51 protein-coding genes and 2 pseudogenes are annotated in these 49,983 nt (G+C 71.1%); 29 read left to right on the forward strand and 24 right to left on the reverse strand.

The annotated features are described in order from the left end of the window. Positions 1–129: pseudogene (locus ACFVYX_RS29655) on the forward strand (AIM24 family protein); the annotation flags it as partial. Between the two features lie 42 nt (positions 130–171). Here the strand turns inward: ACFVYX_RS29655 and ACFVYX_RS29660 are convergent. The 5 genes from ACFVYX_RS29660 to ACFVYX_RS29680 all read right to left on the reverse strand — a co-directional run bounded on the left by ACFVYX_RS29660 (position 172) and on the right by ACFVYX_RS29680 (position 3,947). Beyond that, the gene (locus ACFVYX_RS29660; RefSeq protein ID WP_389684563.1) at positions 172–633 is read right to left on the reverse strand and encodes a Fur family transcriptional regulator; all 462 of its coding nucleotides are present in this window, start codon (positions 631–633) and stop codon (positions 172–174) included. Positions 634–683: 50 nt separating this feature from the next. Next, complete coding sequence (locus tag ACFVYX_RS29665; RefSeq protein WP_389684564.1) at positions 684–1,256, reverse strand: FABP family protein; 573 nt, start codon at positions 1,254–1,256, stop codon at positions 684–686. A gap of 227 nt (positions 1,257–1,483) precedes the next feature. Then, entirely contained in the window at positions 1,484–2,365 is an 882-nt protein-coding gene (locus ACFVYX_RS29670) for a hypothetical protein (protein WP_389684565.1), read from the reverse strand. Continuing rightward, positions 2,362–3,177: a hypothetical protein gene (locus ACFVYX_RS29675; RefSeq protein WP_389684566.1), complete on the reverse strand. Its 816-nt coding sequence runs from the start codon at positions 3,175–3,177 to the stop codon at positions 2,362–2,364. Before ACFVYX_RS29675 ends, ACFVYX_RS29670 begins: the two co-directional genes overlap by 4 nt. Positions 3,178–3,194: 17 nt before the next feature. Then, positions 3,195–3,947, reverse strand: coding sequence for a hypothetical protein (locus ACFVYX_RS29680; protein ID WP_389684567.1), 753 nt, complete (start codon positions 3,945–3,947; stop codon positions 3,195–3,197). A 211-nt stretch (positions 3,948–4,158) separates the two neighbouring features. Between ACFVYX_RS29680 and ACFVYX_RS29685 the strand changes: the two genes are divergently transcribed. Beyond that, complete coding sequence (locus tag ACFVYX_RS29685) at positions 4,159–4,521, forward strand: DsrE family protein (protein WP_389684568.1); 363 nt, start codon at positions 4,159–4,161, stop codon at positions 4,519–4,521. A gap of 15 nt (positions 4,522–4,536) precedes the next feature. Here ACFVYX_RS29685 and ACFVYX_RS29690 read toward each other — a convergent pair. The 8 genes and pseudogenes from ACFVYX_RS29690 to ACFVYX_RS29725 form a co-directional block, all read right to left on the reverse strand. Then, positions 4,537–4,812: pseudogene (locus ACFVYX_RS29690) on the reverse strand (DUF3099 domain-containing protein); the annotation flags it as partial. Positions 4,813–4,948: 136 nt separating this feature from the next. Next, a complete protein-coding gene (locus tag ACFVYX_RS29695; protein ID WP_017242395.1) occupies positions 4,949–5,236 on the reverse strand; it encodes a DUF1416 domain-containing protein in 288 nt (95 codons plus the stop codon). A gap of 51 nt (positions 5,237–5,287) precedes the next feature. Then, positions 5,288–6,133, reverse strand: coding sequence for a sulfurtransferase (locus ACFVYX_RS29700; RefSeq protein ID WP_384111491.1), 846 nt, complete (start codon positions 6,131–6,133; stop codon positions 5,288–5,290). A gap of 156 nt (positions 6,134–6,289) precedes the next feature. After that, a complete protein-coding gene (locus tag ACFVYX_RS29705) occupies positions 6,290–6,370 on the reverse strand; it encodes a putative leader peptide (protein WP_350497993.1) in 81 nt (26 codons plus the stop codon). A gap of 247 nt (positions 6,371–6,617) precedes the next feature. Beyond that, positions 6,618–7,304 carry a DUF2993 domain-containing protein gene (locus tag ACFVYX_RS29710; protein ID WP_389684569.1) on the reverse strand — a complete coding sequence of 229 codons (687 nt, stop codon included), beginning with the start codon at positions 7,302–7,304 and terminating at the stop codon, positions 6,618–6,620. A 147-nt stretch (positions 7,305–7,451) separates the two neighbouring features. Then, positions 7,452–8,675, reverse strand: a complete 1,224-nt coding sequence (locus ACFVYX_RS29715; protein ID WP_389684570.1) for a hypothetical protein — start codon at positions 8,673–8,675, stop codon at positions 7,452–7,454. An 11-nt stretch (positions 8,676–8,686) separates the two neighbouring features. After that, a complete protein-coding gene (locus ACFVYX_RS29720) occupies positions 8,687–8,941 on the reverse strand; it encodes a MoaD/ThiS family protein (RefSeq protein WP_056553551.1) in 255 nt (84 codons plus the stop codon). Between the two features lie 45 nt (positions 8,942–8,986). Continuing rightward, positions 8,987–9,793 (reverse strand): alpha/beta hydrolase, encoded by an 807-nt coding sequence (locus ACFVYX_RS29725; protein WP_389684571.1) that lies wholly within the window; start codon positions 9,791–9,793, stop codon positions 8,987–8,989. A gap of 242 nt (positions 9,794–10,035) precedes the next feature. Between ACFVYX_RS29725 and ACFVYX_RS29730 the strand changes: the two genes are divergently transcribed. From ACFVYX_RS29730 to ACFVYX_RS29750, 5 genes are all read left to right on the forward strand, one after another. Beyond that, positions 10,036–10,860: a response regulator transcription factor gene (locus ACFVYX_RS29730; protein ID WP_389684572.1), complete on the forward strand. Its 825-nt coding sequence runs from the start codon at positions 10,036–10,038 to the stop codon at positions 10,858–10,860. 24 nt (positions 10,861–10,884) lie between these two features. Continuing rightward, positions 10,885–11,910 (forward strand): LacI family DNA-binding transcriptional regulator, encoded by a 1,026-nt coding sequence (locus ACFVYX_RS29735; RefSeq protein ID WP_389684573.1) that lies wholly within the window; start codon positions 10,885–10,887, stop codon positions 11,908–11,910. A gap of 123 nt (positions 11,911–12,033) precedes the next feature. Next, positions 12,034–13,131, forward strand: coding sequence for a S1C family serine protease (locus ACFVYX_RS29740; protein WP_389684574.1), 1,098 nt, complete (start codon positions 12,034–12,036; stop codon positions 13,129–13,131). A 32-nt stretch (positions 13,132–13,163) separates the two neighbouring features. Then, positions 13,164–13,892 carry a response regulator transcription factor gene (locus ACFVYX_RS29745; protein ID WP_389684575.1) on the forward strand — a complete coding sequence of 243 codons (729 nt, stop codon included), beginning with the start codon at positions 13,164–13,166 and terminating at the stop codon, positions 13,890–13,892. Then, entirely contained in the window at positions 13,889–15,313 is a 1,425-nt protein-coding gene (locus ACFVYX_RS29750) for a sensor histidine kinase (protein ID WP_389684576.1), read from the forward strand. The genes ACFVYX_RS29745 and ACFVYX_RS29750 overlap by 4 nt, the downstream gene beginning before the upstream one ends. Here ACFVYX_RS29750 and ACFVYX_RS29755 read toward each other — a convergent pair. The 4 genes from ACFVYX_RS29755 to ACFVYX_RS29770 all read right to left on the reverse strand — a co-directional run bounded on the left by ACFVYX_RS29755 (position 15,278) and on the right by ACFVYX_RS29770 (position 20,527). Beyond that, positions 15,278–16,132 carry a phosphatidylinositol-specific phospholipase C gene (locus ACFVYX_RS29755; RefSeq protein ID WP_389684577.1) on the reverse strand — a complete coding sequence of 285 codons (855 nt, stop codon included), beginning with the start codon at positions 16,130–16,132 and terminating at the stop codon, positions 15,278–15,280. The genes ACFVYX_RS29750 and ACFVYX_RS29755 overlap by 36 nt on opposite strands. 183 nt (positions 16,133–16,315) lie before the next feature. Continuing rightward, positions 16,316–16,795 (reverse strand): hypothetical protein, encoded by a 480-nt coding sequence (locus tag ACFVYX_RS29760; RefSeq protein WP_389684578.1) that lies wholly within the window; start codon positions 16,793–16,795, stop codon positions 16,316–16,318. A gap of 22 nt (positions 16,796–16,817) precedes the next feature. Then, entirely contained in the window at positions 16,818–18,386 is a 1,569-nt protein-coding gene (locus ACFVYX_RS29765) for a vanadium-dependent haloperoxidase (protein ID WP_389684579.1), read from the reverse strand. A 305-nt stretch (positions 18,387–18,691) separates the two neighbouring features. Beyond that, positions 18,692–20,527 (reverse strand): bifunctional metallophosphatase/5'-nucleotidase, encoded by a 1,836-nt coding sequence (locus ACFVYX_RS29770; protein WP_389684580.1) that lies wholly within the window; start codon positions 20,525–20,527, stop codon positions 18,692–18,694. 153 nt (positions 20,528–20,680) lie between these two features. Here ACFVYX_RS29770 and mshD point away from each other — a divergent pair, with 153 nt between their 5' ends. From mshD to pstB, 11 genes are all read left to right on the forward strand, one after another. Continuing rightward, complete coding sequence (gene mshD / locus ACFVYX_RS29775) at positions 20,681–21,607, forward strand: mycothiol synthase (protein ID WP_389684581.1); 927 nt, start codon at positions 20,681–20,683, stop codon at positions 21,605–21,607. Between the two features lie 117 nt (positions 21,608–21,724). Next, positions 21,725–22,111 (forward strand): GntR family transcriptional regulator, encoded by a 387-nt coding sequence (locus ACFVYX_RS29780; RefSeq protein WP_389684582.1) that lies wholly within the window; start codon positions 21,725–21,727, stop codon positions 22,109–22,111. Next, entirely contained in the window at positions 22,108–22,965 is an 858-nt protein-coding gene (locus tag ACFVYX_RS29785) for an ABC transporter ATP-binding protein (RefSeq protein ID WP_389684583.1), read from the forward strand. The genes ACFVYX_RS29780 and ACFVYX_RS29785 overlap by 4 nt, the downstream gene beginning before the upstream one ends. Further along, complete coding sequence (locus ACFVYX_RS29790; RefSeq protein ID WP_389684584.1) at positions 22,962–23,945, forward strand: ABC transporter permease subunit; 984 nt, start codon at positions 22,962–22,964, stop codon at positions 23,943–23,945. The genes ACFVYX_RS29785 and ACFVYX_RS29790 overlap by 4 nt, the downstream gene beginning before the upstream one ends. Before the next feature lie 198 nt (positions 23,946–24,143). Next, on the forward strand, positions 24,144–26,423 hold the full coding sequence (locus ACFVYX_RS29795; protein WP_389684585.1) for an RNA degradosome polyphosphate kinase: 2,280 nt from the start codon (positions 24,144–24,146) through the stop codon (positions 26,421–26,423). Further along, complete coding sequence (locus ACFVYX_RS29800; protein WP_389684586.1) at positions 26,410–27,411, forward strand: CHAD domain-containing protein; 1,002 nt, start codon at positions 26,410–26,412, stop codon at positions 27,409–27,411. Before ACFVYX_RS29795 ends, ACFVYX_RS29800 begins: the two co-directional genes overlap by 14 nt. Then, a complete protein-coding gene (locus tag ACFVYX_RS29805) occupies positions 27,408–27,836 on the forward strand; it encodes an NUDIX hydrolase (protein WP_389684587.1) in 429 nt (142 codons plus the stop codon). Before ACFVYX_RS29800 ends, ACFVYX_RS29805 begins: the two co-directional genes overlap by 4 nt. Before the next feature lie 218 nt (positions 27,837–28,054). Next, positions 28,055–29,197, forward strand: a complete 1,143-nt coding sequence (gene pstS / locus ACFVYX_RS29810) for a phosphate ABC transporter substrate-binding protein PstS (protein WP_389684588.1) — start codon at positions 28,055–28,057, stop codon at positions 29,195–29,197. Positions 29,198–29,301: 104 nt separating this feature from the next. Then, entirely contained in the window at positions 29,302–30,276 is a 975-nt protein-coding gene (pstC, locus tag ACFVYX_RS29815) for a phosphate ABC transporter permease subunit PstC (RefSeq protein ID WP_389684589.1), read from the forward strand. After that, positions 30,273–31,346: a phosphate ABC transporter permease PstA gene (pstA, locus tag ACFVYX_RS29820; RefSeq protein WP_389684590.1), complete on the forward strand. Its 1,074-nt coding sequence runs from the start codon at positions 30,273–30,275 to the stop codon at positions 31,344–31,346. Before pstC ends, pstA begins: the two co-directional genes overlap by 4 nt. Positions 31,347–31,371: 25 nt before the next feature. Beyond that, positions 31,372–32,148 (forward strand): phosphate ABC transporter ATP-binding protein PstB, encoded by a 777-nt coding sequence (gene pstB / locus ACFVYX_RS29825; protein ID WP_389684591.1) that lies wholly within the window; start codon positions 31,372–31,374, stop codon positions 32,146–32,148. Positions 32,149–32,338: 190 nt separating this feature from the next. Here the strand turns inward: pstB and ACFVYX_RS29830 are convergent, their stop codons facing one another. Together ACFVYX_RS29830 and ACFVYX_RS29835 are read right to left on the reverse strand one after the other, a co-directional pair. After that, complete coding sequence (locus tag ACFVYX_RS29830; protein WP_389684592.1) at positions 32,339–33,337, reverse strand: anion permease; 999 nt, start codon at positions 33,335–33,337, stop codon at positions 32,339–32,341. A gap of 5 nt (positions 33,338–33,342) precedes the next feature. Beyond that, a complete protein-coding gene (locus tag ACFVYX_RS29835; protein WP_327163361.1) occupies positions 33,343–33,963 on the reverse strand; it encodes a DUF47 family protein in 621 nt (206 codons plus the stop codon). Positions 33,964–34,155: 192 nt separating this feature from the next. Here ACFVYX_RS29835 and ACFVYX_RS29840 point away from each other — a divergent pair, with 192 nt between their 5' ends. Then, positions 34,156–34,509 (forward strand): metal-sensitive transcriptional regulator, encoded by a 354-nt coding sequence (locus ACFVYX_RS29840; RefSeq protein WP_389684593.1) that lies wholly within the window; start codon positions 34,156–34,158, stop codon positions 34,507–34,509. Positions 34,510–34,565: 56 nt separating this feature from the next. Here ACFVYX_RS29840 and ACFVYX_RS29845 read toward each other — a convergent pair whose 3' ends face one another. The 4 genes from ACFVYX_RS29845 to ACFVYX_RS29860 all read right to left on the reverse strand — a co-directional run bounded on the left by ACFVYX_RS29845 (position 34,566) and on the right by ACFVYX_RS29860 (position 38,055). Beyond that, positions 34,566–34,751 (reverse strand): hypothetical protein, encoded by a 186-nt coding sequence (locus ACFVYX_RS29845; protein WP_389684594.1) that lies wholly within the window; start codon positions 34,749–34,751, stop codon positions 34,566–34,568. A 118-nt stretch (positions 34,752–34,869) separates the two neighbouring features. Then, positions 34,870–35,712, reverse strand: coding sequence for a hypothetical protein (locus ACFVYX_RS29850; protein WP_389684595.1), 843 nt, complete (start codon positions 35,710–35,712; stop codon positions 34,870–34,872). Between the two features lie 404 nt (positions 35,713–36,116). Continuing rightward, complete coding sequence (locus ACFVYX_RS29855; RefSeq protein WP_389684596.1) at positions 36,117–36,839, reverse strand: phosphatase PAP2 family protein; 723 nt, start codon at positions 36,837–36,839, stop codon at positions 36,117–36,119. Positions 36,840–37,053: 214 nt separating this feature from the next. Continuing rightward, positions 37,054–38,055: an NlpC/P60 family protein gene (locus ACFVYX_RS29860; RefSeq protein ID WP_389684597.1), complete on the reverse strand. Its 1,002-nt coding sequence runs from the start codon at positions 38,053–38,055 to the stop codon at positions 37,054–37,056. Positions 38,056–38,457: 402 nt separating this feature from the next. Here ACFVYX_RS29860 and ACFVYX_RS29865 point away from each other — a divergent pair, with 402 nt between their 5' ends. The 6 genes from ACFVYX_RS29865 to ACFVYX_RS29890 all read left to right on the forward strand — a co-directional run bounded on the left by ACFVYX_RS29865 (position 38,458) and on the right by ACFVYX_RS29890 (position 45,569). Further along, complete coding sequence (locus ACFVYX_RS29865; protein WP_017242359.1) at positions 38,458–38,766, forward strand: hypothetical protein; 309 nt, start codon at positions 38,458–38,460, stop codon at positions 38,764–38,766. Between the two features lie 98 nt (positions 38,767–38,864). Then, positions 38,865–39,692 carry a hypothetical protein gene (locus ACFVYX_RS29870; protein ID WP_389684598.1) on the forward strand — a complete coding sequence of 276 codons (828 nt, stop codon included), beginning with the start codon at positions 38,865–38,867 and terminating at the stop codon, positions 39,690–39,692. Then, positions 39,682–41,013 (forward strand): hypothetical protein, encoded by a 1,332-nt coding sequence (locus ACFVYX_RS29875; RefSeq protein ID WP_389684599.1) that lies wholly within the window; start codon positions 39,682–39,684, stop codon positions 41,011–41,013. Before ACFVYX_RS29870 ends, ACFVYX_RS29875 begins: the two co-directional genes overlap by 11 nt. Then, on the forward strand, positions 41,010–42,563 hold the full coding sequence (locus ACFVYX_RS29880) for an SCO6880 family protein (protein WP_389684600.1): 1,554 nt from the start codon (positions 41,010–41,012) through the stop codon (positions 42,561–42,563). The genes ACFVYX_RS29875 and ACFVYX_RS29880 overlap by 4 nt, the downstream gene beginning before the upstream one ends. Positions 42,564–42,583: 20 nt before the next feature. After that, positions 42,584–43,978, forward strand: a complete 1,395-nt coding sequence (locus tag ACFVYX_RS29885; protein WP_389684601.1) for an ATP-binding protein — start codon at positions 42,584–42,586, stop codon at positions 43,976–43,978. A gap of 4 nt (positions 43,979–43,982) precedes the next feature. Then, complete coding sequence (locus ACFVYX_RS29890; RefSeq protein WP_389684602.1) at positions 43,983–45,569, forward strand: type VI secretion protein; 1,587 nt, start codon at positions 43,983–43,985, stop codon at positions 45,567–45,569. 14 nt (positions 45,570–45,583) lie between these two features. Here ACFVYX_RS29890 and ACFVYX_RS29895 read toward each other — a convergent pair whose 3' ends face one another. Next, positions 45,584–46,144 (reverse strand): GNAT family N-acetyltransferase, encoded by a 561-nt coding sequence (locus tag ACFVYX_RS29895; protein WP_389684603.1) that lies wholly within the window; start codon positions 46,142–46,144, stop codon positions 45,584–45,586. Between the two features lie 131 nt (positions 46,145–46,275). Here ACFVYX_RS29895 and ACFVYX_RS29900 point away from each other — a divergent pair, with 131 nt between their 5' ends. The 4 genes from ACFVYX_RS29900 to ACFVYX_RS29915 are packed head-to-tail and all read left to right on the forward strand — an operon-like array spanning position 46,276 to position 49,865. Next, a complete protein-coding gene (locus ACFVYX_RS29900; RefSeq protein WP_389684604.1) occupies positions 46,276–47,178 on the forward strand; it encodes an ABC transporter ATP-binding protein in 903 nt (300 codons plus the stop codon). Beyond that, the gene (locus ACFVYX_RS29905) at positions 47,175–47,945 is read left to right on the forward strand and encodes an ABC transporter permease (protein ID WP_389684605.1); all 771 of its coding nucleotides are present in this window, start codon (positions 47,175–47,177) and stop codon (positions 47,943–47,945) included. The genes ACFVYX_RS29900 and ACFVYX_RS29905 overlap by 4 nt, the downstream gene beginning before the upstream one ends. 13 nt (positions 47,946–47,958) lie before the next feature. Then, positions 47,959–49,197 (forward strand): sensor histidine kinase, encoded by a 1,239-nt coding sequence (locus ACFVYX_RS29910; RefSeq protein WP_389684606.1) that lies wholly within the window; start codon positions 47,959–47,961, stop codon positions 49,195–49,197. After that, positions 49,194–49,865, forward strand: a complete 672-nt coding sequence (locus ACFVYX_RS29915) for a response regulator (protein WP_389684607.1) — start codon at positions 49,194–49,196, stop codon at positions 49,863–49,865. The genes ACFVYX_RS29910 and ACFVYX_RS29915 overlap by 4 nt, the downstream gene beginning before the upstream one ends. Positions 49,866–49,983: the final 118 nt, after the last annotated feature.

A 49,983-nucleotide genomic window follows, 5' to 3' on the forward strand; every position in this document is an offset into this window, starting at 1 on the left:
GGAGACACCCTCTATGTGGAGGCAGACCGCCAGCTCGCCTTCGACGGGAGCCTTCGGCAGGGCACGATGTTCATGGGCTCGCAGGGCGGCGTCATGGGGATGGTGCGCGGCCAGGGCACCGGGCAGGGACAGCAGGGGGCTGGTCGTGGAAGGTCGCTGCATACGGCAAGCCTACGACTCGGCGCCGGCGGCCTTCGTGGCGCCGTCGCCGGCGGCCTTCCCGGCGCAGTCGCCGCACCGCCCGAAGATCGCGAAGTGCTTCATGTCCGTCTCGAACCCGAAGGTCTCACGGAGCTTCCCGGTGAACTCGGCGGCCACCTCGACATCGGCCTCGATCACCCCGGAGCAGTCCCGGCAGACCAGGTGCAGATGGTGGTGCCGGTCGGCGAGGTGGTACGTCGGAGCCCCGTGCCCCAGATGGGCGTGGCTCACCAGACCGAGCTCCTCCAGGAGCTCCAGGGTCCGGTAGACGGTGGAGATGTTCACCCCCGAGGCGGTCCTGCGGACCTCGACGAGGATGTCGTCGGGCGTCGCGTGCTCCAGCGCGTCGACGGCCTCCAGGACAAGCTGACGCTGCGGCGTCAGCCGATAGCCGCGCTGCCGCAGGTCGCTCTTCCAGTCGGTGCTCACCACGCCCCCCAGTGTAGGAGGGCGCGGCGCTCCGCCCCAGGCTTCCGGTGGCTCTAGCGGAAGAAGGCGATGCCGTCGTCCGGCAGGTCGCCGAGGTTGCGGGCCATCTCCGCGACCTCTTCCGGCGTCACGACCTTCTTGAGGTGCGCCGACATGTACGGCCGCAGCGGGACCTCGGGGGTCGCCTTCTCGCCCACCCACATCAGGTCGCTCTTCACGTAGCCGTACAGGCGCTTGCCGCCGGAGTACGGGCCCGAGGCCGCCGTCCGGGCGACGGCGTCCGTCGCCAGGTCGATCTGCGGCTTCTGGTCGGCGAGCTCGCCGTACCAGATCTCGACGATGCCCTGGTCGCGGACCATGACGACCTCGACCTTGCGGTCCTTGTCGATGCGCCAGTAGCCGCTCTCGCTCTCCAGCGGACGGACCTTGTTGCCCTCGTCGTCCAGGACCCAGGAGTGGGAGGTGTACTCGAGGAAGTCCCGGCCGTCGTGGCTGAACGTCACGGACTGACCGAAGTTGCACTTCTCGGCGCCGGGGAAGTCGGAGACACCCGCGCCCTCCCACGTACCGAGCAGGAACGCGAGGGGGACGAGGTCCGGGTTGAGGTCGGACGGGATCTCGATCATGAGCAGCTCTGGCGTTCTCTAGAAGTGGTTAGCGCTGACCCTGGTACAGCTTCTTCACAGCCAGTCCGGTGAAGGCGAGCACGCCGACGGCGACCAGGACCAGCAGGATTTCGAAGAAAATGATCACAGGGTGCTCCTCGACGAGCGGTGAAGGCGGAACGGGCCGGACCCCAGCTTAGTGGGCGGGGGCCCGGCCCACTCGGTGAGGTGGGTCTCGCGCGGCGGACCTAGCCGAGCAGCTGCGCCTGGAGGGTGACGGTCTGCTGGAACGGCACGGTCAGCGCCTCGCCCTTGCGGGTCTGGGTGACCACGGCGAACGTGTCGCCGGCCTGGATGTAGGCCCAGCGGGTCTGCTCCGGGCCGTGCGGCTTCCGCTCGTCGTAGGTGTACAGCGAGAGGTAGGAGAGCCGCACGTCCTTCACGGAGTCGTCCAGCGTCTCGCCCTCGACACCGTCGGGGAGCCTGCTGCCTCGGGTGCCCGTGTCCATGACGTCGTCCTTGAACGCCTCCGCGAACGCGACCGAGGAGAACCTCAGCAGGTACACGCGGGTGGCCGTACCGTCCGGCGTCGTCCAGCCGCGGGCGGCGATGTGCCGCAGGGCGGAGTCGGCCAGGGCCTCCTTCACCGCGACCCGGTCGTCGGCGTAGAAGTGGGTGAGGTACGTGTCGATGCCGATCCAGCCGCCGTTCAGGGCGGGGTCGACCTTCGCGCCCTCCGGAGCGGGCAGTACGAGCTTCCGCAGGTCGGCGTGGTGGATCTCGCCTTCGTTGCCGGTGGTGAAGGGGCGCTGGACCCCCTCGGGCAGCGCCGGAAGGGCGAGCTTCGGGTAGGTCCAGCGGCCGTCGGACTCGGTCGCGAGGCCGGGCACCCGGTCGCGGTCCACGGCGGTGATCCCCATGGCCGCACCGGTCCCCACACCGCCGCACACGAGAACGGCGGCGGTCCACCGGGCGATGCCCCGGAGCAGAGGCCGCCGGGACTTCTTGGGCGCGGGTGCGGGGACGGGCGCGGGCTCGGCCCCCGGAGCGGCCTGGACGTCGGGCTTCGGCTCGATCGGGGCCTCGGCCCGAAGTTCGCCCTGGTTCTGGGTCTGGGTCTGCTCGGTCATACGTACTCCCCCGGGGACTCGATGTGGTCGAGCTGCTGCTTCAGCAGGTCCGCCACGGCCGTCCGGTCGAACGGCTTGGCGCTCGCCGCCGTGACCGCGACCATGACCTCGGAGTCGTAGGCGACGCAGATCATGCCTTCCAGCTGCTCCTCCCGCTCCTTCTTGTTCAGCGTCTTGTCCTCGGGCACCAGGTAGCAGGCCGCGTTCCTGTGGTCCTTCACCTTGGGCCCCTTCGGGAACTTCAAAGCCTCCAGAAGGTCCCTGCGCAGGGTGAAGCTGTCCTTGATCCGCCTCTTGTCCTTCATCCGCGTGAGGGTGACGGAGGTGACGGCGGCGTCGCCGAGGTCGGCGAAGGTGCGCACCGCGACGCCCTGGATGCCGAGCCGGTCGACCGCCTTCTCGTACTCGCGCCGCTTCTTGCCGGAGAGCCCCTCGCCCTCCTGCTTCACCAGCGCGACGGCCTCCTTCGGGCCGAGCTCGCCGTCGTTCCCGTACAGCTTGTGGTCGGGACCGAGCTCATACCCGGCCGGCACGGGCAGCAGCAGCTTGCTCAGCGGCGTCCCGGCCTTGCCACGCGCGGCGATCTCGGCCGGGTCCTTGTCCTGCGCGGTCGAGTCCGCGGGGGCCCACACCTCCGTCGGCGCGGTCCGGTCGGCGGAGGAGACGGTGACGGCGGTGTACGCCACCCCGCCCCCGGCCACGCCGAGGACGAGCACAGCGGGCAGCACGACCCCGAGCAGGACGCGGCGCGCGCCGCCTCTCCGCTTCGGCGGCTGCCCGACGGGCACGGTCTCGTCGACAGGTACGGTCACGTCGTTCCGGTCCTCACTCACAGGCGCCCCAGCTGTCGCTCGGCCAGCGAACGGATGTCCTTCTCCGAGATCTTCTTCGTGTCGAAGACCAAGATCTCGACCGCGATGTCCCCGCGGTGGAAGTAGGCCCTGGCCTGGTGGATGTCCAGGTAGCCGGCCTCACGGTGCACGGGGAAGACGTAGTAGCGGCCGTCGGCGGAGCCCTTGAGGACCTCACCCTCGCCGTTCGCGTAGTCCTCGTCGGGCATGTAGCCGTTCTGGTCCTCGATGTAGTCCCGCGCACCGAGGACGTCGCCGGAGCGGTACTGGATCAGGCGGATCTCGGTCGTCCGGTCCTTGCCCGAATCCCAGGACGTGACCGCGACGCGACGGATGCCCAGTTCCAGCTGGTAGCTCAGCGCGTCCCCGGGCCGCTTGAAGTCGGAGGCGAAGTCGTCGACGGACATCCAGCCGTCGCGGTCCCCGAACTCGTCCTTCCTCGCCCCCGCGGGCTTCGGCAGCAGCAGCTTCCGCAGGTCGCCCTGCGCCTTCGCCTGAAGGTCCTCCGAGGCGGGCAGCGGATCCGGCTCCTGGCCCTTCGGGAGCGGCTTCGGGTAGGCCAGACCGGGCTGGTTCAGCGGCGGGAGCGGGACCGGCTCCCGTTCGGCCTGGATGCCGTAGCCGACCGCCGTGCCGCCGACGAGGCCGAGGACGGCGGCGACGGCTATCAGGCCGGCCGTGCGGAGGGCGCGGCGGCGCGGCCGTGCGGTGGGCGGTGTGTCCGAGGGCACATCCGGCGCCGCGTCCCGCGAGTCGACCGGAGGCGCTGCTTCCGCGCCGGCCTCCGGCCCCGGTGGCGGTGCCGTTTCCGGATTTTGGATACTTTCTTCGTTGCTCAAGAGTCCCCCCACGAGACCTGAAGCACGGATTCCGTTATCCGCGCACCCAGCTGACACGTGAGGTGCGCATGAGGTTGCAGCACCGCGCATTACAGTTCGGTATATGGCGAAGAAGCTCGTGATCAAGGTGACCGCAGGGGCCGACGCCCCCGAACGCTGCTCCCAGGCCTTCACGGTGGCCGCCGTCGCCGTCGCCAGCGGCGTCGAGGTCTCGCTCTGGCTGACCGGCGAGTCCTCGTGGTTCGCCCTCCCGGGCCGGGCCGCCGAGTTCGAACTCCCCCACGCGGCGCCGCTGCCGGACCTGATCGACTCGATCCTGGCGGCCGGGCGCATCACGCTCTGCACCCAGTGCGCGGCGCGGCGGGAGATCACGGAGAAGGACGTCCTGGACGGCGTCCGCATCGCCGGCGCCCAGGTGTTCGTCCAGGAGGCCCTGACGGACGGGACGCAGGCCCTCGTCTACTGACCCGGCCTCGCGGCGCTAGCGCTCCCGGCGCTTCTTGCCGTCCAGCTCGTCCCACCACTCGTCCGACGTCGGGTCGCCCGACGGGTCGTCCCACCAGCGGTCCTCCGGGCCCCGGCGGTTCGCGACCATCGCGGCGACCGGGGGGATGAGCATGGCGACCACGCACATGCCGATGGCCACCGGCATCGAGAAGAGCCGCACGACGGCCCAGGCGCCCACGAAGAGGACCAGGCAGGCGCCCATCATCCAGAAATAGACGTGGCGACGTCGTGCGTACACACCTTCAGCGTACGACCGGGCCGACCGGCGTTCACGGCGGCCGGAGGCCGCGAGAAGAAAGAAGACCGAAGGGCCGTGCCTCTAGTCCTGGAAATGGCGTCCAACCCCCCAGGAGGCACGGCCCTTCGGCCGGTTCAGCGTTGCGGGGTCACACCGCGATGGCGACCTCCGCGAGGCCACCCTTCTGGGCCACGACCTGGCGGTCGGCGGTGCCGCCGGGGACCAGGGCGCGGACGGTCCAGGTGCCCTCGGCCGCGTAGAAACGGAACTGGCCGGTGGCGGAGGTCGGGACCTCGGCCGTGAACTCGCCGGTCGAGTCCAGGAGGCGGACGTAACCGGTGACGGGCTCGCCGTCCTTGGTCACGAAGCCCTGGATGGTGGTCTCACCGGGCTTGATCGTCGAGGCGTCGGGGCCGCCGGGCTGCGCTCCACACATGTCGTTCTGTCCTTACGGTCGAGGGGTCCGGAGGAGGGGAGGGTCCGGGGATTACTTGTTGGCGCCGAGCTCGATCGGCACGCCGACGAGGGAGCCGTACTCGGTCCACGAGCCGTCGTAGTTCTTGACGTTGGTGACCTCGAGCAGCTCGTGCAGGACGAACCAGGTCAGCGCGGAGCGCTCACCGATGCGGCAGTAGGCGATGGTGTCCTTCGCCAGGTCGACCTGCTCGGCCTCGTAGAGGGCCTTGAGCTCGTCGTCCGACTTGAACGTGCCGTCGTCGTTGGCGTTCTTCGACCACGGGATGTTGCGGGCGCTCGGCACGTGGCCGGGGCGCTGCGACTGCTCCTGCGGGAGGTGCGCCGGGGCGAGCAGCTTGCCGGAGAACTCGTCGGGCGAGCGGACGTCGACCAGGTTCTGCGCGCCGATCGCGGCCACGACGTCGTCGCGGAAGGCACGGATCGAGGAGTCCTGGGCCTTGGCCTTGTACTCGGTGGCCGGGCGGGCCGGGACCTCGGAGCCGTCGACCAGGTCGCGGGAGTCGAGCTCCCACTTCTTGCGGCCGCCGTCGAGGAGCTTCACGTCCTGGTGGCCGTAGAGCTTGAAGTACCAGTAGGCGTACGAGGCGAACCAGTTGTTGTTGCCGCCGTAGAGGACGACCGTGGTGTCGTTCGCGATGCCCTTCGCCGAGAGGAGCTTCTCGAAGCCCTCCTGGTCGATGAAGTCACGGCGGACCGGGTCCTGAAGGTCCTGGGTCCAGTCGATCCGGATGGCGTTGCGGATGTGGTTCTTCTCGTAGGCCGAAGTGTCCTCGTCGACCTCGACGATGGCGACCTGCGGGTTGTCGAGGTTGGCCTCGACCCAGTCCGCGTCGACCAGGACGTCGCTGCGAGCCATGCTGTTCTCCTCCGGGGCAGTGTGCGGCGGTGTGGTGCGGGTGTGGTGCGGTACGCGTCGTCGCGTGCGTACGGACAGCGGACGTGCGTACGGCTACACAGGCAGGCCCTGACCTCGGTCGGAGGGCCTGAGGAATACGGGAGTGGTGAGTCCCGCTCAGACGGAGCGACAGAGCATGGCGGCGACGCGGCACAGGTCTACTGCCCGCCGCTTCGTGAGATCCGCCTGTCGCTTCATGCCCTCGATCGTAGGGACGGACAGGCGGCCGTGTCACCGGTGTGTCGTATTTTGAGACGCGATCGTCCGAGATGCGAGACGCGATCACCGTACGGAGGGGCTCCGGAGGCCCCCGCGGCCCGGCGTCCAGCACCGTTTCTGCGCTTCGGACAGCGTCGTCTCAACATGTGACCAAGGGGTACGTACGGGTCTCCGGAGGCTCCCGGGGTTGCTCCCGGCGCTCCGCGGACCGCGCCCGCGGGTGCCGTCAGCCCGCGAGGACTATGTCCGTGCCGGACACCGAGACGGCCAGACCCTCCGGCCTGGGCTCGACCTTCTCCACCTTCATGCCGGCGATCGCCCCGATCGGGCGCTCGAAGTCGGTCCGCTCACGGACCAGTTCCTCGATGCCGGGGATGCCCTCGCCCGGCACCTCGTCGGCGCGGACCCGGATCGTGTCGCCGTTCACCACGGTCACCGTCGACAGGACCGTGCGGGTCAGGGTGCGGCCCATGATCGTCACCCCGCCGGTCACCTTCACCTTGCCGTTCTCGCCGTAGGCGACGGTGGCCTCCCGGTCGGACGCGGCGGTGAGGTCCGCGTACGAGATGAGGGCGGTCCCGCTCGCGGAACCCGCCTTCGCCCCCGCCCAGTCGCCGGTCACGGTGACGTCCCGCAGCGCCATGGTCAGCTCGCCGACCCGGACGCGCCGGCTGCCCGCCGTCGCCGAGACACCGGTCGCCTTCACGTCGACCTCGTCGAACCGCTTGCCGGCGACCTGGGTGAGGAACGGGAAGCCCTTGATGTCGACCTCGATCGAGTCGCTTTCGACGGCCGAGAGCTTCACCCGGCTCGACGCCTCCGACTCGGCGTAGGCCAGGGCCAGCCGGTCTGTCCCGACGAGGACCCCGCCCAGCACGACGGCCACGATCAACAGAATCCGCAGTGCTCGCATGGGCTGAGTGTCCCCCCGATGGAAATGAATATGTCCGGCCCCCCGACACGAAGATCGACGTGCCGGGGGGCCGGTTGGTTCCCGCGCGGCCCCCGGACCAGGGTCCGGTCAGGGGCGCGTCGGGGCGGCGTCAGGGCCGCCTCGGGGTCAGGCCAGCGCCCGGCCGAGGAGGTACACGGCGGGCGCCGCGGCCGTCAGCGGCAGCGCGACCCCGGCCGTCATGTGGACGAAGCGGGACGGGTAGTCGTAACTGGCCACCCGCAGGCCGACGAGCGCGCAGATCCCGGCCCCGAGGCCGAGCAGCGCCCCGGACGTGCCCAGGCCGGTGAGACCGCCCGCCGCGATCCCCGCGCCCGCGGAGGCGAGCAGCGCGGCGACCAGAGAGACCGGGCCGGGCAGCGGGAGGGCACGGGCCAGGACGGTGGCGGCGACGGCGACCCCGCCGACGACCACCGCGTCGGACGCGGCCCCGAGGTGCCCGGTGGCGACGACGGTCAGCGCCGCCGAGGCCACGGTGGCCATCAGGCCGTACATCCGCTCGTCCGGGTCGGCGTGGCTGCGCAGCTGGAGGACGAGACAGAGCAGCACCCAGGCGCCCAGCGTGCCGAGCATCGCGGCGGCCGCGTGCTCGCGACCGGTGGCGAGCAGGGCGGCGTCGGCCGCGAGCCCGCCGGCGAAGGCGAGGGCGATTCCCTGCCGGGCGGGCCACATGCCGTTGAGCCGGAACCAGCCGGCGGCGGTGAGGCCCTGGAGCAGGACGAGCGGGACGAGCAGGCCGTATGTGCCGAGGGCGGCGCCCCCGGCGAGCAGCAGTCCGAGGACGGCGGTGAGCGCGGCGGGCTGCATCCCCGGCTCGATCACGGGCGAGCGTCCTTCGGCCCGGGCCCGCTGGGCGTCGGTGATCCGGGTGTTGCCCGAGGTACTGGGCGTGGACCAGGCGGGGCCCGTCTCCCCTACGGCCGAGCCGGCCGGCGAACCGGCCACCGAACCGGCCGCCGGAGCCGCCGGAGCCATCGCCGGGGCGGGAGCGGGCGCCGGAACCTGCTGCGGCCCGGCGTCATAGGACGGGACGGGCGTGCCGTACGACTGGTACGGCTCATACGACTGGTGCGGCTCGTACGGCTGACCGTACGCCTCCGCCGCCTCCGCCTCCTGCGCCCCGTAGGCCGCGGGGGCCTGGGCGGCCCCCGCCCGCGCGGCCTGGATCTGGTCGTACGAGACGGCCGGCTGGTACTGGGTGTCCCAGGTCTGGCCCTCCCACGTCTGGGTGACGTCGGGGCTCTCCGCCCCCTGCCCGCCCTGACCCTGCCCCTGGTTCCCGTTCGCGTACGGGTCGTACTGCTGCCCGCCGTAGTACTGGTCGTTGCTCATTGCTCTGGGGTTCACCCTCCTGCGAACGGGGGGAGCACCTCGACCGTGCCGCCCTCGGCAAGCCGTACCGTCTCATGGCTCCGGGTCCCGACGGGGTCACCGTCGACCAGGAACGAGCACCGCCGGAGGACCTGGACGAGCTCGCCCGGGTGCTTCGCGCGGACGGCGTCGAGCGCCTCCGCGAGGTGCTCGGCGGTGTACGGCTCCTCCGCGACACCGGCCGCGGCCTTGGCCGCGGCCCAGTAGCGGATGGTTCCCGCTGCCATAGCGGCGCTCCCTTCGTTCGTGTGCGCGCCGCTCCCCATGATGGGCTATGCGCGCGTGAGCCAGCCCCCGAGCCGGGTGAGCAGCTCCTCGCCGGCGGCGTTCTCGGCGTGGCCCATGCCCCGTTCCAGCCACAGCTCCGCGTCACCGGCCGCGGCCAGCATCCGGGGGTGGTCGAGCGGGAAGTACGCGTCCCGGTCGCCGTGCACGATCAGCAACGGAGTCGGCGCGATCAGCGGCACGGCCTCCACGGGAGAGAGGGGCACGGGGTCCCAGGCGCGCCTGTCGATCCGGGTGCGGAGCCCGTAACGGCCGACGAGGCGGCCCTCCGGCCGGGTGACCACCCAGTGGAGGCGGCGCATCGGGGCCGTACCCCGGTAGTACCAGCGGGCCGGCGCGGAGACGGCGGCCACCGCGTCGGCCCGTCCCTCCGTCCCCCGGTCGAGGGCCGCGTGGCGCAGGACCACGGACCCGCCCATGGAGAAGCCGACCGTCGCCACGCGCGCGTGGCCGAGGCGGCGGGCCCAGCGGACGGCGGCGGACAGGTCGAGGACCTCCCGGTCGCCGACGGTGGACAGGCCGCCGGAGCGGCCGTGCCCGCGGAAGGAGAAGGTCACGACGGCCGCGCCACGCTCCGCGAAGGCCCGGGCGGCGCGCCGGACGGCGGGCCGGTCGGCCGACCCGGTGAACCCGTGCGCCACGACGACGGCCGTATCGGTGACACTTGCGGTGGAGGGTTCGTAAACCGCCTCGATCCGGACACCGTCATCGGTACGCAACATGGCCCGTCGGGATCCGGAAGTGATCAGGGAGACATCCACCATGTGAAATCCGCCCTCTCCCTCTGAACTCATGTGGGCTATTCTGCTGGGCAGAGGATCCGGGCGACGCAGCCCCCGGGTCCTTTTGCGTTTTCCGACCGTTGTTACGGACGGATGAACAAAAGCTCTCAGGGCGCGAGAGCCCGCAGTGATCTGCGTGAAGCAGTGTTTGTACGAAGCAGTGCACGTCCTCGCAGGGACCGAGGAGGAACCGACGTTATGAGCGAGCGACCGAAGCACGACCGACCGACGGCAGTGACGGCAGGTGGGGCGCGATGAGCTCACTGCTGCTCCTCACCAACGCTCTCCAGCCGTCGACCGAGGTGCTTCCCGCACTCGGTCTGCTGCTCCACAACGTCCGGGTGGCACCGGCCGAGGGCCCCGCCCTCGTGGACACCCCCGGCGCGGACGTCATCCTCGTCGACGGCAGGCGGGACCTCCCGCAGGTCCGTTCGCTCTGCCAGCTGCTGCGGTCCACCGGGCCCGGCTGCCCCCTGATCCTCGTCGTCACCGAGGGCGGCCTCGCGGCTGTCACCGCCGACTGGGGCATCGACGACGTCCTCCTCGACACCGCGGGCCCGGCCGAGGTCGAGGCACGCCTCCGGCTCGCCATGGGCCGGCAGCAGATCGTCGCCGACGACTCCCCCATGGAGATCCGCAACGGTGACCTGTCGGTCGACGAGGCGACGTACAGCGCGAAGCTCAAGGGCCGGGTCCTGGACCTGACCTTCAAGGAGTTCGAGCTGCTCAAGTACCTGGCGCAGCACCCCGGCCGGGTCTTCACCCGCGCGCAGCTCCTCCAGGAGGTGTGGGGGTACGACTACTTCGGCGGCACCCGGACGGTCGACGTCCACGTGCGGCGGCTGCGGGCCAAGCTGGGCCCCGAGCACGAGTCGCTCATCGGCACCGTCCGTAACGTCGGCTACCGCTTCGTCACCCCGGAGAAGGTCGAGCGGGCGGCGGAGGAGGCCCGCGCCAAGGAGGAGGCGCGCGCCAAGGACGCCCGTGCGGGCGGCCGCGTCAAGGACGCCACGGCGGGTGTCACTCCCTCGGAGGACAGGAACGTGGCGGACGCCACAGTGCGACCTGCCGGTAGGTAGGTCACCCCGCGTAGACTGCCGCGCGTGGCCAAGGTGACGCGGGATGACGTAGCTCGACTGGCAGGTACTTCTACCGCGGTCGTGAGCTACGTCATCAACAACGGACCCCGGCCGGTCGCCCCGGCCACGCGCGAGCGTGTCCTCGCCGCCATCAAGGAGCTGGGGTACCGCCCCGACCGGGTGGCCCAGGCGATGGCCTCGCGGCGCACCGACCTCATAGGCATGATCGTCCCCGACGCGCGGCAGCCGTTCTTCGCGGAGATGGCACACGCGGTCGAGCAGGCCGCCGCCGAGCGCGGGAAGATGGTCCTCGTCGGCAACTCCGACTACCGCACCGAGCGTGAGGTCCACTACCTGCGCGCCTTCCTCGGGATGCGGGTCTCCGGACTGATCCTGGTCAGCCAGGGCATGAGCGAGCAGGCCGCGAGCGAGATCGAGGCCTGGGACGCGCGCGTGGTGCTGCTGCACGAGCGGCCCGAGGCGATCGACGACGTGGCCGTCGTCACCGATGACATCGGCGGCGCCCAGCTCGCCACCCGGCACCTTCTGGAGCACGGCCACCCGTATGTGGCGTGCCTCGGCGGCGTCCCGAACACCCCGGCCGTCGGCGACCCGGTCGCCGACCACGTCGAGGGCTGGCGGCGCGCCATGCTGGAGGCCGGCCGCTCGACCGAGGGCCGGCTCTTCGAGGCCCCGTACAACCGCTACGACGCCTACCAGGTCGCCCTCAAGCTCCTCGCGGGCCCCGACAGGCCGCCGGCCATCTTCTGCTCCACCGACGACCAGGCCTTCGGTGTGCTCCGGGCGGCGCGCGAGCTGCGCATCGAGGTGCCCACGGAGCTCGCGGTCGCGGGCTTCGACGACGTGAAGGAGGCGGCGCTCACCGACCCGCCGCTGACCACGATCTCCTCGGACCGGCCGGCGATGGCCCGGGCGGCGGTGGACCTGGTCCTCGACGACTCGCTCCGGGTGGCGGGCTCGCGCCGCGAGCGCGTGAGGCTGTTCCCTTCGGCCCTGGTCGTCCGCCGCTCCTGCGGCTGCGGCGAGTAAGCACCCAGAGGACAGCAACCAGAGGACAGCACCCCGCGCCTTTATATAGGGCATACGGGGTTCTGTCGGGCTTCTCAGCCGCTCCTCAGACGGCTCTCATGTACGGCTCCGAGAGTCGTAGCCATGACGGACTTCCCGGAGCAGCAGCCGCAGCAGCCCTTCCACCCGCCGCAGCCGCCGAGGCCGCCGTACGACCCGACGCGGTCGCACCCGTTCGACCCGGCGCAGCCGATCGTCACCGAACCGGGCACGACGGTCTGGCCGTCGGGCGGGCACGTACCTCCGCCGACGGGCCCGCCGGCCCCGCCCGTGGCTCCCGCCGGAGGCCGGGGCTCCCGTCGCCGCGCCAGGCGCGGGGCCGGTCTCATGGTGGCCGTGGCCATCGCGGCCGCCGCGGTCGGCGGCGGCGCGGCCACGCTCGTCAAGGAGTTCGCCTCCGACGCCCCCGCCGCCGCTTCCTCGGCCGTGAGCGGCACCAACGTCTCCGCGGGCAGCGCGGGCACGGTCGCCGGTGTCGCCGAGGCCGTCTCCCCCTCCATCGTCGAGATCTCCGCGGCCTCGAACGCGGGCAAGTCGACCGGATCGGGCGTGATCATCACCTCCGACGGGGAGATCGTCACCAACAACCACGTGATCTCCGGCGCCTCCGAGATCACCGTCCGGCTCAGCGACGGCAAGAGCTACCGGGCCGAGGTCGTCGGCACGGACCCCGACAAGGACCTGGCGCTCATCAAGCTGAAGGGCGCCTCCGGGCTCAGGACGGCCACGCTCGGCGACTCCTCCAAGGTCCGGGTCGGCGACCAGGTCGTGGCGATCGGCTCCCCGGAAGGCCTGACCGGCACGGTCACCAGCGGCATCGTCTCCGCGCTCGACCGGGACGTGACGGTCGCCAAGGACGACGACAGCCGACAGCAGGAACAGCAGCAGTACGACCCCCGGCAGGGCTGGCCGTTCGAGTTCGGCGGGCAGCAGTTCAACGGCGACACCGGCTCGTCGAAGACCACGTACAAGGCGATCCAGACCGACGCCTCGCTCAATCCGGGGAATTCCGGCGGTGCGCTGATCAATATGGACGGCGAGATCATCGGCATCAATTCGGCCATGTATTCGCCCAGTTCTTCGAACGGCTCCACGGCCGGAAGCGTCGGCCTCGGATTCGCCATCCCGGTCGACACCCTGAAGGCCGACCTGGACAGCCTCCGCGCGGGCGGTGACAACTGACCGGCGCAGGGGCGGCGTGCGACGCTGAAGCCATGACGGGACAGCGAAACGAAGCCGAGCGCATCCTCATCGTCGACGACGAGCCCGCCGTCCGGGAGGCCCTGCGCCGCAGCCTCGCCTTCGAGGGGTACGGGACACAGGACGCCGTCGACGGCCTCGACGCGCTCGCCCGGATGGAGTCGTACGCCCCCGATCTCGTCGTCCTCGACGTCCAGATGCCCCGCATGGACGGGCTGACCGCGGCCCGCCGGATCAGGGCCTCCGGCTCCACCGTCCCGATCCTGATGCTCACCGCCCGGGACACCGTCGGCGACCGGGTCACCGGGCTCGACGCGGGCGCGGACGACTACCTGGTGAAGCCCTTCGAGCTGGACGAGCTGTTCGCCCGGATCAGGGCCCTGCTCCGGCGCAGCTCGTACGCCTCGGCCACGGCCGCCGCCCCCGCCGACACCGACGTGCTGGCCTTCGAGGACCTGCGGATGGACCTGGCCACGCGCGAGGTGTCCCGGGGCGGGCGGACCGTCGAGCTGACGCGGACCGAGTTCACCCTCCTGGAGATGTTCCTGGCGCACCCGCGGCAGGTGCTCACCCGGGAGCAGATCCTGAAGGCCGTGTGGGGCTTCGACTTCGAGCCGAGTTCGAACTCGCTGGACGTGTACGTGATGTATCTGCGGCGCAAGACGGAGGCGGGCGGCGAGCCGCGCCTCGTGCACACAGTGCGGGGCGTGGGGTACGCGCTGCGGGGAGGGGGCGGCGAGTGAGGAGTCCCCTGGCGTGGTTCCGCTCCCGGCCGCTCCGCTCCCGACTCGCGCTGCTCACGGCGGTCGCCGTCGCGGTGGCGGTGGCGGCCGTGTCGCTCGCCTGCTGGTTCGTGACGCGGGCGCAGCTGGAGACCGAGATGGACTCCTCGCTGCGCAGCACGCGCCTGGACGCGAACGGGGTGCAGAGCCTGCTGACGATGTGCCGCCAGGGCACGACACCCCCGCCGGTGGCGGGTTCGTACACGGTCCAGGTGATCCTCGCCAACGGCAGTGTGTGCACCTCGGGGAAGGCCGCGATCCCGGCCGGCGAGGGGGATCTCGCGGTGGCGCGGGGCCGGCTGGAGTACGTCCTGCACACGGTGAAGGACGACACCGGGCGTGAGATGCGGGTCTACACCTACCCGCAGGAGGGCCCGATCGGCCTCGCCGTCTCGGTCGCCCGGCCGTTCACCGAGATCGACAACTCGATGTCGACGCTGCGCTGGGTGCTGCTCCTGGTCTCCGGGATCGGGGTCGTGGGCGCGGGCGCGGCCGGCCTGTGGGTGGCGAGGACCGGTCTCGAGCCGGTGGACCGGCTGACCGGGGCGGTCGAGCACGTGGCCGCGACCGAGGACCTGACCGTGCGCATCCCGGTGGAGGGCGAGGACGAGATCGCCCGTCTGTCGCGCTCCTTCAACGCGATGACGGCGGCGCTTGCGACGTCCCGCGACCGGCAGGCGCAGCTGATCGCGGACGCGGGCCACGAGCTCCGGACGCCCCTCACCTCCCTCCGTACGAACGTCGAACTGCTCGCGCGCAGCGAGGAGACGGGCCGGGCGATCCCGCCGGACGACCGGCGGGCCCTGATGGCCTCGGTGAAGGCGCAGATGACGGAGCTGGCGGCGCTGATCGGAGACCTCCAGGAGCTGGCCCGCCCGGACGCGGCGCAGCCCGGCCCGCTCGAAGTGGTCCCGCTCCACACCATCCTGCGGACGGCCCTGGACCGGGCCCGGCTCAGGGGCCCCGAGCTGACCCTGGTGACGGACCTGGCGCCCTGGTACGTACGGGCGGAGCCCGCGGCCCTCGAACGGGCGCTGATGAACGTCCTGGACAACGCGGTGAAGTTCTCGCCGCCGCGCGGCACGGTCGAGGTGACCCTGATGCGGGGCGAGCTGACCGTCCGCGACCAGGGCCCCGGCATCGCGCCGGACGAGCTCCCGCACGTCTTCGACCGCTTCTGGCGCTCCCCGTCGGCCCGCAGCCTCCCGGGCTCGGGCCTGGGCCTGTCGATCGTGGCCCGTACGGTCCACCACGCGGGCGGCACGATCACCCTCACCCCGGCGGAGGGCGGCGGCACCGTGGCGACGGTCCGGCTGCCGGGAGCGCCGACCCCGCCGCCGGCGGGGTCAGTTGTGCCGGAGCAGGGCTTCGACGAGGCCTGAGCGGGTGTTCGGGAAGTCCATGGGGACGATGCCGAGTCCGGTCCTCCCGGCCGCCCAGGACCCGTCGAGGAAGCTGTGGACGCGCGGGTTCAGGCGGTCGGAGTTCCAGCGTGGCGGCAGGTAGGCGGAGGTGCTGGTGAAGTTCACGTACAGCTTGCCGGGCTGTTCGGCGGCGGCGCGGAAGTGGGACTCGATCTTCGGGTACTTGGCGTCGGGGAGCGCGTTCCAGTCGTCCTGGACGGAGAAGAACGAGCCGTCGGCCCAGCGCAGTCCGGGCAGTCCGCCGTTGTCGGCGAGGAGGACGACCCGGCCGCGGGCCTCGCCGAGGAGCGGCGGCCCGTCGCCGATGCGGAAGAGGGAGCGCCAGCCGCGGCCGTCGAGGTAGTCGTCGAAGACCGCGCGGAAGGTGGCGTCGGACTCCTCGGAGTACTCCTGTTTGACCCGCATGAGGACGGTCTCGGAGGGGTGCGCGGTGAGGAAGGCACGGCAGGCGACGAGGACGTCACCGAACATCATGTTCTGGTAGGACGCGCCGTGGTGGATGGCGAAGGAACCGCCGGTCACCCGGCACCGGATGTCCAGGAAGCGGATGCCGCTGTCCAGCTGCTGGGCGATGGTGGTGTTCTGGCACTCGGACCAGGGGCCGCCGAACCGCGCTCCGGAGTCGTGGGTGCCGGGGATGGTGAGCTGCCGCAGCGGCGTCGCGTCGCCGTGCGCCGCCATCCAGGCCCGTACGTCCACGGCCGAGGCGGGGGGCGCCCCGAGCATCACTCCGGCCCCGGCGGCAAGGGCCCCCACGAGAAAGCGTCGTCGCTCCATGCCCGGATAATGACAGGGTCACGACAAACACACCAGGGGTCCGGCGCGCCGACGCCGACGTCCGCGGGACCCGGGGCCTGCCGAAGTCCGGTTCCGCGCGACCCGGGGACGGCCGAGGGCCGGTTCCGACGGGAACCGGCCCTCTTGACCCTTCAGACGCGATTCACGCGCGCATGCCGTGGGTCACCGCGTGACGGTGAACGCGCACCAGGGCGTCCAGGCCGAGTCCTGGCCGCTGCCCTTCGCGTGCAGGCGGAACCGGTACTCCCCCGGCTTCAGTTCGCCCGCGCCCAGAGCGAGGTTGAAGACCATGCCGTTCGGCCAGATCCGCTCGGTCCTGGTGAGGAGCGCGGCCTCGCCCGGCCTGGCGACCTCGAAGGTGGCCCGCAGGGAGTGGTAACGCCTGTTCTTGCCCGCGTCCTTGCCGAACTCGGCCGGCGAGGCGGCGAGCGCGCCGCCGCTCGCACCGGAGATCACCGGGGTCGGACCGCCCTCGCAGAACTGCGCCTGCTCGTACGGTCCGGCGAAGACCCGGAGAGTCCCCGGCACGCTGGGGTCGGCCTGCGATCCGTTCGCGTTCGCGCCGGCGACGACCGAGACGGAGACGAGCGCGGCGATCACACCGGCGGTGACGCCGATGCGTCGGAGATGCTTCCTGCTCACGGGAAGACCGTCCTTTCCGGTACTAGCGCGGTACGTAGTAGAGGTGCGTGCGGCCGTCGTAGCCGTTCGCACAGCCGTAGGAGTTCCAGATCAGCTGGCCGTAGGTGTTCTCCGCCCCGTAGTCGTCACACCAGTACCAGGACGTGTGGGCGCCGTCGTACAGGTTCCCGACGGTCGTGGCACCCATGGGTTTGATCAGCCACTCCTTGCCCACGGTGGCGAGACGGGGGCTGCTGTACACGGGTGTCTTGTCGTTGTAACTCGTCGGCCCGTACGAGTTGTTGATGATCTGGCCGGCGGCCTTCCGGCCCGTCGCGACGCCGAGGTCGCCGTCCCACTGGTAGTGCACACCGAGGTAGACCCGGCTTCGGGCGTTCTCGGTGGCCGCCGCGCTGAAGGTGGGGAAGGTGCGGGAGACCCCGACCGCGTGCGGATCATCGGTGGTACCGGTGAAGGAGATGTTGTCCGTGCCGAAGAACTGCTTCATCGACTCGGCCCACGCTCCGGCGAAGGTCGCGTGCCCGGAGACGTAGGCCGGGAAGGGTGGGCTGAAGTGGTTTCCGGCTTCGTCGGCCGAGAGCGGCTGCCAGGAACTGTTCTGCGCGGTGTCCGGGTTGCCGTCCGAGTCGGCCAGCCGGACGGCGCTCTCGGGCCGCCACAGATCGATGGAGGTCTGGTACTTCGCGTCCCAGGCGGAGATCCCCGCGTCCGCCATCGAGCCCGCGACCAGCGCGAAGAGGCGGACGTTGGCGAGCTGGTCGAGTCCGCGCTGCGCGGAGACGGTCCGGGTGTGGGTGAAGAGCTGACCCGGCGGCTTGTAGGTGCCGTTCAGGTCGTTGGCCCAGAACCAGGCTATCTGCGTCTGGTCGGCGGTCCGTGTCGTGCTGTCGGCCGCCCCGAGCTCCGCGACCTCCTTGAACTGGGCCGCGTAGGCGGGGCTCTTCAGCAGCTCGGGCATCGTCGCGATCCCGCCGGGCGCCTGCGGACGCAGGTCGGCCGCCGTGGTCTTGAACTGCGTCCACGGGTAGTCGCCGTAGTCGATGAACTTCTTGACCTTGCCCCAGTTCGGATCCGCCGCGGGACCGGAGCCCGTCGGCCGCCACTGGCCGGGGGCGGTGCTCGGGGTGTACGGCGTGGTGTCCCCGGATCCGTCGCCGGTACGACGGGCGATCATCGCCGCGGCGGCCTTCTCACCGACGCTCCTGCCCTCCGCGGTGGTGGCGTCGACCGGCTCGCCCGTGCGGGCCGCCGTGAGGTAGGGGGTGAAGTCGAGCGCGGGAAAGGCCGACGTGAGGACGTTGTGGGCGGCGTGGTCCAACGCCGCCGTGACATCGGGAGCGACGCCGGCCTTCACGCTGATGCCTGAGGTGTAGAGCGCCCCGAGGCAGTTCTCCGGCTTGAAGCCGCCGCTGCTGTGGCAGCGGCTGGCGTTGGCCGCGTCGTACATGGCCAGGTGCATCATGGCCCCGGCCCGAGCCAGGGGTCCCGGAGAGCCGCCCGCGGTGACGTAGGCGTCGATCAGCGCTTGGTTCCAGTAGAGGACTCGGTCGCCTGTGGTCGGACTGGCGTGCGCGGGGGCCGATATGCCCACACTTGCCAGGAAAAGCGCCAGGACGACGGTGATGGAGCGTCTGCCAGGATGTTTCACAGTCCTGCCCCCAGAGATCATGGAAATTGATCGTTCCGACAAGATCCCGAGAAGCATACGATCCGCCTCCCTCCGGCGGGCCGTTCCGGGACGGAATCCTGAACGACGGCTCCACGACCGCCGGTTGACATCCGGGGAGGTCTCGAAGTCCGTCCCCGGCTGTTGATCCGGACCCGGACGCACGGGACCCCGCCGACCGTGACGGCCGGCGGGGTCCCGGGGTTTCGGGGCCACGCCCCGGAGCCTGGTTACGGCTTCGGGGGGTGCACCACGCTGATACGGTCCGTCGCCGGCACCGGCAGCGGAGCCGCCGCCGAGGAGTGGGCTCCCAGGTAGGCGGTGAACACGTCCAGGTCGGACGCGCCGACCAGCTTGTTCTTGTGCTCCTTCAGGACGGGGAAGCCGTCGCCGCCACCGGCCAGGAACTCGTTCATCGCGACCCGGTAGGTCTTCGCCGGGTCGATCGCCTCACCGTTGAGCCGCACCGAGTCGACCACGATCCGGTCGGCACCCGTCTTCGTCATGTCCAGGGTGTACGTGAAGCCCTTCGACACCTGGAGGATCTTCGGGGCCCCCAGGTTGGCGCCGCTGACCTGCTGCTGGAGCGTGGTGATGAGCTGGGCGCCGGTCAGGTCGACCGCCGTCATCATGTTGGCGAACGGCTGGACGTTGTACGCCTCTTCGTAGGTCACGACCCCTTCGCCCTCGGCGCCCGACGGCTTGTGGACCAGCGGCATGCGGATGCCGCCCGGGTTCATCAGGGCGAGCTGCGCGCCGCCCTTGTCGGCCGGGGCCATGCCCTCCAGCTGCGCGTCCGCGATGAGGTTGCCCAGCGGCTTCTCGTACACCTTGTCGGAGTTGTCGATGTCGGCGGAGATGTGGCCGACGGGGCGGCCGGCGATCGGCGCCGACAGGGCCTTCCAGCGCTTGATCAGGGTGCTCATGTCGTCGGCCGGGTCCACGGTACGGGTGACGACGTGGTTCGCGGAGGCGACGGCGGTGCGGACGATGTCCTTCGTGCGACGGTCGTAGGTGAGCGTCGTGTCGGTGTAGAGCCTGCCGAAGGAGGCCGCCGAGGTGACCGTGCGGGGCTTGCCCGCCGGGTCCGCGATGGTGCACGCGTACGCCTGGTGGGTGTGACCGGTGACCAGGGCGTCGACCTGCGGGCTGACGTTCTTGGCGATGTCGACGATCGGGCCGGAGATGCCGTCGCCGGGACCCGGGCTGTCGCAGTCGTAGTTGTACGCGCCCGAGGCCGGGGCGCCGCCCTCGTGGAGGAGGGCGACGATCGACTTCACGCCCTTGCGCTCCAGCACCTTGGTGTACTTGTTGATCGTCTCGACCTCGTCGCCGAACTTCAGGCCCTTGACGCCCTCGGCGGACACGATGTTCGCCGTGCCTTCCAGGGTGACGCCGATGAAGCCGATCTTGACGCCGTCCTTCTCCCAGACGAAGTACGGGTCGAGCAGCGGCTTGCCGCTCTTCTCGTCCGTCACGTTGGCCGCGAGGTAGGGGAAGTCCGCCCCCTCGAAGGTCCTGCCCTCCTCGAAGCAGCCCTCGACCGGGTGACAGCCACCGTTCTGTATCCGGGCCAGCTCGCGCGCGCCCTCGTCGAACTCGTGGTTGCCGACCGAGCTCACGTCGAGCTTCAGCTTGTTCAGCGCCTCGATGGTCGGCTCGTCGTGGAACAGGCCGGAGACCAGCGGCGACGCGCCGATCATGTCGCCCGCGGCGGCGGTGACGGAGTACCGGTGGCCCTGACGGGCCTGCCGCAGGTGCGTGGCGAGGTACTCGACGCCGCCGACACCGTTGACGGTCTCGGTCGTCCCGTCCTCCTTGAGGTGGGTGAGCCGGCCCGCCGAGCCCGTCGGCGGCTCCAGGTTGCCGTGCAGGTCGTTGAAGGACAGCAGCTGGACGTCGACCATCCGGCCCCAGCCCTTGCCGTTCCCGTACCCGGCGGCGAACTCGTCCCCGGACGCCCCGGCCGACGGCATCGTGGCGACGAGCGCCCCGACCGTCGCAAGCCCCGCCCCGGTGGCGAGAATCCGCCGCACGGTCTTGTTCTTCCTCGGTGCCACTGCCATCTCTCCCACTCGTCCCCTTGCCCCGTTTCGTCGGGCATTGATCTGCTCCCCGTTGCGCGTGCAGCCTAGAGTCAACGCGCGTAGCGCAACAGGGGGTGGCTGGTTACAAGACAGTTGCCGCTGGCTGACGAAGTGTCGCCGTAGGCTCGTGCCATGACTTCCGACGCGGCACCGGCCCTCGAACCCGGACGGCAGATCCACACCTACGACGAGCTCACCCCCGAGCAGATCCAGGACGTACTGGACCTGCTCGAGGCCGCCGACCACGCGGACGCCCTGCACGCCGTCTCCGAGCAGGGGCGGCTCTATCTGCGGAACGGCAGGCGCGAGGGCGTGCGGCACTTCCTGCTCACCGTCGGCCCCCACCTCTACGGCTACGCCCAGCTGGAGGAGACGGACCCGATCGAGGCCCCGGCCGCCGAACTGGTCGTCCACCCGGCCCACCGGGGCCGCGGCCACGGCCGGGCGCTCGGCACCGCCCTGCTCGCCGCCTCCGGCAAGCGGCTGCGGGTCTGGGCACACGGCGGCAAGGCGGCGGCCCGGCACCTCGCGCAGGTCCTCGGTCTGACGCTCTTCCGCGAGCTGCGCCAGCTCCGCCGGTCCCTCGTGCCGCTGGACATCCCCGAGCCGGTCCTGCCCGCGGGCGTCACGGTCCGTACGTTCGCCCCGGGCCAGGACGACGCGGCCTGGCTCGCCGCCAACGCCGCCGCCTTCGCCCACCACCCGGAGCAGGGCTCGCTCACCCAGCGGGACCTGGACGACCGGATGGCCGAGCCCTGGTTCGACCCGAAGGGCTTCTTCCTCGCCGAGAAGGACGGCCGGCTGATCGGCTACCACTGGACGAAGACCCACGCCGAGGAGCAGCTCGGCGAGGTGTACGTGGTCGGCATCCTGCCCGACGCCCAGGGCGGCGGCCTCGGCAAGGCGCTCACGGCGATCGGCCTGCGCCACCTGGCGGCGCAGGGGCTGCCGACGGCGATGCTGTACGTGGACGCGGACAACACGTCGGCGGTGCGGGTCTACGAGGGCCTGGGCTTCACCACGCACGAGGTGGACCTGATGTACCGCACGGAGTCGTGAGCTCGGAGTCCTGAACAGGGAGTCGTAAGTCCCTCCGGGAAGGGGGCGGTTGACACCGCCCCCTTCTTTGCACCACCCTTTCACTACTTGATTAGTGAAAGGGTGGTGCAAGGGATCGTGCTCGAGTACCGCATCGACCGGCGCAGCGGCGTCGCCACCTACCTCCAGATCGTCCAGCAGACGAAACAGGCCCTCCGCATGGGCCTCCTGGAGCCCGGCGACCGCCTGCCCACCGCACGCGAGGTCGTCGAAGCGACGGCGATCAACCCCAACACGGTCCTCAAGGCCTATCGCGAGCTCGAACGCGAAGGTCTCGTCGAGGCCCGCCGCGGCCTCGGCACCTTCGTCCGCGCCACCCTCGGCACCGGCCCCGCCGACTCGCCGCTGCGCGGCGAACTCACCGACTGGGCCCGCCGGGCACGCGCCGCCGGCCTGGAGCGCGAGGACGTGGCCGCGCTCTTCACATCCGTACTGAAGGAACACTTCGAGGGGGACGACGCATGACCAAGGACGGCATCGCGCTGGAGGCCGACCTGCTCGGCAAACGGTACGGAGGACGAAGAGGCCGCGGCTGGGCACTCCGGGAGTGCGACCTCACCCTCCCCACCGGCCGGATCTGCGCCCTCGTCGGCCCCAACGGCGCCGGCAAGTCCACCCTCCTCGCCCTCGCCGCCGGGCTCCTGCGCCCCACCGAGGGCACCATCGAGGCGCCCGCCCGCGAACACCTCGCGTACGTCGCCCAGGACAAGCCGCTCCACCCCCGGCTCAGCGTCGCCGACACGCTGCGCATGGGCCGCGAACTCAACCCGGGCCGCTGGCACTCGGCCGTCGCCGAGCGGGTCATCGAGGGCGGAGGCTTCTCCTCCGACACCCTCGTGCACCACCTCTCCGGCGGCCAGCGCACCCGCGTGGCCCTCGCGCTCGCCCTCGGCAAGCGGCCCGAACTGATGCTCCTCGACGAGCCGATGGCCGACCTCGACCCGCTCGCCCGGCATCAGCTGATGGGCCTGCTCATGGCCGAAGCCGCCGAACACGGCACCACCGTCGTCATGTCCTCGCACATCCTCACGGAGCTGGAGGGCGCCTGCGACCACCTGCTCCTGCTCCACGGCGGCAAGGTCCGGCTCGACGGCCCCGTCGACGAACTCCTCGCCGCCCACACCCTCCTCACCGGCCCCGTGGCCGACCTCGCCCCGCACACAGTCGTCGAATCCCGCACCACGGGCCGCCAGCTCACCGCCCTCGTACGCCACGAAGGCCCGGTCGAAGGCCCCTGGGAGACGGCGCAGCCCTCCCTGGAGGACCTCCTCCTCGCCCACCTCCGCACCACCCCCGTCACCGAAGGAGCCCCGGCATGAGCACCCTCGCCCTGAAGGGCCCCTACTGGGTGACGGTCCGCCAGTACCGGCGGACACTGTGGCTGACGGGGGCGCTGGTGCTCCTGGCGCTCGTGGTGATCGGGGGGCTGCGGATCTGGGACGCGCAGACACCGGACGTGCAGGTGCAGGACGGGTACCTGGACGTGGCCGACGGAAACCGCGCCCACCACCTGCTCCGCTTCGCGATCGAGGAACTCTCCATAGGGATGGTTCTCCTTCCGCTCCTCGTCGGCGCCTTCGTCGCGGGCCCGCTGATCGCCCGCGAGTTCGAGTCCGGGACGTACAAGCTGTCCCTCACCCAGTCGGTGAGTCCGGCAGCCTGGCTCCGCGCCAAGCTCGTCACCGCGACCGCCACCGCCCTCGTGACCGCGCTCGCCCTCATGGCGGTCTTCCGGATCGGCTGGGGCCGGGTCGGGGGCAGCTGGTCACTGAGCTGGTCCGAGCGGGGCCCGTACGAGGCGACCGGCATCGTCCTCCTCGCGTACCTCCTCGCCGCCGTCGCCGTGGGCGCCCTCCTCGGCCAGTTGATCCGCCGCACGCTCGTCGCGATGGCGGCGACGGGCCTGGTCCTGGGCGTGGTCGTCCTCGTCCTCGGTGCGTACCGCTGGTCGATCCTCCCGGTGAAGACGGTCACCGCCCAGGCGGGGGGCACGCTCTGGGCCCCGGAGAACGGCCTGATCATGGACTCGGGTCTCCTCACCTCCTCCGGCGCCCGCTTCAACGAGTCGATCTGCTGGGAGGAGGCGGCGATGACCCCGGGCACGGACAGCACCGAAGGCCTCTGGGGCAAGGTGGAGGCAGCGTGCCAGGCCCGGCACGGCGTCACCACCCAGTACCTCGACTACCACCCCCAGTCCCATTTCTGGCCCACCCAGCTCATCGAGTCCGGCATCGTCCTCGCCCTCGCCGCCCTCGCCCTGTACGCCGCCTTCCGCGTCCTGCGCGCGCGGCACCCGTAGCGAGGGAAACGGGGCGGGGCCGCCCACGGCCCCGCCCCCGATTCCCCCACGACACGTCCCCGTTACCAGCCATTCAGACGCGCTTGCGACGCTCACGCAATGAAGCGCTCCGTGTCCGCTCTCCCCAAGGGGAGACTTCCCTCCCCCACGGCCCGCTCCGACGCGCCCGGACACCCCTTCGCGCGGAAGAATGGGGCCATGAGCCAGCAGCCCGCCGAGGTCCCCGTCCAGTCCTCCGCCACGCCGAACGCCCAGTCGTCCGCCACGCCCGGCGCCCCGGCGTCCGCCCAGCCGTCCGTCGGTTCCATAGCCGCGCACCGCGCGCACGTGGTGAACGGCACCGTCGTGACCGACCTCGACCCCGACCTGGACGCCGACCCCGACACGTACGAGGACGACGGCACACTCGGCGACGAGCTGCCGCAGGGGCGTTTCCTCGACCGGGAGCGCAGCTGGCTCGCGTTCAACGAACGCGTCCTCGAACTCGCCGAGGACCCGTCGACCCCCCTCCTCGAACGGGCGAACTTCCTCGCGATCTTCGCCTCGAACCTCGACGAGTTCTTCATGGTCCGGGTCGCCGGCCTCAAGCGCCGCATCGCGACCGGTGTCGCCACCCGCTCCGCTTCCGGACTCCAGCCCCGCGAGGTCCTGGAGCTGATCTGGACGCGGTCGCGCGAGCTCATGGCCCGGCACGCCGCCTGCTTCCAGCAGGACGTGGCCCCCGCCCTGGCCGACGAGGGCATCCACCTGATCCGCTGGCCCGAGCTCACGGAGAAGGAGCAGGCGCGGCTCTTCACCCTGTTCCGCCAGCAGATCTTCCCGGTCCTCACCCCGCTGGCCGTGGACCCGGCACACCCCTTCCCGTACATCTCCGGCCTGAGCCTCAACCTCGCCGTCGTCGTACGCAATCCGGTGAGCGGCCACCGCCACTTCGCGCGCGTGAAGGTGCCGCCGCTGCTCACCCGCTTCCTGGAGGCCTCCCCGCAGCGGTACGTCCCCCTGGAGGACGTGATCGCGGCGCACCTGGAGGAGCTGTTCCCCGGCATGGAGGTGCTCGCGCACCACATGTTCCGGGTGACCAGGAACGAGGACCTGGAGGTCGAGGAGGACGACGCGGAGAACCTGCTCCAGGCCCTGGAGAAGGAGCTCATGCGGCGCCGCTTCGGGCCGCCGGTGCGCCTGGAGGTCGAGGAGTCCATCGACCCGTACGTCCTCGACCTGCTCGTACGTGAGCTGAAGGTCTCCGACGCCGAGGTGTACCCGCTGCCGGGCCCGCTGGACCTCACGGGGCTCTTCGGGATCGCCGGGCAGGACAGGCCCGAGCTGAAGTTCCCGAAGTTCATCGCCGGCACCCACCGGGACCTCGCCGAGGTCGAGTCGGCGTCCCCGCCGGACATCTTCGCCGCGCTGCGCGAGCGGGACGTGCTCCTGCACCACCCGTACGACTCGTTCTCGACGTCCGTGCAGGCCTTCCTGGAGCAGGCGGCGGCCGACCCGGACGTCCTCGCGATCAAGCAGACGCTGTACCGGACCTCGGGCGACTCCCCGATCGTGGACGCCCTCATCGACGCCGCCGAGTCCGGCAAGCAGGTCCTCGTCCTCGTCGAGATCAAGGCCCGCTTCGACGAGCAGGCCAACATCAAGTGGGCGCGGAAGCTGGAGGAGGCCGGCTGCCACGTCGTGTACGGCCTCGTCGGCCTGAAGACCCACTGCAAGCTGTCGCTCGTCGTACGGCAGGAGGGCGAGCTCCTCCGCCGGTACTCGCACGTCGGCACCGGCAACTACCACCCGAAGACGGCCCGCCTGTACGAGGACCTCGGCCTGCTCACGGCCGACCCGCAGGTCGGCGCGGACCTCTCCGACCTCTTCAACCGGCTCTCCGGCTACTCCCGCCGCGAGACCTACCGGCGTCTGCTCACCGCCCCGAAGTCGCTGCGCGACGGTCTGGTCTCCCGGATCACCAAGGAGATCGCCCACCACCGCGCCGGACGGCCCGCGTACGTACGGATCAAGGTCAACTCGCTGGTCGACGAGGCGATCATCGACGCCTGCTACCAGGCCTCACGGGCCGGCGTCCCCGTCGACATCTGGGTCCGCGGCATCTGCGCCGTACGCCCCGGGGTCACCGGCCTCTCGGAGAACATCCGGGTCCGTTCGATCCTCGGCCGCTTCCTGGAGCACTCCCGGGTCTTCGCCTTCGGCAACGGCGGCGAACCCGAGGTCTGGTTCGGCAGCGCCGACATGATGCACCGCAACCTGGACCGCCGGATCGAGGCCCTCGTACGGGTCTCCGACCCGGCCCACCGGGCGGCTCTCACCCGGCTCCTGGAGACCGGGATGTCCGACACCACCTCCTCCTGGCACCTCGGCCCCGACGGGAACTGGACGCGGCACGCGACCGACCCCGACGGACGGCCGCTGCGGCACGTCCAGGAGATGCTCATCGACGCGCGGAGGCGCCGGCGTGCACAACCCTGACCTGTCACAGGACGTCACCGCGGGCGAGGTCCTGGCCCCCTACCTGCACGCCCGGGCCGCGGACTTCCTCCGCGGCCTCCGGCTCCACGCCGAGAGCGGCTCGGACACGGCCGGATCGGAGGAGGCGGCCCGCACCCTGCGCGGCGCCGCCCGCCGGATCAGCGGCACGCTCCACACCTTCCGGCCGCTCCTCGACCAGGCCTGGGCCGATCAGCTGCGCACGGAGCTGGCCTGGCTCTCCGGCACCCTGGCCCTCGAACACGCGTGCACCTCCCGGCTCGTCCGCCTTGTGGACGCGCTGTCCCGCCTGTCGAGCGGTACGGGGAACGGCACCGGCGGCGGCCCCGTACCCGCCGCCCGGGGCAGCGAGGCGGCCGGACTCACCGTCGGCGCCGCCCGGGCCGGCGCCCTCCTCGAACGCCAGCTGACCCTGGCCCGTACACGTGCCCACTCGGCCTCCCTCCAGGCGCTCGGCTCGTCCCGCTTCCACGCCGTCGCCGACGCCGTCGCCCTCCTGGCCTCCGAGGTGCCCCTCGGCCCCGTCGGCGCGGCGCCCGCCGTCGAGGTCCTCGACGGCCCCGCCGAGGTCGCCGAACGGCGCCTCCTGGAAGCGGTGGCCGCCCTGCCCCTGACGCGGGCGGCCCACCCGTACAACGCGGACGCCCTCGCGCTCGCCGCAGGAGAGGGCCAGGACGCGCCCTGGCACCAGACACGGCTCCTGCTCCGCCTCCACCGGTACGCCTGCGAGGCCCTGCACACCGGCGGCGAACCCGACTCCGGCCTCTACCAGGCCGCCCGCGCCCTCGACCGGCACCGTGACGCCGCCGAGGCCGCCACGGCAGCCGCCACCGCCGCCCGCACCCCGCGCATCGCCCCGGCGACCGCGTACGCCCTGGGCGTCCTCCACGCCGACCAGCGCCACGAGGTCGAGGCAGCCCGCTTCGCCTTCCAGCGCGCCTGGCGCAGAACGACGGCCCCGGTCCCGTGAACGACGACCGGGGCCCGGTCCTCGCGGCGGGCTGCGTCCTGTGGCGCCCGGCGCTTTCCGGCCACGGCATCGAGATCGCCCTCGTCCACCGGCCGAAGTGGGACGACTGGTCCCACCCGAAGGGCAAGCGGAAACGCGGCGAGACGGCGGAGGCGTGCGCGCTGCGCGAGGTCCACGAGGAGACGGGCAGCCACTGCGAGCTCGGCCCACGCCTGCCCACCGTCCGCTACACGGTGGACGGGCGCCCCAAGGAGGTCGACTACTGGGCCGCCCGCGCCCTCGACGGCACCTTCACGCCCTCCAGAGAGGTCGACGCCCTGCTCTGGCTGCCGCCCACGGCGGCCAGGGCCCGCCTCACCCGGCCGAGGGACCGAGAGCTCCTGGACGCGGCCGTCGCGACCCGCCACCGAGCGACCCGCCACTGAGCCGTCCCACCCGGTCACCGGGCCACCCACACCCGGGCTTACGGCACGGTTCACTTCCCGTTCACTCTCTTCGGCCGACCGCTTCACCTGTTCTGCCTAATTTCGGACGTACACGGTGCACAGAACACAGCGACGCACCGCCCACCGACACACGCCGCCGTAGAACGTTCAGGACACACGGTCCGCGACAAGGCGGCTTCTGGAAGGAACACCCGAAAGTGAAGCTTTCGCGCAAGAACGGGCTTCGCGCCTCCGCGATCGGTGCCCTCGTCGTCTCCGGTGCGCTCGTCCTCTCGGCGTGTGGTTCGGACAACAACACGGAGACGCCGGCCAAGCAGGACGGCACCAAGTCCTCCACCGCCGCGTCGAACATCGCGTGCGAGGGCGCCAAGGGCCAGCTCCTCGCCGCCGGCTCCAGCGCGCAGAAGAACGCGATGGACCTGTGGGTCAAGAACTTCCAGGCCGCCTGCGAGGGCGTCGAGATCAACTACCAGGGCATCGGCTCCGGCGGCGGCATCACCAAGTTCAACCAGGGCCAGGTCGCCTTCGCGGGCTCCGACTCCGCCCTGAAGGAGGAAGAGGTCGCCGAGTCGCAGAAGATCTGCAAGGGCGGCAAGGGCGTCAACCTCCCGATGGTCGGCGGCCCCATCGCCATCGGCTACAAGCTGGAGGGCGTGGACAACCTGGTCCTGGACGCCTCCACCATCGCCAAGATCTTCGACAACAAGATCACCAAGTGGAACGACCCCGCGATCGCCAAGCTGAACCCGGGCGCCAAGCTCCCCGACAGCACGATCCAGGCCTTCCACCGCTCCGACGAGTCGGGCACCACCCAGAACCTCGGCAAGTACCTCTCCACCGCCGCCGCTGCAGACTGGAAGCACGACCCGAAGGCGAAGTCGTGGCCCGCCCAGGGCGGCCAGGCCGCGAACGGCTCCTCCGGCGTCGCCACCGCCGTCAAGGACGCCGAGGGCTCCATCGGCTACTTCGAGCTCTCGTACGCCACCGCGAACAAGATCTCCACCGTCAGCATCGCCACCGGCGCCTCCGCCCCGGTCGCCGCCACCTCGGAGAACGCCTCCAAGGCCATCGCCGCCGCCAAGGTCAAGGGCACCGGCAACGACGTCGCCCTCTCCCTGGACTACGCGACGAAGGCCGAGGGCGCCTACCCGATCGTCCTCGTCACCTACGAGATCGCCTGCGACAAGGGCAACAAGGCGGAGACCCTGCCGACCCTGAAGGCGTTCCTCAACTACACCGTGAGCGAGGAGGGCCAGAAGGTCCTCACCGACGCCGGCTACGCCCCGCTGCCGGCCGAGATCGCCGCCAAGGTCCGCGCGATCGTCCCCACCCTGTCCTGACCCCCGGCCGGGCCCGGCCCTCCCCAGGGGGGCCGGCCCGGCATCCGGTGCACCGCCGCCAGGAGCCCGTACACCCGTAGGGGCCCCGCAGACCGGAGAAGCAGATGGCTACCACCACACCAGACATACAGAGGAGCCGGGGCGCCAAGAGCGCCTCGCGCCCCGGAGACCGCATCTTCAGCGGCCTGTCCCGAGGCTCCGGCATCACCCTCCTCGTGATCATGGCCGCGATCGCCGGCTTCCTCGCCTACCGCGCCATCCTCGCGATCTCGCAGGACAGCACGAACTTCTTCACCACCTTCGAGTGGAACCCGGCGGGCAGCCCGCCGGCCTTCGGCATCGCCGTCCTCGCCTTCGGCACGGTCGTCTCGTCGATCATCGCGATGCTCATCGCCGTCCCCGTCGCCATCGGGATCGCGCTGTTCATCTCGCACTACGCCCCGCGCAAGCTGGCCAAGCCGCTCGCGTACGTCGTCGACCTGCTCGCCGCCGTGCCCAGCATCATCTACGGCCTCTGGGGCGCGATCTTCCTCGTCCCGTACCTGGACGGCCTGAACCAGTGGCTCGACCAGTACCTGGGCTGGACGTACATCTTCGACAAGGCCAACGAGGGCCCCGCCCGCTCTCTCTTCACCGTCGGCATCCTGCTGGCGATCATGATCCTGCCGATCATCACCAACGTGACCCGTGAGGTCTTCCTCCAAGTCCCGAAGATGCACGAAGAGGCAGCCCTCGCCCTCGGCGCCACGCGCTGGGAGGTCATCCGCATGTCGGTGCTGCCCTTCGGCCGCTCCGGCATCATCTCCGCCTCCATGCTCGGCCTCGGCCGCGCACTCGGCGAGACCATGGCCGTCGCCGTGGTCCTCTCCCCCAGCTTCCTCATCTCGGGCCACCTGCTCGACCCGGGCGGCGGCACCTTCGCACAGAACATCGCCGCCAAGTTCAACGAGGCCAACGAGTACGGCCGGGACGCGCTCATCGCCTCCGGTCTCGTCCTCTTCGCCATCACCCTGCTGGTCAACGGCGCCGCCCGCTGGATCATCGGCCGCCGCAAGGAGTACTCGGGGGCAGCGGCATGAGCCACGCCATTCAGGAACGCCCGGTCGCGGTCGCACCGCCCCGCGGATCCCTCTCCCACGCCCGCCTCCCGCGCTGGACGCCGGCCGCCGTCGCCGCCTTCTCCATCGCCGCGGGCATCGGCATCGGCCTCGCCGCCGGCTGGCACAGCAAGGTCCAGTGGGGCCTCATCGCCGCGCTGCTCTTCGTCCTCACCACGTACGTCCTGACCACCAAGGTCGAGGGCAGCCGCCAGGCCAAGGACCGCGTCGCCACCAGCCTCGTCTGGGTCTGCTTCGTCCTCGCCGTCGTCCCGCTGCTCTCCCTCGCCTGGGTCACGATCAGCAAGGGCATGGGCGTCCTCGACGGCTACTTCCTGGGCCACTCGATGAACGGCGTCCTCGACGCCGAGGCCGGCGGCGGCGTCTACCACGCGCTGCTCGGCACCATCGAGCAGGTCGGCATCGCGACCCTGATCGCCGCGCCGATCGGCCTGCTGACCGCGGTCTACCTCGTCGAGTACGGCGGCGGAAAGCTCGCCCAGGCCGTCACCTTCTTCGTCGACGTCATGACGGGCATCCCGTCGATCGTCGCCGGCCTCTTCATCCTCGCCACCTGGAATCTGATGCTGGGCTTCGGGCCCTCCGGTTTCGCCGGCGCGATGGCCCTGTCCATCCTGATGATGCCGGTCGTGGTCCGCTCCACCGAGGAGATGCTCAAGCTCGTCCCGAACGAGCTCCGCGAGGCCTCCCTCGCCCTCGGCATCCCCAAGTGGCGCACCATCCTGAAGGTGGTCCTGCCCACCGCGATCGGCGGCATCACCACCGGCGTCATGCTGGCGGTCGCCCGCATCACCGGTGAGACGGCCCCGGTCCTGCTCCTCGTGTTCGGTACGAAGCTCATCAACCCGAACCCCTTCGAAGGCGCGCAGTCCTCCCTCCCGCTCTACGTGTACGAGCAGTTCGCGGTCGGCACCGACGCCGCGATGGCCCGTGCCTGGGGCGCCGCGCTCGTCCTGATCGCCTTCGTCATGATCCTCAACCTGGTGGCCCGCGGCATCGCCCGCTGGAAGGCCCCGAAGACCGCCCGCTGACCAGCGGCAATTGGAAGTGATTCACATGGCCAAGCGCATCGACGTCAGCGGCCTCTCCGCCTACTACGGCGCCCACAAGGCGATCGACGACATCTCCATGACCGTCGAGCCCCGCTCCGTGACGGCCTTCATCGGCCCGTCCGGCTGCGGCAAGTCCACCTTCCTGCGCACCCTGAACCGGATGCACGAGGTCACCCCCGGCGGCCGCGTCGAGGGCAAGGTGATGCTGGACGACGAGAACCTGTACGGGACGAACGTCGACCCGGTCGCCGTGCGCCGCACGGTCGGCATGGTCTTCCAGCGCCCCAACCCCTTCCCCACCATGTCGATCTTCGACAACGTGGCGGCGGGCCTGCGCCTCAACGGCAGCTACAAGAAGTCCCAGCTGGCCGACATCGTCGAGAAGTCCCTCAAGGGCGCCAACCTGTGGAACGAGGTCAAGGACCGCCTCAACAAGCCGGGCTCCGGCCTCTCCGGTGGCCAGCAGCAGCGCCTCTGCATCGCCCGCGCCATCGCCGTCGAACCGGACGTCCTCCTGATGGACGAGCCGTGCTCGGCCCTCGACCCGATCTCGACCCTCGCCATCGAGGACCTGATCGGCGAGCTGAAGGAGCGCTTCACGATCGTCATCGTGACGCACAACATGCAGCAGGCCGCCCGCGTCTCGGACCGCACCGCCTTCTTCAACCTGGCGGCCGTGGGCCAGCCCGGCAAGCTGATCGAGCTGGACGACACCGAGCGCATCTTCTCCAACCCGAGCGTCCAGGCCACCGAGGACTACATCTCGGGCCGCTTCGGCTAAAGACGCTGCGGCCAAAGACGTCCGGCCCGTGTGAACCCACCACCGGGGGCAGCGACCACGCCCCCGGCCCAGGGTGACCACGTGCGGGGCAACCGCGTCTGCGGTGCTGCATGGCGGTGCCACCGTAAGACGAAGGGCCCGGCTCCCCCACAGGGGAGCCGGGCCCGACCATTTCCAGCCATCATCGGCCTCAGCCGAAGAAGAGCTGCACCACGTAGAAGCTCGTGGCGGCGACCAGAGCAGCCGCCGGCATCGTGATGAACCAGCCCAGGATGATGTTCTTGGCGACACCCCAGCGCACCGCGTTGACCCGCTTCGTCGCCCCCACACCCATGATCGCGGAGGTGATGACATGGGTCGTCGAGATCGGCGCGTGGAACAGGAACGCCGAGCCGAACATGATCGACGCACCCGTGGTCTCCGCCGCGAAACCCTGCGGAGGGTCCAGCTCGATGATCTTCCGGCCGAGCGTCCGCATGATGCGCCAGCCGCCCGCGTACGTACCCAGCGAGAGCATCACGGCGCACGCGATCTTCACCCACACCGGGATGTCGTCGCCCGCCTGCTGCACATCGGCGATGACCAGGGCCATCACCACGATGCCCATGGTCTTCTGCGCGTCCTGCAGACCGTGACCGAGCGCCATGCCGGCCGCCGACACCGTCTGCGCGATACGGAAGCCCCGCTTGGCCTTGTGCGGGTTCGCCTTGCGGAACACCCACATGATCGCGCACATGACGAGGTAGCCGGCGATCAGACCGACGAACGGCGAGATGAACATCGGGATGACGACCTTGTCGAGGACGCCGCCCCAGAGCACCTCGGTACCACCGGCGAGCGCCGCACCCACCATGCCGCCGAACAGGGCGTGCGAGGAGGAGGACGGCAGACCGAAGTACCAGGTGATCAGGTTCCAGATGATCGCGCCGACGAGCGCGGCGAAGAGGATGCCCATCCCCTTGTCGCCGACCGGCGTCTCGATGAGCCCCTCACTGACCGTCTTGGCGACCCCGCTGCCCATGAAGGCACCCGCGAGGTTCATGACAGCCGCCATCGCCAGCGCCGCCCGGGGGGTCAGCGCCCGGGTCGACACCGAGGTGGCGATGGCGTTGGCGGAGTCGTGAAAGCCGTTCGTATACGTGAAGCCGAGCGCGACACCGATGGTCACGATCAGAGCGAAGGTGTCCACGAAGCTCAGGACTCCTTGACCGCGATGGTCTCCACCGTGTTGGCCACGTGCTCGAACGCGTCGGCCGCCTCTTCCAGCACGTCGACGATCTGCTTGAGCTTGAGCACCTCGATGGCGTCGTACTTGCCGTTGAAGAGCTGGGCGAGCAGCTTGCGGTGGATCTGGTCGGCCTGGTTCTCGAGCCGGTTGACCTCGATCCAGTACTCGGTGAGGTTGGCCATCGTCCGCAGGTTCGGCATGGCCTCGGCGGTCAGCTCGGCCGCGCGGGCCAGGACCTCGATCTGCTGCTCGACACCCTTGGGGAGCTCTTCGACGTTGTAGAGGACGACCAGGTCGACGGCCTCCTCCATGAAGTCCATGATGTCGTCGAGGGAGGAGGCGAGGTTGTAGATGTCCTCGCGGTCGAACGGCGTGATGAAGGAGGAGTTCAGCTGGTGGAAGATCGCGTGGGTCGCGTCGTCGCCGGCGTGCTCCGCTGCCCGCATCCGCTCCGCGATCTCGGCCCGGGCGGAAGGCTCCGCTCCGAGCAGTTCCATCAGGAGCTTCGAGCCCGTGACGATGTTGTCCGCGGAGGCGGCGAACATGTCGTAGAAGCTCGTCTCCCTGGGGGTCAGACGAAATCGCACGTGGGGTCCTCGGGGTGCTGGGTTTCGGTCAGGCTGATGCTAGGCGCATCATCCGGCCACGGCTAACCGGCGTCCTCTCAGTGTCGCCCATCAGGCACAGTGAACCGTACGGACCCCCGCCCGGATCGGCGGGGATCGGTACCATATACCCACGAGGGGTATACCCCCCTTAATGGACAACGGGAGGACGCGATGACGACCACCGAGGCGGACCAGGTCACCCCCGAGGCCGTCGAGGCCGTCGGGCCGGCCGACCACGGGCACGGTGTGCACGGCTACCACAAGCAGAAGGACGAGCACCTCAAGCGGCTCCGCCGGATCGAGGGCCAGATCCGCGGTCTGCAGCGGATGGTCGACGAGGACGTCTACTGCATCGACATACTCACTCAGGTCTCCGCCTCCACGAAGGCGCTCCAGTCCTTCGCGCTCCAGCTCCTGGAGGAGCACCTGCGGCACTGCGTCGCCGACGCGGCGGCGACCGGCGAGGGCATCGACGCCAAGGTCGAGGAGGCCACGAAGGCCATCGCCCGCATGCTCCGCACCTGAGCGAGGACCGAGACGGGGCCGGCCCGTACGAAGTGGGACGGACCGGCCCGCACCCGTCAGTGGTCCTCCACGGCCTGCTCCGACGCCACCCGCAGCACCTCGTCGATCCGGTCGGCGCTGAGCCGTTCCCCGTCCGCGGCCGACGCGGCGATGATCAGCTCGCCGCACAGTTCGATCTCGGCGAGGGCGACGCAGTCCGGGTCTGCGGGCACGATTGCTGTACCGGGCGGGGCCACGCGCATCCACCTCTTCCTGCCGGCGTCGGTCTCCCAGCGGCCTCCCAGCGTAGGGACGGCGCCACGCACCGCGCATGACACGTCCGGACCATTTGCCGATGGTCCACACCAGCACCGCGCGAGGTCAGCCCTTGATCTTCCCCGCGTAGATGTCCCGGCGGTCCGGCAGCGTCACCTCGACACGGACGCCGAAGCCGTAAAGCAGCGTCGTCGACGCGACCGCGACCGTACGGCCCTGGTTGCTGAAGCTGAACTGGTGGCGCACCTTCCGCAGCCGCCCCTCCCCGTCGAGGTACGCGTCGAAGGGCACGGTGTCCGTGGTGAACCCTTTCGCCGCCGCGGCGAGCGGCCCGCGCAGCTGCGGCGAGGCGACCCTGGCCGCGTGGGCGATGTCGGCGATCCCCCGGTAGTGGCTGACTTTCACCCCTGCCAGCTCGGTCTCGCCGAGGTACGTGACCTTCCGGGCGCCCCGGAGCAGCTCCGCGGCCGCGGCCGGATCGGTGGCTCCGCCCGTGACGAGGTTCCCGTCGTCGAGGGTGGTGGTGTCGACCCGGACCCACTTGCCGGCGGGCACCCCGGCCCCCCGGTTCTTCATGTAGAGGGCGCCGGGGGTGAGGAGCTCGGTGATCGGCCGGTGCGCGCCGGTCCCGGCCGGATCCTTCGGCAGCACCACCTGGAGCCGTCCGGTACGGCGCCGGAAGTCGTAGCCCCCCTCGCCCCGGATGGTGACCCGGGTCCCGCCCGCCGCCATCTCCATGGAGGTGCTCGCCTTGGAGGTGCCGGCCTTCGTCAGCACGTCGGCCGCGTTCCGTACGACGAGCACGGGATCGACCGTGGGCTTCGGGTCCTCGGGGGCGGCGCACCCGGTGACCGCCGCGGTCCCGACGAGGGAGCCGACCAGGACGGCGGTGACGGCGAACGCCCCGCTCGCGCGAGCGCCCGGACGCCCGTACCCCTGCACCACCATCGTCCGCCAACCCCCAACGCCTCACCGCTGCTTGCCCGGGACCCGCCCTTCCCCGGGCCCACGGGCCCGGGGAGACCCGCTCCGCATAACGACGGTCGGCGCGTGCCGTCACGCGCAGTACGGTGGTGGAGTGCACGCCCAGTCCACTCATCACACCGCCACGACGACGGAGCGCGGCTCGTTCGCGCTGGCACGCTGCAGCTGCGGCTGGTCGGGCCCCGCACGCCGGTCCAGGGACCGCGCCCGTACGGACGCGGCGGACCACGTCCGTACGGCAGACAGCGGAGATTCCTGAGAGGCACCGCCCCGATCAGGCACGGCCCGAGCAGACCTGGCCCGATCAGCCCTGACCAGACCTGGCCCGATCAGCCCTGACCAGGCCGGGGGGAGCCCGACCGGCCGGATCAGGCCGCGAGGTCGTTCCGGTCGGTGCCGGGGGCCGGGCCGCCGACCCGCGGTTCGGGGAGGCCGACCGCTTCCGGGCGCCTCCGCGCGTCGGCCCGGCGGGAGCGGACGAGCCCGGCGGCGCGGCCCGAGCGGGCGACGGCGGAGACCACCGGGGTGAGCAGCGCGAGGGCGAGCGGGGCGAGGAGCAGCGCGACCGCCGTACCGAGGGCGAAGCCGCCGATCACGTCCGTCGGGTAGTGGACGCCCATGTAGACCCGCGCGAAGCCCTCGGTGAGGGCGAGTCCGATGGCGACCGCCCCGAACCTCCGGTGGGCGACGAAGACGCCGACGCCGAGGGCCATCGCCAGGGTGGCGTGGTCACTGACGAAGGAGAAGTCGGTCTTCCCGTCGATGAGGACCTCCAGCCCCTGGTGGTCCTTGAAGGGTCTGGGACGCTCGACGAAGCCCCGGATGGGGATGTTCACCAGGAGGGCGACGCCGGCGGCCAGCGGGGCCCACACGAGCCCGGCGACGGCCGAGACGGAGTCGGCGAGGGTGCCGCGGCGGCGGACGCTCCACCAGCACCACAGGCAGACGAGAGCCATCGCGAGCATGATCCCGTACTCGCCGACGAACTCCATGACCCGGTCGAACCACGGAGGGGCGGCCTTGGCCAGCCCGTTGATGTCATAGAGCAGGCTGACATCGGGGTTCGAACCGTCCGATGCGAGTCCAGCCATCTGCTGAGGCCCCTTGCTCTCGTGTCTGTGTTTTCCAACCCCCGTGGTCAGAGCGGTCGGATCAGGGAACGAACCGCGTGAGGCGCACGTTCCGCTCTCTCCGGTGGATCATGATGACGTTATCGAAGAGTGACGGTTCACCGCAGCTCAGGGCCTGCGCATGACGGAGAGTTCCGGCCATGTCCGGTACGACCGGACGGTCCGTCTCCTCCGTTCAGGGCTGCGGCAGATGGGTCGGGAGCGCGGCCGCGCCCTCCGCCGTGACCCGGGTCGCGCCGAAGTAGTCCGGGGTGTCGATCCGGTCGAAACGGATCACCGCCCCCGTGCGCGGCGCGTCGATCATGTACCCGCCGCCCACGTAGATGCCCACGTGACGGATGGCGCGGGAGTTGGTCAGGTCGTCGGAGAAGAAGACCAGGTCTCCCGGGAGCAGCTCGTCACGCGAGGGGTGCGGCCCCGCGTTGTACTGGTCGTTGGCGACGCGCGGCAGATCGATGCCGACGCTCTCGTACGCGGCCTGGGTGAGCCCGGAGCAGTCGAACCGGCCGTTCTGCGCGGCCGTGCCCGTACCGCCCCACAGGTACGGCGTGCCGAGCTTCTGCTGCGCGTAGTGGATCGCGCCCGCCGCCTGCCGGGAGGGCTCGACGCGCCCCACGGGCCGGGCGAAGCTCTTCTCCAGGGACCGGATGATGCGCACGTAGTTCCGGGTCTCCGTGAACGGCGGAACCCCGCCGTGCCTGATCACCCGGTACGCGCCCGCGTTGTACGCGGCCAGCATGTTGCTCGTCGGGTCACCGGGCACGTCCTTCACGTACCCGGCGAGCTCGCAGTCGTACGAGGCCGCCGACGCGATCGCGTCCTTGGGATCCCAGATGTCCCGGTCACCGTCCCCGTCACCGTCCACGCCGTGCGCGGCCCAGGTGCCGGGGATGAACTGGGCGATGCCCCGGGCGTCGGCAGGGGAGACGGCCCGCGGGTTCCAGCCGCTCTCCTGGTAGAGCTGGGCGGCGAGCAGGGCCGGGTTGATGGCGGGACAGAGGTTCCCCCACCGCTGCACGAGCCCCTGGTAGAGGGCGGGGACGGCGCCCTTGGCCAGGGCCACGGTGCCGTTCTTCGCGCTTCCCGCGCCGCCGACGAGACCGGCCGCGGCGGAGTACGTACCGACGACGAGCAGTGCGACGAAGCCGACACAGAGCCCGAAGACCCCTCCGGACACCAGCCACGCCTTGCCAGCCCTACGCACCGTCAACCACCCCTCGGCCCATGGCAGTACGCCCCGGCGGTCAGTCTAGGCGGCGAGACACCCGAGGGGGACGGTGCGCGACGAACCGGTCACACGCCGCAGGTCCCACGGGTCCGACGCGGCCCCAAGAGTGCAACAACGACAATCATTGCCCGGAGTCACCCTCCGTGATACACAGAGTGACCATACGCTTCTTCGCGTGGAAACCGGCCACACCACCGCAGGTCAAGACGGTCAGACCGGTCAAGTGTGCGGGGAACGGGTAAAGAGAGCCGCCAAGCCGTCACACGCGGGCGGTTTCATCAGCGAAGATAGGGTGATGACCCATGCCGTCCGGCAGGGGCAGCTAACTACCCAACAGGGGCGGTGAGTTACATGTACCTGGCGGCAGAAAAGGGCGACATCACCACCATCATCGGTGGAATCGCCCCGAACTGGGGCCCGTTCGGCAGCCTGGGCGCCGAGGCCAAGATCATGATCGAGGTCGTGATGGCCGTGGCCATCCTGCTCTGCCTCGGCATCGCCATCTGGGGAGCGGCCAAGCAGCGCATCGGCGCCACCGCCCTCCGCGACACGTTCAGCGCGGAGCAGGGCAAGGGCCTCATCGTGGCCGGCCTGACCGGCGTCTTCATCATCGGCTCCCTGGGGACGCTGTTCACGATCGTGTACGGGATGGCCGTCTGATACCCCGTCGGGCCCCATCCTCCTGAGATTGCGTTCCCTGATGTCCAGTCATGTTGCAGCCTGCCCGTACCGCGAACCAGTGAGGGGGCGTACCCGGCATGAGTCCCGGTGACGAGCACGACAGCTTCGGCGGCGTGGGCGGCTCGGGCCAGACCCGGACCCGCCTGCCCGAAGGCAACAGCGGCGACGTCTACGGCGGCGCCCGCCGCCCCGTCCGCAGCTCCCGCTCCCTCATCACGGTCGTGGGCGTGGTGGTCCTCCTCGTCGCGGCGATCGCCTTCGCCAACCGGGGCGGCGGCGACCTGGCGGACGCGGCGGGCCCCACCCCCGGCAAGACGGCCCCGACAGCGGCGACGGGCGTCCGCCCGGTCCAAGGCAAGAACGGCACCATCCCCACGGGCTACGCCCACGACGAACAGGGCGCACAGAGCGCGGCGTCGAACTATGCGGTGGTGCTGGGGTCGGACGGGATGTTCCAGGACGGCAGCCGCGAGGACATCGTGCGCGCCACCCACGACCCCGCCGTCGCCGACGACCTGCTCAAGCGTCTGGACGCCTCCTACTCGGCCGACTTCATGACGAGCGTCGGACTCGACGCGAACGGCTCCGCGCCCTCCGGCCTGACCTTCGTGTCCCGCACCGTTCCGGTCGGCGCCAAGGTCCGCGACCAGACCGACACCTCCGCGACCGTCGAGGTCTGGTGCACCGGCCTCTTCGGCCTGGCCGGCGCCGGCTCGACCAAGCCCGTCACGTCCAGCTGGTTCACCCTCACCCAGAAGCTCACCTGGGTCGGGGGAGACTGGCGGATCAGCTCGTCCAGCCAGACCGAGGGCCCGACTCCGGTCAACGGGGACAACCGAGCCTCCGCAGCCGACGAGATCGCCTCGGCAGTCGAGGGATACGGAGGCTTCACCTATGCCCGCTAGCCGCAGCCTGGCGGGCCGTGCGTCGGCCACGCTCACCGCGGCGTTCCTCGCCGCGCCGTTCCTCCTCGCCCCGTCCGCGTACGCCGCGCCCACCCCGACACCCTCCGGGCCCACACCGTCCCCGAGCACCTCGAACAACGACTGTGGCCTCATCGTGGGACAGGCCAGGGATCTGTGCGAACAGGGTCAGACGGGCGGCGGGTCCGGCGGCGGATCCGTCCCCGATCCCACCTCCGCGGTCGACCCGCTCTCCTCCCTCGCCCGAGGCTGCGCCGACGCCGCCGTAGCCACCATCGACTACCTCTCCAAGGCCGTCAAAGAGACCGCGGACGTCGACTTCACCAACCTGGAGTTCCTCGGCCGGTACGCGATCGTCTTCGCCGCCTCCACCTTCCTCACCCTCCTCCTCTGGCTCCTCGCCGTCGCCAAGCGCGCCATCCGGGGCGTCCCCCTCACGACCGCGCTCTCCGAAGCCATCGGTTTCCTCTGGCTGACGGTCCTGGCCTCCGCCTTCACGCCGCTGATCCTCTACACCGTCGTCAACGCCACCGACGCCGTCACCGAGGTCATCGCCTCCGGCACCGGCCAGCAGACCGATGTCTTCTTCGGCAGCTTCAAGCAGGCCCTGCAGAAGGGCGACAGCATCGGCGGCGGCCCGATCATGCTGATCATCGTGTCCCTGGTGACGGTCGTCGCCGCGGGCGTGCTGTACCTGGAGCTGTTCCTCCGCGCCGTCATGCTGTACGTCGGCGCGCTCCTCGGCGTCGTCGTCTACTCCGGTCTCGTCGACAAGAACATGTGGGGCCACGTCCGCCGCTGGGCCGGCATCATGATCGCGATCATCCTGGTCAAACCGGTCATCGTGATCGTCCTCGGTCTGGCCGGCGCGCTCTCCTCCGGCACCGGCCCCGACTCGTTCTCCGCCGTCGTGTCCGGCCTCGCGATCATCCTGCTCGCGATCTTCGCCTCCGCGATGATCTACCGCTTCGTCCCCGGCTTCGGCGACGAGATCGCCGCCTCCCGCAACAACCGCCTCCACCGCGCGGGCGAGAACGCCGCCGCGGCCGTCATGACCTCCCCCGCCTCCCTCGTCTCCCAGGGCATCAAGACCCACAGCTCCCGCGGCGACGGCGGCCAGTCCTCCCTGGGCTCCGGCCCCCGCCCCGCCAACCCCATGTCCGGCGGCATGGCCGCCCACAGCAGCCGCGGCGGTGGCGGCGGCGCCGGCGGTGCGGCTCCCCCGCCCCCGCCCCGTAGCAGCAGCCCCACCACGGGCACCCCGCACAGCAACCGCAAGAACTCTGGAGGTGGAGGGCGTTGACGACCCAGTCCCAGCCGGTCGCGCCCCGCCGTACGTATCTCGTGGGCCGTGCCCGGCCGAACGCGATCGTCGGCAAGAACCGCGAGACCGGCGAGATCGCCCTGATCATCGTCGGCGCCTTCCTCGGCATGATGAGCGGACTCCTCGTCCCCGTCCTCCCCGTGCGGATCGCGCTCCTCGCCGGCCTGCCCATGCTCGCGATCGCCGCCGTGTACCTCCCGTACAAGCACCGCACCTTCTACAAGTGGTTCGAGATCAACCGCAGCTACAAGCGGATGCTCAAGCGCGGCACGGCCTACCGTTCCGTCGTCGCCGAGGCCGGCACCCGCCTGGACGGCCGCGAGGTCGAGGTCGGCCCGCCCCCCGGCATCGGCCGCGTCGGCTGGCTCGCCGCCCCCTTCGGTCCCGACGAGATCGCCGTCCTCCTGCACGCCGACCGCCGTACGGTCACGGCCGCCATCGAGATCGAGGGCCCCGGCGTCGGCCTGCGCGACAGCGAGGACCAGGAGGCCCTGGTCGACCGCTTCGGCACCCTCCTGAAGCACGTCGCCAACGGCGACGGCTTCGTGACCCGCCTCCAGATGCTGGCCCGCACCCTCCCCGCCGACCCGGACGCGCACGCCAAGGACGTCAGCCAGCGCGGCGACCCGCACGCGCCCGCGTGGCTCATGGAGTCGTACGAGCAGCTCCAGTCGATGGTCTCCACCTCCAGCGAGCAGCACCGCGCCTACCTCGTCGCCTGCATGCACTACACACGCGAACTCGCCGCCGAGGCCAACGCCATGGCCCGTGCCGCCAAGCACGCCTCCGGCGCCCGCCGCCTCGACCGCGACGCCGGCCTCGCCGTCGTCATGGCCCGCGAGCTCACCGACATCTGCGCCCGTCTCGCCGAGGCCGACATCCGGGTCCGCCAGCCCCTCGGCCAGTCCCGGCTCGCCTCCCTCGTGCACTCCATGTACGACCCGGACCACCCGATCGACCACATCCAGGCCATGACGAAACGAAACGCTTGGCCGGCCGAACTCGACGCGATGGAACCGACGTACCTCCAGGCGAAGACCCGCGAGTCCTCCACCCGCGCCCCCTGGTGCCACGCCACGGCCTGGGTGAAGGAGTGGCCGATGACCCCGGTCGGCGTCAACTTCCTCGCGCCCCTCCTCGTCCACACCCCCGACGTCATCCGTACGGTCGCCGTCACCATGGATCTGGAACCCACCGAGGTCGCCATCGAGCGGATGCTCACCGAGAAGACCAACGACGAGGCCGACGCAAGCCGCGCCGCCAAGATGAACCGCACGGTCGACCCGCGCGACATCGCCGCCCACGGCCGGCTCGACCAGCGGGGTGAAGATCTCGCCAGCGGCGCGGCCGGGGTGAACCTCGTCGGGTACATCACGGTGTCGTCGCGTTCGCCCGAGGCCCTGGCCCGGGACAAGCGCACGATCAGGGCCTCCGCCGGCAAGTCGTATCTGAAGCTGGAGTGGTGCGACCGCGAGCACCACCGGGCCTTTGTGAACACCTTGCCGTTCGCGACCGGCATCCGCCGCTAGGGCCGAAGGGGCACAGACCCATGCGAGATCCGCTGTCCGTCCTCACCGAAGCCTTCACCTCCTTCCTCTTCGGGAAGGTGGAGACGACCCGTCTGCCCGTCCGCACCTCCACCGGACAGGCCCAGGCCGTCTACCTGCCGACCGCCGCTCCCGGCCTCGGCGACTCCGGCGTCATCATCGGCCGCGAGGTCTACAGCGGCAAGGGGTACATCTACGACCCCTTCCAGCTGTACGGGCAGCAGCTCCCCGCCCCGCACTGGCTGGTCCTCGGCGAGTCCGGCAACGGCAAGTCGGCCCTGGAGAAGACGTACGTGCTCCGCCAGCTCCGCTTCCGCGACCGGCAGGTCGTCGTCCTCGACGCCCAGGGCGAGGACGGCGTCGGCGAGTGGAACCTCATCGCCCAGGAGCTGGGGATAACCCCCATCCGCCTGGACCCGATGGTCGCCAACGACTCCGGGATCCGCCTCAATCCCCTCGACCCCTCGATCACGACCACGGGGCAGCTCGCCCTGCTCCGTACGATCATCGAGGTGGCGATGGGCCACGGCCTCGACGAGCGCTCCGGTTTCGCGCTCAAGGTCGCCCACGCGTACGTCACCGAGCACACCACCGACCGCCAGCCGATCCTCACCGACATCGTGGAGCGCCTCCGCCACCCCGAGGCGGAATCCGCCGAGGCGATGAACGTCGACATAGACGATGTACGGGCCTGGGGCCTGGACGTGGCCCTCGTGCTCGACCGGCTGGTGGACGGCGACCTCCGCGGCATGTTCGACGGCCCGACGACGGTGGGCATCGACCTCGACGCCCCGCTCATCGTCTTCGACCTCTCCCACATCGACCGCAACTCCATCGCCATGCCGATCCTCATGGCGATCGTCGGCGTCTGGCTGGAGCACACCTGGATCCGCCCCGACCGGAAGAAGCGCATCTTCCTCGTCGAGGAGGCCTGGCACATCATCAACAGCCCGTTCGTGGCCCAGCTGTTCCAGCGCCTGCTCAAGTTCGGCCGCCGCCTCGGCCTGTCCTTCGTCGCCGTCGTCCACCACCTCTCCGACGTCGTCGACGGAGCGGCGGCCAAGGAGGCGGCGGCGATCCTCAAGATGGCCTCCACCCGGACGATCTACGCGCAGAAGGCCGACGAGGCACGCAACACGGGACGGGTCCTCGGCCTGCCACGCTGGGCGGTCGAGATCATCCCGACCCTCACCCCCGGCATCGCGGTCTGGGACGTCAACGGCAACGTGCAGGTGGTCAAACACCTCATCACCGAACGAGAACGCCCCCTCGTCTACACCGACCGCGCCATGACCGAGGCCTCGGTCACCGACCCGGAGCTGGAGTGGGAGACGGAACAGCGGGCGATCCTCGTCGAGCAGCAGATGAACGGCACCTCACAGTCGACGGTGGCATAGACGGATGGACACTCCACAGAAGGGAGGAGGAGTCTCCGACGGGCTGCTGCTCAGCCTCTTCGGCCTCCTCCTCTGCCTCACGGTGCTGGTGTGGGCGGCGACGGGCCTGGCCGGCCTCCTCTCCCACGGCGCCTGGCCGGACGGCATCACCCTCACGGGCACGCCGTCCGCCCTCCGCTCCCTGGTCACCGCCCCGACGGACCTCCCGGCGGCCTGGCCGGCCACACCGCCGGGACAGCTCTCGGGGTACGGGCTCTTCTGGGGCCTGCTGATCGGCGAGGCGATGATCGTCCTCGTCCTCGCGGTCTTCGCCCTGGGCACGATCGCCCGCTGGCGAGCGGTACGGGCGAACAGGAAGGCGGGTGCGTACGGGACGAGCCGGGAGCCGGTACGGGACACCCGGGAGCTCGCGCACGAGGAGCCCGTACGGCAGACCCCGAAACCGACGGACGAGGAACCCGTACCCGGGAAGCCCAAGTACGAGAGGCCCACGTACGAGAAGCCCACCGACGAGAAGCCCACCTACGAGGAGCCCCTACGCGAGGAGCCCCTGCGGAAGGCCACTCCCCCCGCCCCCCGACGCCCCGCCACGGCGGACGCACCGGAGCCGGCCCCTGACCCGGCCCCGGCAACCACCCCGACACCGCCCGCTCCCGCCCCCACGGGAACCCCCCGCACCCTCTACGGCCCCCCGGAGGCCCGCCGCCCCGCCGCCGTCCAGGCGATCCTGGACGCCGAGGGCCCAGTCCTCGCCATCACCTCCGACCCGGCCGTCTGGTCCGCCACCAAGGACGCGCGCGGCAAGCTCGGCCCCGTCCTCCTCCACGACCCCGGACACCTCTGCGACACCCCGGCCCGCCTCCACTGGTCCCCGTCGGACGGCTGCGAGAACCCGGACACCGCGCAGGAACGGGCCGCCGCCCTGCTCGCCCCCGTACGCCCGCACTCCCGCCTCGACGCGGCCACCGCCGACACCGCGGAAACGCTCCTGCGCTGCTGGCTGCACGCCGCCGCCGTCGACGGGCGCCCCTTCCGCCAGGTCCACCGCTGGGCGCAGGGCACCGGCGCCCACGAGCCGGTACGGATCCTCCGCAGCCACCCCAAGGCCGCCTCCGGCCACGCCGGCCTCCTGGAGTCGGCCCTGACAGCACACCCCGAAAGCCGTCGCATGGCACAGGAACTGACGGCCCGTGCCCTCGCCGCGCTCTCCTCGATCCACATCAGAGAGGCCTGCACCCCGAATCGAACGGATTCGCTGGCGCTGGCATCTTTCCTCCCCGAAGGGGGCACCCTCTACCTGGTGGGGGAACCGATCGAGGATCCCCGCACCCACCCCGGCGCCATGCCGCTCCTGACGGCACTCGCCGCAAGCGTGGTCGAGCACGGCCGCCGCATGGCCGCACGGTCATCCGACGGTCGGCTCGACCCACCACTGACACTCGTCCTCGACGACGTCGCCGCCGTGGCCCCGCTCCCCCAGCTCCCCGAGCTCCTCGCCACCGGCCACACCCAGGGCCTCCCGACCCTCGCCCTGATGCGCTCGGTCGAGCAGGCCAGATCCCGCTGGCCGGAGACCTCACTCAGCCGCTGACCGCACCCGCCCGATCAGGCCGGCCGCGGCAGCTCGTACTCCAGCTCGACGTCGTCCTCGCTGCCGGGCACGGCGACCCGGACACCGGTCGCCGTGTATCCGAGCCGCCGGTACACCGCCTGCGCCCGCGTGTTCTCGGCGTGCACGTACAACCGCACCCGCTCGATCCGCGGATCCGCCAGCGACCAGGACCACTCCGCCGCCGCCTCGAACAGCGCGTCGATCACTCCGGAACCACGCGCCTCCTCCCGCACGAACACCCCGACGACATGCGTCTGTTCGACCTCGGGGGAAGCTCCGAAGATCAGCTCGGCCCCGGCCCGCTCCACCAGCACCAGCGCCGTGCCCACCCATCGCCCGTCCGGCGCCTCCGCGACGAACTGGCGCATCGCGCCGGGCCCGTCCTCCGACGCTCCCTCGGTCCGCTCCCGCCAGAAGGAGTCCGGCCGCTGCACGGCAGCCTCGTACGTATCCAGGAAGGCGAGGTGCGCGACCGGGTCCTGAAGCGCCGCAAGCCGCAACTCCCGGGCCTTCTCCCACTCGTCGGCGCGAACAGTGCGTATCAAATAGTCCATGCCGCGATCCTGACCAGCGCCTCCCTCCATGACAACGCCTTTTCCCCCGTCGTACCCAGGTACTACGCCCCCCGCCCGCCTCCCGCCCCCGGTCGGACGTCCCCCCGCCGCCCGCTCCCTACCGTCGAAGCATGATCCGAGCAGAGAACCTGACCAAGCGGTACGGGGACACGACCGTCGTCGAGGACCTCAGTTTCACCGTCCGCCCCGGCGCCGTCACCGGCTTCCTCGGCCCCAACGGAGCCGGCAAGTCCACCACCCTCCGCATGATCCTCGGCCTCGACGCCCCCACCCGCGGCCACGCGACCATCGGGGACCGCCCCTACGCGGCCCACCGCGCGCCCCTCACCCAGGTCGGCGCCCTCCTCGAAGCACGTTCGCTCCACCCCGGCCGCTCCGCCCACCACCACCTCATGGCCCTCGCCCACACCCACGGCATCCCCCGCGCCCGCGTGGAGCGGGTCCTCGCCCTCACCGGCCTCACCCACGTCGCCCACAAGCGCGTGAAGGGCTTCTCCCTCGGCATGGGCCAGCGCCTCGGCATCGCCGCCGCCCTCCTCGGCGACCCGGCCACCGTCGTCCTCGACGAACCGGTCAACGGCCTCGACCCCGAGGGCGTGCTCTGGATCCGCACCCTCCTCAAGTCCCTGGCGGCCGAGGGCCGTACGGTCCTCGTCTCCTCCCACCTCATGAGCGAGATGGCGCTCACCGCCGACCACCTCATCGTCATCGGCAAAGGCCGTCTCCTCGCCGACACCACGGTCGACGAGCTCGTCCGCACCTCGGGCGGCGCCTCCGTCAAGGTCGTCACTCCCGAGGCCGACCGGCTGCGCACCCTGCTGCCGGGCGCCGGAATCACCGTGGAGGCCCCCGACACCCTCCTGGTCACCGGCCCGGAGGCACCGGAGATCGGCCGCGCCGCCGCCGCCCACGGCGTCCCCCTCCACGAACTCACCCCCCAGGCCCCGTCCCTGGAGCAGGCGTTCATGGCCCTCACCCACGACTCCGTCGAATACCAGGGAGCCCCCGCATGACCACCCCGACCCTCACCCACGCGCGCGTACTCCGCTCGGAGTGGCACAAACTGTGGACGGTCCGCTCCACCTGGATCACCGTCCTCACCGCCACCACGCTCGTCCTCGGTGTCGGCATCCTCATGGGCGCCACCTACACCTCCGACGGCGGCGACTCCGACGTCGACACCGTCGTCCTCACCCTGTACGGCTCCCAGCTCGGCGGCATCGCCCTCGCCGTCCTCGGCATCCTCGTCACGGCGGGCGAGTACGCGACGGGAATGATCCGCGCCACCCTCACCGCCGTCCCCCGCCGCCTCCCCGTCCTGGGGGCCAAGGCAGCGGTCTACACGACCGTCGTCCTCGTCCTCTCCTTCGTCACCGCCATGCTGACGTTCCTCACGGCCCAGGTCTTCCTCTCCGGCACCGACCAGGCCGCCTCCCTCACCGACGACGGCGTCCTCGCCGCCGTCGCGGGCAACGCCGCCGGCGTCACCCTCCTCGGCGTCATCGCCCTCGGTCTCGGCGCCACCCTCCGCTCGGTGCCCGGCGCGATCGGCGCGTTCGTCGGCGGAGTCCTGATCGTCCCCGAGATCCTCGGCATGCTCCCGTACGAGGCGATGGACACCGCCGTCCGGTACTTCCCCACCCAGGCGGCCGGCGCCCTCGGATCCGCGACGCCCCTGCCGGGAGCGGTCTCCCCCGGCACCGCCCTGCTCGCCCTGCTCCTCTGGGCGGCCGCGGCCCTCGCCGTCCCCGCCCTGTTGCTCAACCGCCGCGACGTATGAGGATGATGACCGGGTGATCACGGAGGAGCAGCCGCAGACGACCGGTCCGACGGGCCTCAGCCGGCACGTCCAGCGCCTCCTGACCCGGCTCCGGGCCTTCGACACCCGGCACCCCTGGGTCTGGGACGCCACCGTCACCCTCACCTGGGCGGTGGCGGCCCTCGTGGACGCGGCAGGCGGCTGGCGGAACACGGCCCCGGAGCCGTCCCTGCCCACCTGGTTCGTGACCGCCCTCAGCCTGGGCTTCACCCTGCCGCTGTACTGGCGCCGCCGTCACCCCATGGCCGCCCTCGCGGTGATGGCCTGCGCCTCCCTCGCGAGCGACGCCTCGGGCGCCTTCCTGCAGGCCTCGTACCTCCAGATGCTCCCCGTCTTCCATCTCGCGCTGGTCCGCCCGCCCCGCGCGCTCCTGTGGTCCCTGGCGCTCATCGCGCCGCCCCTCGTGACGGGCGCGCTGCGCTTCTCCCGGGAGACCTGGGACCAGCGCGTGATCCCCGTCCTGTGGGCGTACGCCCTCGTCGCCCTCCTCGGCATCGCGGTCCGCGCACGCCGGGACCACACGGCGGGCCTCGTCGACCGGGCCCGCCGCCTGGAGATCGAACGCGACCAGGAGGTCCGGCTCGCCGCCGCGGCAGAACGCACCCGGATCGCCCGCGAGATGCACGACATCATCGGCCACAACCTCTCGGTCATCACCGGCCTCGCGGACGGCGGCCGGTACGCGGCGGCGAAGAACCCCGAGCGCGCCGCCCAGGCCCTCGACGCCATCGGTACGACGAGCCGCGAGGCGCTCGGGGAACTCCGCCGTCTCCTCGGCGTCCTCCGCGACGACGAGCGGGAAGCGGTACGCGACCCCCAGCCCACCCTGGCCGACCTGGACACCCTGATCACCGGCGTACGAAAGGCCGGCCTGCCCGTACTCCTCGACATCCGTGACGAGCCGACCGCCCAACCCCTCGCGCCGGGCGCCCAGCTGACGGTCTACCGGGTGGTCCAGGAAGCCCTGACGAACACGCTCAAGCACGCGGGCCAGGGGGCGAAGGCGACCGTCCTCCTGACCAGCACGCCCGCGGAGGTACGCGTGGAGATCACCGACACGGGAACAGCGAAAGCGCCCCCGGGCCAGGGACAGGGCCTCACGGGAATGCGCGAGCGCGCGGCCCTCTACGACGGCACACTCGACTGCGGCCCACTGCCGACCGGCGGCTGGGCCGTCCGACTCCGACTCCCCCGGGAGGGCTCCCCCTCGTGACGACCGTTCTCATCGTGGACGACCAGCCGATGCAGCGTTTCGGCTTCCGCATGCTCCTTGAGAGCCAGGACGACATGACCGTCGTCGGCGAGGCGTCGAACGGCTCGGAGGCGATCCGCCTGGTCGACCGCTTCCACCCGGACGTCGTCCTGATGGACATCCGGATGCCCGGCCTCGACGGCATCGAGGCCACCCGCCGCATCATCGCCGCCGGCGACCGCACCCGGATCCTGATCGTCACCACCTTCGACCTGGACGAGTACGCGTACGACGGTCTCCGCGCCGGCGCGAGCGGCTTCCTGGTGAAGGACGCCCAGCCGGAGGAACTCCTCGCGGGTATCCGCGCGGTGGCGAGCGGGGACGCCGTCGTCGCCCCGAGCCTCACCCGCCGGCTCCTGGACGCCTATATCCACCACCTGCCGCCGGCTGCCACGACGGCCGCCCGGCCGGAGGACCCCCGGCTGACCTCCCTGACGGGCCGGGAACGCGAGATCCTCACGGTCATCGGCCAGGGCTGGACGAACACCGAGATCGCGGAACGCCTCCACCTGGCGGAGTCCACGGTGAAAACGCACGTGGGCCGCATCCTCGCCAAGACGGGCGCCCGGGACCGCGTCCAGGCGGTGATCCTGGCGTACGACTCCCAGCTGGTCACCCCGACGACCTGAGGAAGCGGGGCCCGAAAGGGCCCGTGAACGCAGAAAAGCCCCGCACCATGAGGTGCGGGGCTTTCCCACAATGATTGTTCGGCGGCGTCCTACTCTCCCACAGGGTCCCCCCTGCAGT

The sequence above is a fragment of the Streptomyces sp. NPDC058326 genome, from assembly GCF_042879855.1.
Lineage (GTDB): Bacteria > Actinomycetota > Actinomycetes > Streptomycetales > Streptomycetaceae > Streptomyces.

Excerpts from the sequence above, each read along its gene's own strand:
- ACFVYX_RS29665 (WP_389684564.1), bottom strand. The coding sequence starts at position 1,256 with ATGATCGAGATCCCGTCCGACCTCAACCCGGACCTCGTCCCCCTCGCG.
- ACFVYX_RS29670 (WP_389684565.1), bottom strand. The coding sequence starts at position 2,365 with ATGACCGAGCAGACCCAGACCCAGAACCAGGGCGAACTTCGGGCCGAG.
- ACFVYX_RS29685 (WP_389684568.1), top strand. The coding sequence starts at position 4,159 with ATGGCGAAGAAGCTCGTGATCAAGGTGACCGCAGGGGCCGACGCCCCC.
- ACFVYX_RS29695 (WP_017242395.1), bottom strand. The coding sequence starts at position 5,236 with ATGTGTGGAGCGCAGCCCGGCGGCCCCGACGCCTCGACGATCAAGCCC.
- ACFVYX_RS29700 (WP_384111491.1), bottom strand. The coding sequence starts at position 6,133 with ATGGCTCGCAGCGACGTCCTGGTCGACGCGGACTGGGTCGAGGCCAAC.
- ACFVYX_RS29705 (WP_350497993.1), bottom strand. The coding sequence starts at position 6,370 with ATGAAGCGACAGGCGGATCTCACGAAGCGGCGGGCAGTAGACCTGTGC.
- ACFVYX_RS29710 (WP_389684569.1), bottom strand. The coding sequence starts at position 7,304 with ATGCGAGCACTGCGGATTCTGTTGATCGTGGCCGTCGTGCTGGGCGGG.
- ACFVYX_RS29715 (WP_389684570.1), bottom strand. The coding sequence starts at position 8,675 with ATGAGCAACGACCAGTACTACGGCGGGCAGCAGTACGACCCGTACGCG.
- ACFVYX_RS29720 (WP_056553551.1), bottom strand. The coding sequence starts at position 8,941 with ATGGCAGCGGGAACCATCCGCTACTGGGCCGCGGCCAAGGCCGCGGCC.
- ACFVYX_RS29725 (WP_389684571.1), bottom strand. The coding sequence starts at position 9,793 with ATGAGTTCAGAGGGAGAGGGCGGATTTCACATGGTGGATGTCTCCCTG.
- ACFVYX_RS29730 (WP_389684572.1), top strand. The coding sequence starts at position 10,036 with ATGAGCTCACTGCTGCTCCTCACCAACGCTCTCCAGCCGTCGACCGAG.
- ACFVYX_RS29740 (WP_389684574.1), top strand. The coding sequence starts at position 12,034 with ATGACGGACTTCCCGGAGCAGCAGCCGCAGCAGCCCTTCCACCCGCCG.
- ACFVYX_RS29745 (WP_389684575.1), top strand. The coding sequence starts at position 13,164 with ATGACGGGACAGCGAAACGAAGCCGAGCGCATCCTCATCGTCGACGAC.
- ACFVYX_RS29755 (WP_389684577.1), bottom strand. The coding sequence starts at position 16,132 with ATGGAGCGACGACGCTTTCTCGTGGGGGCCCTTGCCGCCGGGGCCGGA.
- ACFVYX_RS29770 (WP_389684580.1), bottom strand. The coding sequence starts at position 20,527 with ATGGCAGTGGCACCGAGGAAGAACAAGACCGTGCGGCGGATTCTCGCC.
- mshD (WP_389684581.1), top strand. The coding sequence starts at position 20,681 with ATGACTTCCGACGCGGCACCGGCCCTCGAACCCGGACGGCAGATCCAC.
- ACFVYX_RS29785 (WP_389684583.1), top strand. The coding sequence starts at position 22,108 with ATGACCAAGGACGGCATCGCGCTGGAGGCCGACCTGCTCGGCAAACGG.
- ACFVYX_RS29790 (WP_389684584.1), top strand. The coding sequence starts at position 22,962 with ATGAGCACCCTCGCCCTGAAGGGCCCCTACTGGGTGACGGTCCGCCAG.
- ACFVYX_RS29795 (WP_389684585.1), top strand. The coding sequence starts at position 24,144 with ATGAGCCAGCAGCCCGCCGAGGTCCCCGTCCAGTCCTCCGCCACGCCG.
- pstC (WP_389684589.1), top strand. The coding sequence starts at position 29,302 with ATGGCTACCACCACACCAGACATACAGAGGAGCCGGGGCGCCAAGAGC.
- pstA (WP_389684590.1), top strand. The coding sequence starts at position 30,273 with ATGAGCCACGCCATTCAGGAACGCCCGGTCGCGGTCGCACCGCCCCGC.
- pstB (WP_389684591.1), top strand. The coding sequence starts at position 31,372 with ATGGCCAAGCGCATCGACGTCAGCGGCCTCTCCGCCTACTACGGCGCC.
- ACFVYX_RS29840 (WP_389684593.1), top strand. The coding sequence starts at position 34,156 with ATGACGACCACCGAGGCGGACCAGGTCACCCCCGAGGCCGTCGAGGCC.
- ACFVYX_RS29845 (WP_389684594.1), bottom strand. The coding sequence starts at position 34,751 with ATGCGCGTGGCCCCGCCCGGTACAGCAATCGTGCCCGCAGACCCGGAC.
- ACFVYX_RS29850 (WP_389684595.1), bottom strand. The coding sequence starts at position 35,712 with ATGGTGGTGCAGGGGTACGGGCGTCCGGGCGCTCGCGCGAGCGGGGCG.
- ACFVYX_RS29855 (WP_389684596.1), bottom strand. The coding sequence starts at position 36,839 with ATGGCTGGACTCGCATCGGACGGTTCGAACCCCGATGTCAGCCTGCTC.
- ACFVYX_RS29865 (WP_017242359.1), top strand. The coding sequence starts at position 38,458 with ATGTACCTGGCGGCAGAAAAGGGCGACATCACCACCATCATCGGTGGA.
- ACFVYX_RS29870 (WP_389684598.1), top strand. The coding sequence starts at position 38,865 with ATGAGTCCCGGTGACGAGCACGACAGCTTCGGCGGCGTGGGCGGCTCG.
- ACFVYX_RS29875 (WP_389684599.1), top strand. The coding sequence starts at position 39,682 with ATGCCCGCTAGCCGCAGCCTGGCGGGCCGTGCGTCGGCCACGCTCACC.
- ACFVYX_RS29885 (WP_389684601.1), top strand. The coding sequence starts at position 42,584 with ATGCGAGATCCGCTGTCCGTCCTCACCGAAGCCTTCACCTCCTTCCTC.
- ACFVYX_RS29890 (WP_389684602.1), top strand. The coding sequence starts at position 43,983 with ATGGACACTCCACAGAAGGGAGGAGGAGTCTCCGACGGGCTGCTGCTC.
- ACFVYX_RS29895 (WP_389684603.1), bottom strand. The coding sequence starts at position 46,144 with ATGGACTATTTGATACGCACTGTTCGCGCCGACGAGTGGGAGAAGGCC.
- ACFVYX_RS29900 (WP_389684604.1), top strand. The coding sequence starts at position 46,276 with ATGATCCGAGCAGAGAACCTGACCAAGCGGTACGGGGACACGACCGTC.
- ACFVYX_RS29905 (WP_389684605.1), top strand. The coding sequence starts at position 47,175 with ATGACCACCCCGACCCTCACCCACGCGCGCGTACTCCGCTCGGAGTGG.